This window comes from Streptomyces sp. NPDC027962, from assembly GCF_055566095.1.
This window is the reverse complement of sequence record NZ_JBVHTA010000002.1, coordinates 111,225-167,116: the sequence shown is the minus strand read 5'-3', so window position 1 is coordinate 167,116 and position 55,892 is coordinate 111,225. Positions and strand designations below refer to the sequence as shown.

General features: G+C 67.7%; 55 protein-coding genes (2 of these 55 cut by a window edge). 25 read left to right on the top strand and 30 right to left on the bottom strand.

Annotated features, from left to right (window positions below; genetic code table 11):
- From rnpA to ACZ4SA_RS02405, 8 genes are all read left to right on the top strand, one after another.
- Window positions 1-367: the 3' portion of a ribonuclease P protein component gene (gene rnpA / locus ACZ4SA_RS02440; RefSeq protein WP_468268917.1), read on the top strand. It extends 5 nt beyond the left edge of the window; the window shows 367 of its 372 coding nt (coding positions 6-372); its start codon lies beyond the left edge, outside the window; it ends in the stop codon at window positions 365-367.
- Window positions 364-726: a membrane protein insertion efficiency factor YidD gene (gene yidD, locus ACZ4SA_RS02435; protein WP_468268914.1), complete on the top strand. Its 363-nt coding sequence runs from the start codon at window positions 364-366 to the stop codon at window positions 724-726. Before rnpA ends, yidD begins: the two co-directional genes overlap by 4 nt.
- Window positions 727-729: 3 nt before the next feature.
- Complete coding sequence (gene yidC / locus ACZ4SA_RS02430) at window positions 730-2,022, top strand: membrane protein insertase YidC (protein WP_468268911.1); 1,293 nt, start codon at window positions 730-732, stop codon at window positions 2,020-2,022.
- A gap of 15 nt (window positions 2,023-2,037) precedes the next feature.
- Window positions 2,038-2,550 (top strand): Jag family protein, encoded by a 513-nt coding sequence (locus ACZ4SA_RS02425; protein WP_468268908.1) that lies wholly within the window; start codon window positions 2,038-2,040, stop codon window positions 2,548-2,550.
- A gap of 113 nt (window positions 2,551-2,663) precedes the next feature.
- Entirely contained in the window at window positions 2,664-3,380 is a 717-nt protein-coding gene (rsmG, locus tag ACZ4SA_RS02420) for a 16S rRNA (guanine(527)-N(7))-methyltransferase RsmG (protein ID WP_468268905.1), read from the top strand.
- Between the two features lie 233 nt (window positions 3,381-3,613).
- Window positions 3,614-4,687: a ParA family protein gene (locus ACZ4SA_RS02415; protein ID WP_468269266.1), complete on the top strand. Its 1,074-nt coding sequence runs from the start codon at window positions 3,614-3,616 to the stop codon at window positions 4,685-4,687.
- Window positions 4,684-5,793: a ParB/RepB/Spo0J family partition protein gene (locus ACZ4SA_RS02410; protein WP_468268902.1), complete on the top strand. Its 1,110-nt coding sequence runs from the start codon at window positions 4,684-4,686 to the stop codon at window positions 5,791-5,793. Before ACZ4SA_RS02415 ends, ACZ4SA_RS02410 begins: the two co-directional genes overlap by 4 nt.
- 325 nt (window positions 5,794-6,118) lie before the next feature.
- Window positions 6,119-6,736, top strand: a complete 618-nt coding sequence (locus ACZ4SA_RS02405) for a GNAT family N-acetyltransferase (RefSeq protein WP_356629535.1) — start codon at window positions 6,119-6,121, stop codon at window positions 6,734-6,736.
- 76 nt (window positions 6,737-6,812) lie between these two features.
- Here the strand turns inward: ACZ4SA_RS02405 and trxA are convergent, their stop codons facing one another.
- The 7 genes from trxA to ACZ4SA_RS02370 all read right to left on the bottom strand — a co-directional run bounded on the left by trxA (window position 6,813) and on the right by ACZ4SA_RS02370 (window position 16,401).
- On the bottom strand, window positions 6,813-7,145 hold the full coding sequence (trxA, locus tag ACZ4SA_RS02400) for a thioredoxin (protein ID WP_468268897.1): 333 nt from the start codon (window positions 7,143-7,145) through the stop codon (window positions 6,813-6,815).
- Between the two features lie 53 nt (window positions 7,146-7,198).
- Entirely contained in the window at window positions 7,199-8,173 is a 975-nt protein-coding gene (trxB, locus tag ACZ4SA_RS02395; protein WP_468268894.1) for a thioredoxin-disulfide reductase, read from the bottom strand.
- Between the two features lie 124 nt (window positions 8,174-8,297).
- The gene (locus ACZ4SA_RS02390; protein ID WP_468268891.1) at window positions 8,298-9,209 is read right to left on the bottom strand and encodes an anti-sigma factor family protein; all 912 of its coding nucleotides are present in this window, start codon (window positions 9,207-9,209) and stop codon (window positions 8,298-8,300) included.
- Window positions 9,206-9,910 (bottom strand): RNA polymerase sigma factor SigM, encoded by a 705-nt coding sequence (sigM, locus tag ACZ4SA_RS02385; protein ID WP_468268888.1) that lies wholly within the window; start codon window positions 9,908-9,910, stop codon window positions 9,206-9,208. The genes ACZ4SA_RS02390 and sigM overlap by 4 nt, the downstream gene beginning before the upstream one ends.
- 27 nt (window positions 9,911-9,937) lie before the next feature.
- A complete protein-coding gene (locus ACZ4SA_RS02380) occupies window positions 9,938-11,692 on the bottom strand; it encodes a protein kinase family protein (protein WP_468268885.1) in 1,755 nt (584 codons plus the stop codon).
- Between the two features lie 149 nt (window positions 11,693-11,841).
- Window positions 11,842-13,989 carry a murein biosynthesis integral membrane protein MurJ gene (gene murJ, locus ACZ4SA_RS02375; protein ID WP_468268882.1) on the bottom strand — a complete coding sequence of 716 codons (2,148 nt, stop codon included), beginning with the start codon at window positions 13,987-13,989 and terminating at the stop codon, window positions 11,842-11,844.
- Window positions 13,990-14,034: 45 nt separating this feature from the next.
- Window positions 14,035-16,401, bottom strand: a complete 2,367-nt coding sequence (locus tag ACZ4SA_RS02370; protein WP_468268879.1) for a DUF6049 family protein — start codon at window positions 16,399-16,401, stop codon at window positions 14,035-14,037.
- A 180-nt stretch (window positions 16,402-16,581) separates the two neighbouring features.
- Here ACZ4SA_RS02370 and ACZ4SA_RS02365 point away from each other — a divergent pair, with 180 nt between their 5' ends.
- Entirely contained in the window at window positions 16,582-18,054 is a 1,473-nt protein-coding gene (locus ACZ4SA_RS02365) for a CCA tRNA nucleotidyltransferase (protein ID WP_468268875.1), read from the top strand.
- Window positions 18,055-18,166: 112 nt separating this feature from the next.
- Here the strand turns inward: ACZ4SA_RS02365 and ACZ4SA_RS02360 are convergent, their stop codons facing one another.
- The 4 genes from ACZ4SA_RS02360 to ACZ4SA_RS02345 all read right to left on the bottom strand — a co-directional run bounded on the left by ACZ4SA_RS02360 (window position 18,167) and on the right by ACZ4SA_RS02345 (window position 21,950).
- Entirely contained in the window at window positions 18,167-18,694 is a 528-nt protein-coding gene (locus tag ACZ4SA_RS02360; protein WP_468268872.1) for an LppU/SCO3897 family protein, read from the bottom strand.
- A 48-nt stretch (window positions 18,695-18,742) separates the two neighbouring features.
- Window positions 18,743-20,011, bottom strand: coding sequence for an MFS transporter (locus ACZ4SA_RS02355; RefSeq protein ID WP_468268869.1), 1,269 nt, complete (start codon window positions 20,009-20,011; stop codon window positions 18,743-18,745).
- Between the two features lie 79 nt (window positions 20,012-20,090).
- Window positions 20,091-21,173 (bottom strand): inositol-3-phosphate synthase, encoded by a 1,083-nt coding sequence (locus ACZ4SA_RS02350; protein WP_468268866.1) that lies wholly within the window; start codon window positions 21,171-21,173, stop codon window positions 20,091-20,093.
- Window positions 21,174-21,233: 60 nt separating this feature from the next.
- Window positions 21,234-21,950, bottom strand: a complete 717-nt coding sequence (locus tag ACZ4SA_RS02345) for a PadR family transcriptional regulator (RefSeq protein ID WP_468268863.1) — start codon at window positions 21,948-21,950, stop codon at window positions 21,234-21,236.
- Window positions 21,951-22,308: 358 nt separating this feature from the next.
- Here ACZ4SA_RS02345 and ACZ4SA_RS02340 point away from each other — a divergent pair, with 358 nt between their 5' ends.
- Window positions 22,309-25,026, top strand: coding sequence for a transglycosylase domain-containing protein (locus tag ACZ4SA_RS02340; protein ID WP_468268860.1), 2,718 nt, complete (start codon window positions 22,309-22,311; stop codon window positions 25,024-25,026).
- Between the two features lie 123 nt (window positions 25,027-25,149).
- Window positions 25,150-26,700 (top strand): glycosyltransferase family 87 protein, encoded by a 1,551-nt coding sequence (locus ACZ4SA_RS02335; protein WP_468268857.1) that lies wholly within the window; start codon window positions 25,150-25,152, stop codon window positions 26,698-26,700.
- Between the two features lie 68 nt (window positions 26,701-26,768).
- Here ACZ4SA_RS02335 and ACZ4SA_RS02330 read toward each other — a convergent pair whose 3' ends face one another.
- The 3 genes from ACZ4SA_RS02330 to ACZ4SA_RS02320 form a co-directional block, all read right to left on the bottom strand.
- Window positions 26,769-27,800 carry an alanine racemase gene (locus ACZ4SA_RS02330; protein WP_468268854.1) on the bottom strand — a complete coding sequence of 344 codons (1,032 nt, stop codon included), beginning with the start codon at window positions 27,798-27,800 and terminating at the stop codon, window positions 26,769-26,771.
- A 90-nt stretch (window positions 27,801-27,890) separates the two neighbouring features.
- Window positions 27,891-29,009 carry a lipid II:glycine glycyltransferase FemX gene (locus ACZ4SA_RS02325; protein ID WP_468268851.1) on the bottom strand — a complete coding sequence of 373 codons (1,119 nt, stop codon included), beginning with the start codon at window positions 29,007-29,009 and terminating at the stop codon, window positions 27,891-27,893.
- A gap of 180 nt (window positions 29,010-29,189) precedes the next feature.
- Complete coding sequence (locus ACZ4SA_RS02320; RefSeq protein ID WP_468268848.1) at window positions 29,190-29,504, bottom strand: hypothetical protein; 315 nt, start codon at window positions 29,502-29,504, stop codon at window positions 29,190-29,192.
- Window positions 29,505-29,774: 270 nt separating this feature from the next.
- Between ACZ4SA_RS02320 and rpsF the strand changes: the two genes are divergently transcribed.
- The 4 genes from rpsF (at window position 29,775) to rplI (ending at window position 31,471) form a co-directional block, all read left to right on the top strand.
- Window positions 29,775-30,065, top strand: a complete 291-nt coding sequence (gene rpsF / locus ACZ4SA_RS02315; protein ID WP_093655579.1) for a 30S ribosomal protein S6 — start codon at window positions 29,775-29,777, stop codon at window positions 30,063-30,065.
- Between the two features lie 73 nt (window positions 30,066-30,138).
- Entirely contained in the window at window positions 30,139-30,726 is a 588-nt protein-coding gene (locus ACZ4SA_RS02310; protein WP_468268845.1) for a single-stranded DNA-binding protein, read from the top strand.
- Between the two features lie 43 nt (window positions 30,727-30,769).
- A complete protein-coding gene (gene rpsR / locus ACZ4SA_RS02305) occupies window positions 30,770-31,006 on the top strand; it encodes a 30S ribosomal protein S18 (protein WP_005315025.1) in 237 nt (78 codons plus the stop codon).
- Between the two features lie 18 nt (window positions 31,007-31,024).
- Entirely contained in the window at window positions 31,025-31,471 is a 447-nt protein-coding gene (gene rplI, locus ACZ4SA_RS02300; protein WP_005315027.1) for a 50S ribosomal protein L9, read from the top strand.
- Between the two features lie 128 nt (window positions 31,472-31,599).
- Here rplI and ACZ4SA_RS02295 read toward each other — a convergent pair whose 3' ends face one another.
- Entirely contained in the window at window positions 31,600-32,937 is a 1,338-nt protein-coding gene (locus ACZ4SA_RS02295) for an MATE family efflux transporter (protein WP_468268841.1), read from the bottom strand.
- Window positions 32,938-33,404: 467 nt separating this feature from the next.
- On the opposite strand from ACZ4SA_RS02295, the gene dnaB reads away from it, so the two are divergent.
- Window positions 33,405-34,865 carry a replicative DNA helicase gene (gene dnaB, locus ACZ4SA_RS02290; RefSeq protein WP_468269264.1) on the top strand — a complete coding sequence of 487 codons (1,461 nt, stop codon included), beginning with the start codon at window positions 33,405-33,407 and terminating at the stop codon, window positions 34,863-34,865.
- A gap of 224 nt (window positions 34,866-35,089) precedes the next feature.
- Here dnaB and ACZ4SA_RS02285 read toward each other — a convergent pair whose 3' ends face one another.
- Window positions 35,090-35,464, bottom strand: a complete 375-nt coding sequence (locus ACZ4SA_RS02285; protein ID WP_468268838.1) for a putative quinol monooxygenase — start codon at window positions 35,462-35,464, stop codon at window positions 35,090-35,092.
- Between the two features lie 101 nt (window positions 35,465-35,565).
- On the opposite strand from ACZ4SA_RS02285, the gene ACZ4SA_RS02280 reads away from it, so the two are divergent.
- Window positions 35,566-35,883 carry an ArsR/SmtB family transcription factor gene (locus tag ACZ4SA_RS02280; protein WP_468268835.1) on the top strand — a complete coding sequence of 106 codons (318 nt, stop codon included), beginning with the start codon at window positions 35,566-35,568 and terminating at the stop codon, window positions 35,881-35,883.
- A gap of 255 nt (window positions 35,884-36,138) precedes the next feature.
- On the opposite strand, the gene ACZ4SA_RS02275 is transcribed toward ACZ4SA_RS02280, so the two are convergent.
- Window positions 36,139-36,702 (bottom strand): dihydrofolate reductase family protein, encoded by a 564-nt coding sequence (locus ACZ4SA_RS02275; protein WP_468268832.1) that lies wholly within the window; start codon window positions 36,700-36,702, stop codon window positions 36,139-36,141.
- 327 nt (window positions 36,703-37,029) lie between these two features.
- On the opposite strand from ACZ4SA_RS02275, the gene ACZ4SA_RS02270 reads away from it, so the two are divergent.
- Complete coding sequence (locus tag ACZ4SA_RS02270) at window positions 37,030-38,412, top strand: serine hydrolase domain-containing protein (RefSeq protein ID WP_468268829.1); 1,383 nt, start codon at window positions 37,030-37,032, stop codon at window positions 38,410-38,412.
- A gap of 69 nt (window positions 38,413-38,481) precedes the next feature.
- Here ACZ4SA_RS02270 and ACZ4SA_RS02265 read toward each other — a convergent pair whose 3' ends face one another.
- The 3 genes from ACZ4SA_RS02265 to ACZ4SA_RS02255 form a co-directional block, all read right to left on the bottom strand.
- A complete protein-coding gene (locus ACZ4SA_RS02265) occupies window positions 38,482-38,949 on the bottom strand; it encodes a MarR family winged helix-turn-helix transcriptional regulator (protein WP_403856732.1) in 468 nt (155 codons plus the stop codon).
- Between the two features lie 159 nt (window positions 38,950-39,108).
- A complete protein-coding gene (locus ACZ4SA_RS02260; protein ID WP_468268825.1) occupies window positions 39,109-39,963 on the bottom strand; it encodes a GNAT family N-acetyltransferase in 855 nt (284 codons plus the stop codon).
- 4 nt (window positions 39,964-39,967) lie between these two features.
- Window positions 39,968-40,513, bottom strand: coding sequence for a DUF2269 domain-containing protein (locus ACZ4SA_RS02255; RefSeq protein WP_468268822.1), 546 nt, complete (start codon window positions 40,511-40,513; stop codon window positions 39,968-39,970).
- Between the two features lie 76 nt (window positions 40,514-40,589).
- On the opposite strand from ACZ4SA_RS02255, the gene ACZ4SA_RS02250 reads away from it, so the two are divergent.
- On the top strand, window positions 40,590-41,231 hold the full coding sequence (locus ACZ4SA_RS02250) for an HAD family hydrolase (RefSeq protein WP_468268819.1): 642 nt from the start codon (window positions 40,590-40,592) through the stop codon (window positions 41,229-41,231).
- A 25-nt stretch (window positions 41,232-41,256) separates the two neighbouring features.
- Here ACZ4SA_RS02250 and ACZ4SA_RS02245 read toward each other — a convergent pair whose 3' ends face one another.
- From ACZ4SA_RS02245 to ACZ4SA_RS02230, 4 genes are all read right to left on the bottom strand, one after another.
- The gene (locus tag ACZ4SA_RS02245) at window positions 41,257-41,736 is read right to left on the bottom strand and encodes an NUDIX domain-containing protein (protein WP_468268816.1); all 480 of its coding nucleotides are present in this window, start codon (window positions 41,734-41,736) and stop codon (window positions 41,257-41,259) included.
- Between the two features lie 95 nt (window positions 41,737-41,831).
- Window positions 41,832-42,722 (bottom strand): LysR family transcriptional regulator, encoded by an 891-nt coding sequence (locus tag ACZ4SA_RS02240; RefSeq protein WP_468268813.1) that lies wholly within the window; start codon window positions 42,720-42,722, stop codon window positions 41,832-41,834.
- 196 nt (window positions 42,723-42,918) lie between these two features.
- The gene (locus ACZ4SA_RS02235) at window positions 42,919-44,085 is read right to left on the bottom strand and encodes a cystathionine gamma-lyase (RefSeq protein ID WP_468268810.1); all 1,167 of its coding nucleotides are present in this window, start codon (window positions 44,083-44,085) and stop codon (window positions 42,919-42,921) included.
- A gap of 37 nt (window positions 44,086-44,122) precedes the next feature.
- Complete coding sequence (locus tag ACZ4SA_RS02230) at window positions 44,123-44,500, bottom strand: phage holin family protein (protein ID WP_468268807.1); 378 nt, start codon at window positions 44,498-44,500, stop codon at window positions 44,123-44,125.
- A 51-nt stretch (window positions 44,501-44,551) separates the two neighbouring features.
- Between ACZ4SA_RS02230 and ACZ4SA_RS02225 the strand changes: the two genes are divergently transcribed.
- The 4 genes from ACZ4SA_RS02225 (at window position 44,552) to ACZ4SA_RS02210 (ending at window position 46,821) form a co-directional block, all read left to right on the top strand.
- Complete coding sequence (locus ACZ4SA_RS02225) at window positions 44,552-44,869, top strand: cupin domain-containing protein (RefSeq protein ID WP_356630069.1); 318 nt, start codon at window positions 44,552-44,554, stop codon at window positions 44,867-44,869.
- A 141-nt stretch (window positions 44,870-45,010) separates the two neighbouring features.
- Window positions 45,011-45,223 (top strand): DUF5326 family protein, encoded by a 213-nt coding sequence (locus ACZ4SA_RS02220; RefSeq protein ID WP_468269262.1) that lies wholly within the window; start codon window positions 45,011-45,013, stop codon window positions 45,221-45,223.
- Between the two features lie 260 nt (window positions 45,224-45,483).
- Window positions 45,484-46,254, top strand: a complete 771-nt coding sequence (locus ACZ4SA_RS02215) for an IclR family transcriptional regulator (RefSeq protein WP_468268803.1) — start codon at window positions 45,484-45,486, stop codon at window positions 46,252-46,254.
- A gap of 132 nt (window positions 46,255-46,386) precedes the next feature.
- Window positions 46,387-46,821, top strand: a complete 435-nt coding sequence (locus tag ACZ4SA_RS02210; RefSeq protein ID WP_468268800.1) for an SsgA family sporulation/cell division regulator — start codon at window positions 46,387-46,389, stop codon at window positions 46,819-46,821.
- A 24-nt stretch (window positions 46,822-46,845) separates the two neighbouring features.
- Here ACZ4SA_RS02210 and ACZ4SA_RS02205 read toward each other — a convergent pair whose 3' ends face one another.
- The gene (locus ACZ4SA_RS02205) at window positions 46,846-48,162 is read right to left on the bottom strand and encodes a YibE/F family protein (protein WP_468268797.1); all 1,317 of its coding nucleotides are present in this window, start codon (window positions 48,160-48,162) and stop codon (window positions 46,846-46,848) included.
- Window positions 48,163-48,356: 194 nt separating this feature from the next.
- Here ACZ4SA_RS02205 and thiC point away from each other — a divergent pair, with 194 nt between their 5' ends.
- On the top strand, window positions 48,357-50,147 hold the full coding sequence (gene thiC, locus ACZ4SA_RS02200; RefSeq protein WP_468268794.1) for a phosphomethylpyrimidine synthase ThiC: 1,791 nt from the start codon (window positions 48,357-48,359) through the stop codon (window positions 50,145-50,147).
- A 184-nt stretch (window positions 50,148-50,331) separates the two neighbouring features.
- Here thiC and ACZ4SA_RS02195 read toward each other — a convergent pair whose 3' ends face one another.
- Both ACZ4SA_RS02195 and ACZ4SA_RS02190 read right to left on the bottom strand, forming a co-directional pair.
- Entirely contained in the window at window positions 50,332-51,021 is a 690-nt protein-coding gene (locus ACZ4SA_RS02195; RefSeq protein ID WP_468268791.1) for a potassium channel family protein, read from the bottom strand.
- Window positions 51,014-52,357: a TrkH family potassium uptake protein gene (locus tag ACZ4SA_RS02190; protein ID WP_468268789.1), complete on the bottom strand. Its 1,344-nt coding sequence runs from the start codon at window positions 52,355-52,357 to the stop codon at window positions 51,014-51,016. Before ACZ4SA_RS02190 ends, ACZ4SA_RS02195 begins: the two co-directional genes overlap by 8 nt.
- A gap of 225 nt (window positions 52,358-52,582) precedes the next feature.
- Here ACZ4SA_RS02190 and ACZ4SA_RS02185 point away from each other — a divergent pair, with 225 nt between their 5' ends.
- Window positions 52,583-52,774 carry a hypothetical protein gene (locus ACZ4SA_RS02185; RefSeq protein WP_468268786.1) on the top strand — a complete coding sequence of 64 codons (192 nt, stop codon included), beginning with the start codon at window positions 52,583-52,585 and terminating at the stop codon, window positions 52,772-52,774.
- A gap of 82 nt (window positions 52,775-52,856) precedes the next feature.
- Here ACZ4SA_RS02185 and ACZ4SA_RS02180 read toward each other — a convergent pair whose 3' ends face one another.
- From ACZ4SA_RS02180 to ACZ4SA_RS02170, 3 genes are all read right to left on the bottom strand, one after another.
- Window positions 52,857-53,711 carry a hypothetical protein gene (locus ACZ4SA_RS02180; protein WP_468268783.1) on the bottom strand — a complete coding sequence of 285 codons (855 nt, stop codon included), beginning with the start codon at window positions 53,709-53,711 and terminating at the stop codon, window positions 52,857-52,859.
- 148 nt (window positions 53,712-53,859) lie between these two features.
- Window positions 53,860-54,984 (bottom strand): metallophosphoesterase, encoded by a 1,125-nt coding sequence (locus tag ACZ4SA_RS02175; RefSeq protein WP_468269260.1) that lies wholly within the window; start codon window positions 54,982-54,984, stop codon window positions 53,860-53,862.
- Window positions 54,985-55,166: 182 nt separating this feature from the next.
- Window positions 55,167-55,892: the 3' portion of a LacI family DNA-binding transcriptional regulator gene (locus ACZ4SA_RS02170; RefSeq protein ID WP_468269258.1), read on the bottom strand. 387 nt of this gene lie beyond the right edge of the window; the window shows 726 of its 1,113 coding nt (coding positions 388-1,113); the start codon falls outside the window, past its right edge; the stop codon is at window positions 55,167-55,169.

Genomic DNA, 55,892 nt, shown 5'->3' with positions numbered 1-55,892 from the left:
GCCTACCGAGAATCGGCTGAGGCGGCGCGAGGACTTCGCGACCGCGGTACGCCGAGGTCGCAGGGCCGGTCGGCCGCTTCTCGTCGTCCACCTACGCAGCGGTACAACGGACCCGCACGCGCCTGGGGAGAACACTTCCCCGACGTGTGCGGGTTTCGTCGTGAGCAAGGCTGTGGGCGGTGCCGTCGTCCGTAACAAGGTCAAGCGGAGACTGCGCCACCTCATGCGCGATCGGCTCTCCGAGCTGCCCCCCGGTAGCCTGGTGGTCGTACGGGCGCTGCCCGGCGCGGGCGACGCCGAACATGCTCAGCTGGCCCGAGACCTGGACGCCGCCCTCCGGCGGCTGCTGGGAGGGGGCGCGCGATGAAGTACCCGCTGCTGGCTCTCATCAAGATCTATCAGTGGACGATCAGCCCGCTGCTGGGCCCCGTCTGCAGGTACTACCCGTCGTGTTCCCACTACGGCTACACGGCCATCGACCGGCACGGCGCCATCAAGGGCACGGCGCTGACCGCCTGGCGCATTCTGCGGTGCAATCCGTGGTCGCCGGGTGGGGTGGATCATGTGCCGCCGCGCAAGCGCCCACGGTGGCACGAAATGCTGCGAGCCGCGTTGCGCGGTGACAGCAAGGGCGGGGAATCCGCCGCTGATGTGCCTGCCCAGGGGGCGGCCTCCGCAACCCGGGGCACGGCCGCAGAGACCTCGCCCAATGCTCAAGGAGCCTGATTAGTGGACACGATTGCCAGTCTCTTCAGTTTCATCACCACACCTGTCTCGTGGATCATCGTCCAGTTCCACAGTCTCTACGGGGCGGTCTTCGGTCCTGACACGGGATGGGCCTGGGGACTGTCCATCGTGTCCCTGGTGGTTCTGATCCGGATCTGTCTGATCCCGCTCTTTGTGAAGCAGATCAAGTCGACCCGGAACATGCAGGCGCTCCAGCCGAAGATGAAGGCGATTCAGGAGCGCTACAAGAACGACAAGCAGCGTCAGTCCGAAGAGATGATGAAGCTGTACAAGGAGACGGGCACCAACCCGCTCTCCTCGTGCCTGCCGATCCTCGCGCAGTCGCCGTTCTTCTTCGCGCTCTACCACGTGCTCAGCAAGATTGCTGCGGGGCAGGAGATCGGTGTTCTCAATGAGAGCCTGGTTACCAGTGCTCGCCAGGCCCACATCTTCGGTGCTCCGATCGCGGCCAAGTTCATGGACGACCCGGCGACGGTGCAGGCGCTCTACGCCTCATTGACCGACGTCCGCATCGTCACCTCCATCATGATCATCATGATGTCGGCGTCGCAGTTCTACACGCAGCGCCAGCTGATGCAGAAGAACGTCGACCTGACGGTCAAGACGCCGTTCATGCAGCAGCAGAAGATGCTGATGTACATCTTCCCGGTCATCTTCGCCGTGATGGGTATCAACTTCCCCGTCGGTGTTCTCATCTACTGGCTGACGACCAACCTCTGGACCATGGGTCAGCAGATGTACGTGATCAACCAGAACCCGACGCCGGGCAGCAAGGCCCAGGACCAGTACCTGCAGCGTCTGCTCAAGAGCGTGACGGCCCACAGCGCTGTCCGTTCGCGGCGCAAGCGCACCGTTGTCCAGGGGATCGTGGCCAAGGGCACGGACCGCAACGACAACGAACGTCGCTTCATCACCGGTCTGGCCAAGGCCGGCCTGGCCGCCCAGGCGGACGGCACTGTGGTCAAGAGCGACACCGTCGTGGCCGAGGCGGAGGGCGGTGCGCAGAGGCGTCAGCAGCCCAAGCGTCAGACAAAGTCGAAGCGTCAGGCCGCCACCCAGCCCGGTGCGACCAAGAGCCCTGACGGTGCAGGCACCGCGGCGAAGACGTCCCTTCAGAAGGACCGGCCCGCGGAAGGCCGCTCCAGGGCCAGCTCGTCCGCCGGGGACGCCAAGCCGAATGCGGGCGGTGGCAAGCCCACCGGTTCCGCACGCCAGCCCAAGGCGGGACAGCGCAAGGGGCCGCAGCGGCCCAAGCACCCGTCGTCCAAGAAGTAAAGAAGGAGTCCATCCGTGACGGAAGGCACCATCTCCGCCGCCGGCGAGGCTGGCGACACCCTGACCCGCCTCGAGCAGGAAGGGGAGATCGCGGCTGATTACCTCGAGGGTCTGCTGGACATCGCCGACCTCGACGGTGACATCGACATGGACGTCGAGGCGGACCGCGCCGCAGTCTCGATCATCAGCGACGCCGGCAGCCGCGATCTGCAGAAGCTCGTGGGCCGGGACGGCGAGGTTCTGGAGGCGCTGCAGGAGCTGACGCGTCTGGCAGTGCTCCGGGAGACCGGGGACCGCAGCCGGCTGATGCTCGACATCGCGGGTTTCCGCGCGAAGAAGCGCACGGAACTCGCCGAGCTGGGTGCCAAGGCTGCCGCCGAGGTGAAGACCACCGGGGAGCCGGTCAAGCTCGACCCGATGACGCCCTTCGAGCGCAAGGTCGTGCACGACGCCGTCGCGGCCGCGGGCCTGCGCAGCGAGTCCGAGGGCGAGGAGCCGCAGCGCTTCGTCGTCGTACTCCCTGCCTGACCCACTTGTTCCGTCGGCCCCGTCTGTTCGCAGGCGGGGCCGATCTTTGTCAGCCTGATAGTCAGCCACCACAGTCCACACTGCGGCCAGTGAGGTACGGAAGGACGGTCCCCGTGACGGAGGAAGCACAGCTTCCCCAGGCGCCAGAGGCGGCCCGGACAGTGTTCGGAGAGTACTTTCCGGAGGCTGTGCGCTATGCGGAGCTGCTCGCGGACGCCGGGGTGAAGCGGGGGCTGATCGGGCCTCGCGAAGTACCGCGCTTGTGGGAGAGGCACCTGCTGAACTGTGCCGTTCTCTCGGAAGTCGTGCCGGAGGGAGTGACGGTCTGCGATGTCGGGTCAGGAGCCGGCCTCCCGGGCATTCCGCTGGCGCTGGTCCGCCCGGACCTGAAGATCACGTTGCTGGAGCCACTGCTCCGCAGGACGAACTTCCTGCAGGAAGTGGTGGAGCTGCTCGGCCTCGACCATGTGACCGTGGTGCGGGGACGGGCCGAGGAGGTTCTCGGCAAGGTACCGCCGGTCCACGTGGTGACGGCACGAGCGGTGGCGCCGCTGGACCGGCTCGCCGGCTGGGGAGTTCCCCTGCTGCGCCCTTACGGCGAGATGCTGGCTCTGAAGGGTGACACCGCAGAGGAAGAGATCCAGGGAGCCAGGGCCGCGCTGAGCAAGCTGGGCGTAGTGCAGACCACGGTCCTCCACGTCGGTGAGGGTCTCGTCGATCCGCTGTCCACCGTGGTGCGCGTCGAGGTCGGCGAAAGTCCGGGCGGTGTGAGGTTCGCCGCAAAGAAGGCCAAGGCTGCTCGAACCAGCCGCACCCGTCGTCGCCGCTGAGCCATAGACGTTGCCATCCGTACGCATTTCGGAGTGTCGTCCCGGTGTAGTCCTGCGGCTTGTGCATCGTGTTTCACGTGAAACGTCGCTCACTGCTGCAGGGAATCATCAGCCGCGGCCGTGCGGCCGCCCCGATGAAGGGCCGCAAGCCCCTCTTGCGGGTTACGGATTTGCCCACAGAGGTGGATTCCTCCACAGAACCACGGGCCTCGCTGGTTCGCGACCCCGAAAGCATGGCAGGCTCTGTGCATTGCGAGCCTGATGTCGAGGAGAGTGAATCCTTGCGGTCCGACGCCAACATCGCGGGACCGACGACCGATCCGGTCCCCGGTCCCCGTACCGAGTCCGCGGGGGCGGATGTTTCACGTGAAACGCCGCCCCCCATGGATGACACCCCCATTGGCCGTGCTGCTCAGCTGGCCGTGGAGGCGCTGGGACGTGCCGGTGAGGGTCTGCCCCGACCTGAGCAGACACGCATCATGGTCGTCGCCAACCAGAAGGGCGGCGTCGGGAAGACCACCACCACGGTCAACTTGGCCGCTTCTCTTGCGCTGCACGGCGCACGTGTTCTGGTGATCGACCTGGATCCACAGGGCAATGCCTCCACGGCCCTGGGGATCGATCATCATGCGGAAGTCCCCTCGATCTATGACGTCCTGGTGGAGAGCAAGCCTCTCGCCGAGGTGGTCCAGCCGGTCCCGGATGTCGAAGGACTCTTCTGCGCTCCCGCCACCATCGATCTCGCCGGTGCGGAGATCGAGCTGGTGTCGCTGGTGGCGCGGGAGAGCAGACTGCAGCGTGCGATCCAGGCGTACGAGCAGCCGCTGGACTACATCCTCATCGACTGTCCCCCGTCGCTCGGGCTGCTGACGGTCAATGCGTTGGTCGCCGGCGCCGAGGTGCTGATCCCCATCCAGTGCGAGTACTACGCCCTGGAGGGCCTCGGCCAGCTGCTGCGCAATGTGGATCTGGTTCGAGGCCACCTCAACCCCACGCTCCACGTGTCGACCATCCTGCTCACCATGTACGACGGCAGGACCAGGCTGGCATCGCAGGTTGCCGACGAGGTGCGCAGTCACTTCGGCGAAGAGGTCCTGCGTACGAGCATCCCGCGCTCCGTGCGGATCTCGGAGGCGCCGAGCTACGGCCAGACGGTGCTGACCTACGATCCAGGTTCCAGCGGCTCGCTGTCGTATCTCGAGGCTGCCCGGGAGATCGCGCTCCGCGGGGTCGGAGTCCGCTACGACCCGCAGCATGTCCATGTGGGTCAGAACAGTCAGCAGAACATGTCGGAGGGGATCCAGTGAGCGAGCGACGTAGAGGATTGGGGCGTGGGCTCGGTGCGCTGATTCCTGCCGCTCCGCAGGAGAAGCAGGTGCCTTCCCCGGGGGCTCCGCCGTCTTCGGGCGTATCGCCCGTGCTGACCGCGGAACGGGGAGTGGCGGCAGCCAAGATCGCCACGCTGCCCGCTGCCACGGTGGCGCCGGAGTCAACCGCTCACCAGTCGGAAGAGCAGGCTTCGACGCAGCCGAGCGAGCCGGCCGGCGCGCACTTCGCCGAGCTGCCGCTCGACTCGATCACGCCCAATCCGCGCCAGCCGCGCGAAGTGTTCGACGAGGACGCTCTCGCGGAGCTGGTCACTTCCATCACGGAAGTAGGTCTTCTCCAGCCGGTTGTCGTACGCCAGTTGGGACCGGACCGCTATGAGCTCATCATGGGTGAGCGTCGCTGGCGGGCCTGCCGGGAGGCCGGACTCGACCGGATTCCCGCGATCGTCCGGGACACCGACGACGAGAAGCTTCTGCTCGACGCGCTGCTGGAGAACCTGCACCGCGCCCAGCTGAACCCGCTGGAGGAGGCGGCTGCCTACGACCAGCTCCTCAAGGACTTCAACTGCACGCACGACCAGTTGGCCGACCGGATCGGGCGGTCACGTCCACAGGTGTCCAACACCCTGCGGCTGCTGAGGCTCTCCCCGCCCGTCCAACGCCGGGTCGCAGCGGGAGTGCTGTCGGCGGGCCACGCGCGAGCCCTGCTCTCGGTGGACGACTCCGACGAGCAGGACCGGCTGGCCCATCGGATCGTCGCCGAAGGCCTGTCGGTGCGGGCGGTCGAAGAGATCGTGACGCTGCTCAACTCGAACCCGAAGAGCACGCCCAAGCCCAAGGGCCCACGAGCCGGCGCTCGGCTGTCCCCTGCGCTCTCCGATCTTGCCTCTCGGCTGTCGGACCGGTTCGAGACGAGGGTGAAGGTCGACCTCGGACAGAAGAAGGGCAAGATCGTCGTCGAGTTCGCTTCGATAGACGATCTCGAGCGCATCCTCGGTACCCTCGCACCCGGCGAAGGGCGGGTCCTGGAGAAGGGACTTGGCGAGGAGCTTGCCGAGGGCGAGGGCGAGGGCGAGGACGCCTGAGCCAGTTGGTCGGCAGTGCTGACAGGGCGGGTGGCGTTCCGGATCATGGAACGCCACCCGCCCTTTGCCTTGGTGCGCTATCCCTGCCGGGCCTGGGTGGATACGATGCGTTCTGGTATGACGCATCCATTGTGAGCCACTTCAGTGGGAGGGCGAAGGCCATGCGATCGGTGAGCCACGGGCAACTGGTGACGGCAGGCCTGGGACTTGGAGCGGTGGGCGGGTTCGTCAGCAGCCTGCTGTTCGAGAGGAGCGCGCTGGCGGCCGCGCGCAGCGCGGCACACGAGGGAAGTGCGGCACACGAGGGAAGTGAGGAGCAGCCTGCATGGGGCGTCGGCTCGTACCGCTCACGCTGGACAACCTTTCGGACCTTCCCAAGCGCTGTCGTGCGTGTGTCTTCTGGGAACTTGATCCGGTCAGCGGCGAAGCTGCGGTAAAGGCGGGAACCCCCGAACTCGAGAAAGAGGCATGGATCTCGGCCGTGCTGCTCGAGTGGGGTTCGTGCGGCCGCGTCGTCTACGTCGACGAGGTTCCTGTCGGCTTCGTTCTGTATGCGCCGCCCGCCTACGTGCCGCGCTCCACGGCCTTTCCCACGAGCCCCGTGTCAGCGGATGCGGTGCAGTTGATGACCGCCTGGATCATGCCCGGCTATCAGGGGCAGGGGCTGGGGCGCGTCATCGTGCAGACGGTCGCCAAGGATTTGCTGCGCAGGGGGTTCCGGGCGATCGAAGCCTTCGGCGACGCCCGGTGGAAGGAGCCGGCCTGTGTGCTGCCGGCCGACCATCTTCTGGCGGTTGGCTTCAAGACGGTGCGCCCCCACCCGACGCACCCGCGACTGCGGCTGGAGCTGCGCACCACCCTCTCCTGGAAGGAAGACGTGGAGCTTGCTCTGGACCGGCTCCTGGGAGCTGTGCAGAAGGAGCCGGCGCTGCGGCCGCTCTGAACCCGGACATGGGAATGGGCTCATCCCGAGGGGATGAGCCCATTCCCATGTTTCACGTGAAACAGCGGAGTCCCGCTTACTCTCCGATGAAGCTCTCCAGGTCGCGGACGATGGCCGCCTTCGGCTTGGCGCCGACGATGGTCTTGGCGACCTCACCGTTCTGGTAGACGTTCAGTGTCGGGATCGACATGACGCCGTACTTGGCTGCGGTGGCGGGGTTCTCGTCGATGTTGAGCTTCACGACCTGGATCTTGTCGCCGTGCTCGGCCGCGATGGCCTCGAGGGACGGCGCGATCTGGCGGCACGGGCCGCACCAGGCGGCCCAGAAGTCCACCAGTACGGGCTTGTCGCTCTTGAGGACCTCCTCCTCGAAGGAGTCGTCGGTCACGTTCTTCAGGTCGCCGGCCACGGCAGCCTCCTACTTCTTTTGCGGGGTGTGAGGGGAGAGGGAGATCAACGGGTTCAGACCACGGGGGTCTTCTCCGGCTCGGCCGTCTTCTCGCTGTCCACGAGAGCGGCGAGATAGCGCTCGGCATCCAGGGCCGCGGAGCAGCCGGTGCCGGCAGCGGTGATGGCCTGTCGGTAGGTGTGGTCGACGACATCACCGGCGGCGAAGACGCCGGTGATGTTGGTGCGAGTCGACGGCGCGTCGACCTTCAGATAGCCGTCGGTGTCCAACTCGAGCTGGCCCTTGAAGAGCTCGGTCCGGGGGTCGTGGCCCACTGCGATGAACAGACCGGTCACCGCGAGCGGGGACTTCTCACCCGTCTTGGTGTTGTTCAGGGTCAGGCCCGAGAGCTTCTGCTCACCGTGGATCTCGGCCACCTCGCTGTTCCAGGCGAAGGAGATCTTCGAATCCGCGAAGGCGCGCTCCTGCATGGCCTTGGAGGCGCGCAGGGTGTCCCGGCGGTGGATGATCGTGACCGACTTGGCGAAGCGGGAGAGGAAGGTTGCTTCCTCCATCGCGGTGTCGCCACCACCCACGACGGCGATGTCCTGGTCCTTGAAGAAGAAGCCGTCGCACGTCGCGCACCACGAGACACCGCGACCGGACAGCGCGTCCTCGTTCGGCAGGCCCAGCTTGCGGTGCTGGGAGCCAGTGGTGACGATCACGGACTTGGCGCGGTGAACGGTCCCGGCGGTGTCGGTGACGGTCTTGATGTCGCCGGTGAGGTCGACCGACACGACGTCGTCCGGGACGAGCTCGGCGCCGAAGCGCTCAGCCTGCGCCCGCATGTTGTCCATGAGGTCGGGGCCCATGATGCCGTCGCGGAAGCCGGGGAAGTTCTCCACCTCGGTCGTGTTCATCAGGGCGCCGCCTGCGGTGACAGCTCCCTCGAACACCAGCGGCTGCAACGATGCGCGCGCGGTGTAGAGCGCGGCTGTATAGCCCGCGGGCCCGGAGCCGATAATGATCACGTTACGGACGTCGCTCACGGGTTTCTTCCTCGTCTCTGCAGACTGCCAACTGCCTACGGGGCGGGTTCCAGGACTCTCACCCCACCCAACGGATCCTACGGGGCGCGCATTCCCGAGGAACCGGAGCGGCACCGGCGATATCTCAGGGGCGTGGGTAGGTCTCCGACAGCAGGAGCTTTCCGGCGGAGTCGGCTGCGTTGTTCACGCATGCCGCGTCGACGACGTACGCCTGTACCTGACTGCTGTCCTTGGCGTGGACCATGAGCACGAGGTAGGCGCTGACGCCGTCGTACGTTCCCTTCTCGACGGCGATCGGCCCGTCGGTGCGCCCCGTCCCCTTCTGGATGCAGGAAGGCGCGGCAGCGCTCGGAGTGTTCTTGGGAGACAGTGTTGCGGGGCCGTCGGCGGAGGGAGCCCGCTCCATCCTGGGCTCGGCCTCCTGCGTCGGCCCGGCGGCCAGCAGCGACTGCACACGGCTGTCGATTGCCGTTCCGGAGAACTCGGCTCCCTCGCGCGCCGTTGCGCTGACGCTTGTGTCCTTTTTCGTGGTCGAGGAATCACTGTCCGAACCGGGCACCGACTGGAGGAACATCACGCTCACCCCGACCGCGGCGGCGCCGAACACGGCGCCCAGGACCGCAGCACGGCGGCGTCGTACGGGGCGGCTTCGCCCGGGACCGGTTGTGGCGCGGGGGTGTCCTGCCGGGCGGGCGGGCGGCGTTCCGGTCTCTGCAGCCTGCGGGCGCGGCGTTGTTTCACGTGAAACATGCGCCGCTTCGTCGGGAGCGGTGGCATCGAGGAGAGCTTCGGCGGCCAGAGCCGCGTCGATACGGCCGGCAATGTCGGCGGGCATGCGGGGAGGGCCGGGCAGGGTTCCCAGCAGGCCACGGATTTCTTCCAGGGACGTGTGGACGTCCAAGCAGAGCGGGCAGCTGTCGAGGTGGCGCCGTACTTCAGCCGTGCGGGACGGCGGGAGGAGTCCTTCGGTGAGGTCGGAGATCTCCGAGACGTCCGGGTGCTGAGTTGTGTCGGCCCTGTCGGTCGAGGATGTCACGCGCGCCCACCTCCGCCCTTCACTGCCGCAGGGTCACTCGGCCCTGTCTCTCGTGGTTCCGACGCCGGTGGGACGGATGTCCCGGCCGTCCGGTTCCTTCCCATGTCGGCGGCGCTGTTATCCCCGGTTCCGCCGCGCAGATGGGTGAGCATGGGCAGCAGCCGGGCCCGGCCGCGGGCGCAGCGGCTCTTGATCGTCCCCGTCGGTACGCCCAGTACATCTGCGGCCTCGGCGACCGGATACCCCTGCATGTCGACCAGCACCAGGGCGGCGCGCTGGTCCACGGGAAGTTTCGCCAGGGCGGTCAGGAGCTCACGGTGGAGGTCATGACGCTCGGCGGGTGCCTCGGCCGATTCCTGCGGCTCCAGCAGTTGCTCCAGCCGCTCCGTGTCGTCGACGGGCGAGGTCTTGCGTGACGCCGCCTTGCGGGCCCGGTCCAGGCAGGCATTCACGGTGATGCGATGCAGCCACGTTGTGACAGCCGACTGGCCTCGGAACGTATGGGCTGCCCGGAAAGCCGACACCAGGGCGTCCTGCACGGCGTCGGCGGCCTCCTCGCGGTCGCCCAGCGTGCGCAGGGCGATGGCCCACAACCTGTCGCGGTGGCGCCTGACGAGCTCACCGAAGGCATCCGGGTCCCCACCGACATGGCGTGCCAGCAGGTCGTGGTCGCTTGCGTCGCCGAGTGTCACGTCGTCCAACGGTGAGCCCCCTCCCATTGCCTCGGGTCAGCCGGTGAACGCGACGTCCGTGATCCCCTGCTTGTAGCCAGGGTCGCTGAACTTGTCCTGGGGGGCGTAGGGCATCGCGGTCATCCAGAGGAGCACATACCGGCTCTTGGCCTGCTCCTCTGTGGTCATCTTCAGGGTCGATCCGCTGGTCTGTCCCTTTGCGATCTTCTTCATGGAGCCGACCGGGCCGGACGGCGACAACGAATCAACGGCGTAAAGGGTGATGGTGGTGTGGTCGCCGCCGTAACGCAACGCTATGGACGCGCCGGAGACATCCTTGTCGGAACCGAGGTCGTAGACGATGCCCACACCCTGCTTCACCGAAGGCACCAATTCGGGTCCGTCGTAGAAGCTCCGGCTCCGCCAGTACGTGGAGCTGTCACTGTCGTAGGTGGCCCCGACATTGTTCGCGTTCTGCGGCGAACCGTCCGGTGCGTACTCCTGCGCGGTCTGAACGGCGAGCGGGACCGGTGTCTTGGGCCTGTCGTCGCCGCCGTTCGTGGTGCTGGTCTCGGAGGTCTTCGGCTCCTTGTTCCCCTTGCGGTTGTCCAGCAGCTTGTCGGCCACCTGCCAGCTGCCGAGCCCCAGCGCCGCGATGAGCAGTGCCGAGACGGCCCATTTCAGCGCTTTGCCGGTACGGGTCTGCAAGGGCGGCGGAGGAGCCGCCGTCGGCTGGGTGACGCTTGCACCCGGCCTCGGCGTGGGCCTGCCGTAGCTGCCCTGCTGGTAGGTGGTCCGCTGGTACTCGGGAGGAGCGGTGAAGGCCGGCTCCGGCGGACGGATGCGTGGCATCGCCGCAACGGCCTTGGCCAGTTCGTCGGGCGTGGTGCACGGCGGCTCCTGACGCGAGGCCGTTGCGCCGTCATTGACCAGAGCCCTCATGGCGAGCTCCGACAGTCCTCGGTGCACACCGGCCCGCACTTGGTCGGGAGCGACCAGACCGACTCCCTTGGGCAGCCCGGAAAGGCCGTACGCGTCGTTCTCGTACGGCCAGCGCTGGGTGAGTACCGCGTACAGGAGGGCACCGATCGCCTCGGTGTCCGTGCGCTGCGGGCCGTCGACGGAGATACCGCGCAGGGCTGCGTTCACCGCCAGCCCGCGAATCCGGTACTGCCCCGTCGATGTGCGCAGGACGGCCCCGGGCGTGAGCCGGAGGTGGGCGAGTCCCTCTCTGTGGGCGGCTGACATCGCCTGGGAGACCTGGTCGACGAGTTGGTAGGCGTCGTGCGGTTCGAAGGGGCCGGAGGCGAGGAGAGTCGTCAGCTCAACGGCGTCCGGAAGCCACTCGTGCACGACGTAGACGAGGTCGTTCTCCTCGACGGCGTCCAGGACTTGCACGAATCGCGGGTCTCCGAGGAGCGCAGACGACCGGGCGGCCGACAGCACGGACCGTGCGCGCGGATGATCAGCGGGCAGGATGTGCACGCCGACGGCTCGCCGCAGCTTTTCGTCGACCGCACGCCAACTGCTGAAACCGTCCAGACGGGTGACGCACTCCTCGAGCCGATAGCGTCTGGCGAGCTTGTGGCCACTGTGGAGTTCGGGCGCCGAGAAGGACGGCTCGGCGCCCTGCCGTTCGCCGTCCGTGTCCGGGGCGGCCTTGTCAGCCGTGCTCCGGGAGTCTGTTGTGCGGGATTCTGCCGTCTCGGATTCCGCCGCCCCGTCGGTCGTGGCCTCGTCCGCCTTCGCGGTCAGCGGTTCGTCCCCGCCGTTGTCGGCCACGTCGACGGCAGCCGTGCTACGTTCCACCACCGTCGTTCCTGCCTCCCCATCCGTTGCGCCATGTCCAACAGCCATGCCAATTGTGCCCACAGTCCGACGCTATGCACGACACGCGGCGTCCGGCGATGGTTGTGCGGGGCGTGCCCGCCGATGCCCGTGAGCGCTGTTCCTGCTGCCCTCTAGCGGCCGAGACGGCCGCGGACCATGCCGACCAAGGCGTTGAGCTCCGCAATACGCATCCGCTTCGCGGCGACGAAGAAGATACCGAGCAGCACGACGCCGCCGACCACCAGTGCCACGAGCGAACCGCCCGCACCGCTGCCCAGACTCTGGAGAACGCCGTAGGCCACGGCTCCGCCGGCGACCGCGGCGGGTACGGAAGCCATGGAGAGCCGGGCGTAGGTGCGCATGACGTGAGCGCCGTCCAGATCGCCGCCCAGACGGTTCTTGAGCCGCCGCCATGCGACACCGACGCCCACGGCGTAGGCGAGGCCGTAGGACGCTCCCATACCCACGACCGCCCACTGGGCCGGAAGCAGCAGATAACACAGAGCGGACGCACCGGCGTTGACGAGGGCCACGATGACCGTGTTGTAGAAGGGGGTCCGGGTGTCCTCGTAGGCGTAGAAGCCGCGCAGCACCACGTACTGAACCGAGTAGGGGATCAGGCCGAGGCCGAAGGCCATCAGGATGAAGCCCATGCCCTGGGCCGCTTCGAGACCCGTGGAGGCGAACAGCAGCGTCGACATAGGGACACCGAGGGCGAGGAACGCGAACGAGACCGGCACGATCGCGACCGCCGAGTTGCGAAGGCCCTGGGAGATGTCGTCGCGTACGGCGCCGGGGTCGTTGTCGTGGGCGGCGCGGGAGATCCGGGGCAGCAGCGCGGCCATGACCGAGACGGTGATGATGGCCTGCGGCATGCCCCAGATCAACTGGGCGTTGGTGTACGCGATGAAACCCGCACCCTGGCGGCCGGAAGCCTCTCCGGCTGCCGTCGCGAGCTGGGTGACCACCAGCACGCCCGCCTGGTTCGCGAGGACGAAGAGGACGGTCCACTTGGCCAGCTTCACGGTCTTGCCGAGTCCGTGGCCCTTCCAGTCGAACCGGGGGCGGAAGCGGAAGCCCGCCTCGCGCAGGTACGGGATCATCGCCAGAGCCTGGACGACAAGCCCGAGCAGCGTGCCGATGCCGAGCAGCCGCACGCCCTCCGGCGGAATCGTCTGCACACCCATCTGCGATTCGGCGGAGGTGCCGTACACCCAGATGAAGAGCCCGAAGGTAGTGATCATGACGATGTTGTTCAGGACCGGGGTCCACATCATCGCGCCGAACCGGCCACGGGCGTTGAGGATCTGCCCCATCACCACGTGGATGCCCATGAAGAAGATCGTGGGCAGGCAGTAGCGGGCGAACGTCACGGCGACGCTGTTGGCCGCCTGGTCGCTCGCGATGGTGTCCGACATGAGCCGGATCAGCAACGGCGCCGCGAAGACGGCGATGGCGACGATGGCGCCCAGGGCCACCATCACCAGGGTGAGCAGACGGTTGGCGTAGGCCTCGCCGCCGTCCTCATCGTTCTTCATCGCGCGAACCAGCTGCGGGACGAAGATGGAGTTGAGTCCGCCGCCGACGGTCAGGATGTAGATCATCGTCGGCAGCGTGTACGCGACGGTGAAGGTGTCACCGAGGAGCGCGGCGCCGAGAGCAGCGGTGATCACCAGGCTGCGTACGAAACCGGTGAGGCGGGAAACCATGGTCCCCGCCGCCATCACCGCACTGGACTTCAGCAGGCTCGTGGCCCGTCCTGCCGGCTTCTTGGGGGCGGGGGCGGGCTCCGGCGCCTGTTCGGGGGCAGGAGGAGGCGTCGAGGACTGCTGGTCCCGGAAAAGGTGGGCGAAGGCGTCGGGCTCCTGCTTTTCCTCGCCGGCCCGGGTGATCAGGTCATCCACGCCGGTGAACTCCGTGGTCCTGGCGTCGTCACCGTACGGGAGCCGCCGGGACGGGCCGTCAGGCTCGGGTGGAGGCGTCTGGGCCCAGATGCGGGGGTCGGGGGCATACTGCGGCGCCGCGGGCTGCTGGTAGAGCGGCTGCGGCTCCGGGTAGGTCCTCGGAGAGGGCGGGGGGTGTGCGGAGCGGTCGTAGAGGGCCTCGTTCACCGGGTCCTGGGCCGACAGGTCCTGGTCATGGAAAGGATCGGGGGCGTAGGAGTCCCCGACATAGGGATCCTGCGCGTACGGGTCGGACGAGGGCTGCTGCGGCGGATAGGAGCCTGCAGGGTCTCCGTCCGCGCCCTGACCGCGGTCACCGTCGTACGGCGCGTTCATGCCTACCCCACCTCATCGTCCCCGGCCGACCGGCCACGACATCGCTCAACGGTCCACTTTCTCACCAGCGCCGGACGGGTTGTCGCTTTCGGGTCCGGTGTCAGGGGCGAGGTCACTCGCGTGCCCTGGATCCGAGCTGTTGCTGTCACCCTTTGTGTTCTCCGATGTGCTTTCCGCTGTGTCTTCCGCACCGTTCTCGCCGGCGGCGTCGGCCGCCTCGGCAGCCGCTGCGCGCTTGCGCTGGGTGTACATCCTGACGCCTGCGAGGACGAGCAGGAGCACACCGCCGGCGAGGACGAGCATGACGGTCGGGGTGATCTCGGAGACCTTCACCGTGAAGTCCATCGGGGGGCCGTAGAGCTTGCCGTCCTGCGTGTAGAGCTGCGCGGTCATCTGGACCTGACCGTTGGCATTGGCGGCGGCGGGAAACTTCACCGACTGGCTGTGGCCGCCCTCGACCTTGATCGGCTGTTCGGCCATCCCCTTGCCTCCATCAAGATGGAGGCGGTTGGGATTGTTCGACCTCAGCCGCAGCACCAGGTCGTCGACGCCTTGGACCAGCTGGTTCTGCACCGTGACCGGGATGGTCGCGCTGCGGCCGGACAGGGTGACGGCCGACTTCTGGATCAGCTGGACCTCTTCGGTGAGGCTCTGCAGGTATGACTGGACCTCGGTGCGGTACTGCCGCGCCGCCGTCGGATTGCCGCGCCATGATGTCGACAGCTCACGGTCGATCGCCCGGCCGAAGGGGGTCTCGACCCGGTCGGCGAGCGTGAGGATGACCTTGAACTTGTCGAGGGTGGCCTGAGTGGTCCTGATGTCCTCGAACGTCTGCACCGGCAGTTCCCGCTTGCGCAGCGCTGCCGGGTACTGGGAGGGACCGGGCACCCTCGTGGTGGCCTCGGCGTCCGGCTTGGCGGCCGCCGAGGCCACCAGGTCCAGCGGCTGTGTCCAGCGCTCGGATTCAAGGGCCCGCAGGGCGCGGGCCATGGACTGAGCCTGGGCGATCGTGGGCCTGCGCTGCGGGGCGACCACGATGCTCCGCTGCTTCTCCGGCTGCTGAAGCGTGAGGGCCTGCGTCTGGGCGAGGAACTTCTGGATCGCCAGCGTGGACTCGCCGGCGTCCGTCATGTCGCCCTCGAAGGCGGTGGACAACCGGGCGTCGGCGACCACAGCCGTCGTTCCGCCGCCGATCGGACGGGCGGCGGTCGGTGTGTAGGAGAGGTTGTCCTGGAGGCTGTCGCTCCGGGCGATCACCTTGTGCGCTCCGGCAGAGGTGGCCACGTCGACGATCGAGGAGTCGATCGCGCCGTCCACCGGCCAGGCGAAGTCGACGGACGGCTTCACATGGAGAATCGTCTCCACTGTGATCTCCGCCACCTCCGTCGCCGGCTGCAGGTGGCGGAGTGATCCGGAGACCGATTTGCCCTTGTGGGCCAGTGAGGCGAGATCGGGATCCGCGAAGGGGAGCGCGACGACCTTGCGGCCCTGCACGGCGTCCTCGACCGAGTTCAACCATCGCTCGGCCAGGGCCTGGTTCTTGCCGGTGACCGTGGAGTCGCCGCTCTTGACCCGATAGCCGCCCTTCATGGCGTCGACCGTGGCCAGGAGGTCCGGATCGATGACCCAGGTGACGGGCAGTTCCTTGCCGAGGGACACCAGCTGGTCGAGCCGTCCGCCCGGGGCGAGCTCAGCGGCCAGCGCCTCGTCCTCGAAGACCGGCGTCTGCTGCTCGTCCGACCCCGTCTCCGACGTGAGGTGGGTGGAGGAGATGAGGGGCCAGAGATACGTGAGGCGAGTCTTCTTCTCCGCCTCCTCCGGCTGCCAGGGCAGGAAGGTCCGCTTGATGCCCAGCACCTGGTCCCACTGCTGGCCGGCGGGCCGCCCCGTCAGGGACACGCCGAGCTGATGGACACCGCTCTCGTCGCCCAGGTCGAGCTCGTCGGCCGGCACCGAGAGTGTGAAGTCATGGCTGACGCCCGTGACGAGCTTCGGGAGCTTGACGCTGAACTTGTCGTCGATTGTCGGGGCGTCGACGCCGTACGTGTAGCCGGTTCGTTCCGCGGCCCGGTCGATGGCGCCCCGGCCGGGCGGCTGCGGGCCCACTCGGAGATCGACATGCGCGTCGGTGATCGTCTGCTTGCCCCTGTTGACCACCGTCCCGGAGACGGTGATCGTGTCCTTCTTCCCGGGTGCTTCCGGCGTCAGCGTGTCGAGAGACACATCGACGGTCCGGGATCCCGAGGCCTCCTCAGCGGCGCGCGCAGCCGGGTCGGCCTGCGCCGCGGGCGCTGCGGGACCGCACAGCAGCCCGGCCACGAGTGGGGCGCCGGTGAGCAGGAAGGCTGTGCGACGCAGCCACCGGCGCGCAGGAGAAGTACGCATCCCCTGGAAGTCTGCCGCCTCGGCCACGCGCTCGTCCGTCCTTCGTCGTCTGGTGTCGTTGGTGGTTCTCTGGCTCTTGCGTCCACGCATGGTAACGAGGGGCGCTGTGTCGAAGTGCCGCGGAGTGCCCCACAAGATCGGCAGGACTTCCGGGGCAGCCGGAAACGGGGACGCTCCGGTCGGCCCGGGCACGTACCCTTTTCTGTTGTGCCGAACGCCAATGAAGACAACCCCACTGCCCTGAGCCAGGTGCAACGCCGAGCGGTGAGTGAACTGCTGCGGGTGTCACCCGTCGCCGACGACCTGGCGCGCCATTTTCGCGAGGCCGGATTCAGTCTCGCGCTCGTTGGGGGCTCGGTCCGCGATGCGCTGCTCGGTCGGCTCGGCAACGACCTCGACTTTACGACGGATGCCCGCCCTGAGGACGTGTTGAAGATCGTCCGCCCGTGGGCGGATTCGGTGTGGGACGTCGGTATCGCCTTCGGCACGGTGGGTGCGCAGAAGGACGGCCGCGTCGGCGACGCCGTTCAGCGTTTCCAGATCGAGGTGACGACGTACCGCTCGGAGGCGTACGACAGGACGTCGCGCAAGCCGGAGGTGTCCTACGGCGACTCGATCGAGGAGGACCTGGTCCGGCGCGACTTCACGGTGAACGCGATGGCCGTGGCCCTGCCGGAGAAAGAGTTCATCGACCCGCACGGCGGTCTCGAGGATCTTGCGGCACGGGTACTGCGTACGCCGGGCACTCCGGAGGAATCCTTCTCTGACGACCCGCTGCGCATGATGCGGGCTGCGCGCTTCGCCGCGCAGCTCGACTTCGAGGTGGCGCCCGACGTGGTCTCCGCCATGAAGGCCATGGCGGAGCGGATCGAAATCGTCTCGGCCGAACGTGTGCGTGACGAGCTGAACAAGCTGATCATGGGTGCGCACCCCCGCAAGGGGCTCGCGCTGCTCGTCGACACCGGCCTGGCCGCGCACGTACTGCCCGAGCTGCCGGCCCTTCGGCTGGAGAGTGATGAGCACCACCGGCACAAGGACGTCTACGAGCACTCACTGACCGTGCTGGAACAGGCCATCGATCTCGAGGAGGAGGGGCCCGACCTCGTGCTGCGGCTGGCCGCGCTGCTCCATGACATCGGCAAGCCTCGCACTCGCCGTTTCGAGGAGGACGGCCGGGTCTCCTTCCATCATCACGAGGTGGTGGGCGCGAAGATGACCAAGAAGCGGATGGCGGCGCTGAAGTACTCGAACGAGATGGTCAATGACGTCTCGCGGCTGGTGGAGCTTCATCTGCGGTTCCACGGATATGGGACCGGCGAGTGGACCGACTCCGCGGTGCGGCGGTATGTGCGCGACGCCGGACCGCTTCTGAGTCGACTGCACAAGCTGACGCGCTCGGACTGCACGACACGCAACAAGCGCAAGGCGGGTGCCCTGTCGCGGGCCTATGACGGTCTTGAGGACCGCATCGCGCAGCTCCAGGAGCAGGAGGAGCTGGATGCGATCAGACCGGACCTGAACGGCAACCAGATCCAGGAGATCCTGGGAGTCGGCCCCGGTCCGGTGATCGGCAAGGCCTACGCGTTCCTCCTGGAGCTGCGCCTGGAGAACGGGCCGATGGAGCACGACGCGGCAGTGGCTGCGCTCAAGGAGTGGTGGACTACCCAGAGCCAGGGGTGACCGGTTATCCAGGGCTGAGCGAAAACGGCGCGATGTTTCACGTGAAACATCGCGCCGTTCTTCATGAGCAGGGACGGCGTTTCACGTGAAACATCGCCCTTGCCTGCGTCCGCTACTTCTTCATCTCGTTCAGGCAGAGCACGAACGACTTGCCTGAGCTCCGCCGGCCACCGCTGGTCTGCTCGAAGTAGCCGATGTCGGCCTTACCCTCGCAGATCGTCCGGTCCGTCGTGTCGCCGTGCACGGAGACCACCTTGTACGCAGCCTCGGCGCCGCCGCAGTCGACGACCTCAAGATCCGGGTTGATCTCGGTCCCGCTGTTCTTGAGGCAGTCGCCGGCCTTTGCGGTGTCGGCGTCATCGCGGCCCATGAACCAGAACACGGCGAACGCGATCACGGCCAGGACACCCACGGCTATCTGGAACTTGGTCTTGAGGCCGAGGCCCCGACGCTCGGGCGCCGGGGGCGGGGGCGCGCCCCACTGCTGCTGAGGTGCCTGGGGCTGCTGCGGGTAGCCATAACCCGGCCCGGGCTGCTGCGGCTGCTGCTGGGGATACCCGTAACCCGGCTGAGGCTGCTGCTGTCCGTACGGACCCGGCTGCCCGTAGGCGCCCTGTCCCTGCTGTGGCGGATAGGTCATGCGGGGATCCCCCTGTGAACGTGTGACCGATTGTTTGACGCGCGCACGCTATAGCAATCGGCCGACACGACTCCAACGGGCCAGCGTGACGGCAACTGCCGCGTAGATCGCGGCGACCACGAGAACCAGCGGGACCGACCGCCCGTCAGGAGGCAGCATCAGCGCGGCGATTGCTGCCGCACCGACGAAGGCGACGTTGAACAGCACGTCATAGAGGGAGAAGACCCTGCCTCGGAAGGCGTCGTCCACGGAGGTCTGCACCACGGTGTCCGTCGCGATCTTCGAGCCCTGCGTGACCAGACCGAGAACGAATGCCGCCACGAGCATCGGCCCTGGAGCGAACGGCAGTGCCAGGGCCGGTTCGAGAACGGCAGCGGCTGTCGCGCAGGCCACCATCCACCCGAAGCGGCCGAGTCTCCCGGTCGCCCAGGGGGACACCACGGCCGCCGTGAAGAAACCGGCACCGGATGCGGCGACCGCCAGGCCGAGCAGAGCGAGCCCGTCCGATCCCTCTCCGGCCCATGCGTACCGGCAGAGCATGAGCACCATCACGGTCAGCGCGCCGTAGCAGAAGCGCAGCAGGGTCATTGCGCCCAGCACGTGGGCTGCCGCTGGACGCCGGCTGAGATGACGCAGTCCGTCCAGCAGTCCTCGCGCAGTGGAGGCGATAGCGGTGCCCAGGCGTGGTTGGACCTCGGCCGGGTCGGGACCGAGCAGTTCACGCCCCATGCGTAGTGACGCGAGTGCCGAGCAGAGATAGAGCACTGCCCCGAGCAGTACCACCGCGGCGTCGGAGTCCGAGGCAGCGAGGCGCATCAGGAAGGCGAGACCGCCGCCGGCGGTCGCGGCCAGTGTTCCCGCGGTCGGGGAGACGGAGTTGGCTATCACGAGGCGCTCGGGGTCGACGACGCGCGGCAGCGCCGCCGAGAGGCCCGCCAGCACGAACCGGTTGACGGCCGTCACCGACAGGGCCGAGGCGTAGAAGAGCCAGTCCGGGACGGAGGCGAGGATCAGGACGGCTGTGCAGCCGGCGAGCAGCGCGCGCAACAGGTTCCCGTAGAGGAACACCTGGCGACGTGGCCAGCGGTCCAGCAGAACTCCGGCAAAAGGTCCGACGAAGGAGTACGGCAGCAGCAGGACCGCCATGGCGGAGGCGATCGCGGCCGGGGAGGTCTGCTTCTCCGGGGAGAAGACGACGTACGTGGCGAGGGCGACCTGGTAGACGCCGTCGGCCGCCTGGGACAGCAACCGCACGGTCAGGAGCCGACGGAAGTCGGTCAGGCGCAGGAGTACGCGCAGATCACGTACGACAGGCATGCGAGCAAGGGTCACATACGCGGAGGGTCCCCGGGTGTACGACCCGGGGACCCTCCGCGTATGTGACAGACCGAAGCGCCTAGCGCTCGACCTCGCCCTGGATGAACTTCTCGACGTTCAGACGGGCCTCGTCGTCGAAGTACTGCACCGGCGGGGACTTCATGAAGTACGAGGACGCGGAGAGGATCGGGCCACCGATACCGCGGTCCTTGGCGATCTTCGCGGCGCGCACGGCGTCGATGATGACGCCCGCCGAGTTCGGGGAGTCCCAGACCTCGAGCTTGTACTCGAGGTTCAGCGGGACGTCACCGAAGGCACGACCCTCGAGGCGCACGTACGCCCACTTGCGGTCGTCCAGCCAGGCGACGTAGTCCGACGGGCCGATGTGGACGTTCTTCTCGCCCATCTCGCGGTCGGGGATCTGCGACGTGACGGCCTGCGTCTTCGAGATCTTCTTGGACTCCAGGCGCTCACGCTCGAGCATGTTCTTAAAGTCCATGTTGCCGCCGACGTTCAGCTGCATCGTGCGGTCCAGGATGACGCCCCGGTCCTCGAAGAGCTTCGCCATGACGCGGTGCGTGATGGTCGCGCCGACCTGGGACTTGATGTCGTCGCCGACGATCGGGACACCGGCCTCGGTGAACTTGTCCGCCCACTCCTTGGTCCCGGCGATGAAGACCGGAAGGGCGTTGACGAACGCGACCTTGGCGTCGATGGCGCACTGCGCGTAGTACTTCGCAGCGTCCTCGGAACCGACGGGCAGGTAGCAGACCAGGACGTCGACCTGCTTGTCCTTGAGGGTCTGGACGATGTCGACCGGGGTCTCGGCGGACTCCTCGATGGTCTGGCGGTAGTACTTGCCCAGGCCGTCGAGTGTGTGACCACGCTGAACGGTGACGCCGGTGTTCGGCACGTCGCAGATCTTGATGGTGTTGTTCTCGCTGGCGCCGATGGCGTCCGAGAGGTCGAGGCCGACCTTCTTGGCGTCCACGTCGAAGGCGGCCACGAACTCCACGTCACGGACGTGGTAGTCGCCGAACTGGACGTGCATCAGACCCGGCACCTTGCCGGCCGGGTCGGCGTCCTTGTAGTACTCGACGCCCTGCACCAGCGAGGCGGCGCAGTTGCCCACGCCGACGATGGCTACGCGAACCGAACCCATTGGCGGTTGCTCCCTGTGTGATCTCGGTATTCCGGATGAAACCCTGCGGATCGCAGGGCCTCACTTGGCGGTGTCGTCGGACGGATCCGGCGGGGTGGAGCCGTCGGGAGGTGTCCCTCCGGAAGGCTCGGCACTCCGGTGCCGGGGCAGGCCGCCCGTCGCTCCAGATGTGTTGTCCTGCTGAGCGGTGCCTTCTGGGGAGGGCCGTCGCTGATCCCGCCCTGCCCGCTCGCTTTCGATGAGCTCGTTCAGCCAGCGCACTTCGCGCTCCACTGACTCCATACCGTGGCGCTGGAGCTCGAGGGTGTAGTCGTCGAGGCGCTCACGGGTGCGGGCCAAGGAGGCGCGCATCTTCTCCAAGCGCTCTTCCAGCCGGCTGCGGCGGCCCTCCAGCACCCGCATCCGCACTTCGCGCTCCGTCTGACCGAAGAAGGCGAAGCGAGCGGCGAAATGCTCGTCCTCCCAGGTGTCGGGCCCGGTGTGCGAGAGCAGCTCCTCGAAGTGCTCCTTACCTTCTGCCGTCAGCCGGTAGACGATCTTCGCTCTTCGGCCGGCGAGCGACGCGGCGAGGGCGTCCTCGGGGGCGCTTCCCGGTTCCTCGATCAACCAGCCGTTGGCGACCAGCGTCTTGAGGCACGGGTAGAGGGTCCCGTAGCTGAAGGCCCGGAAGATGCCGAGCGACGTATTGAGCCGCTTGCGTAGCTCGTAACCGTGCATCGGGGCTTCTCGCAGAAGACCGAGGACGGCGAACTCGAGGATGCCGGAGCGCCTGCTCACAGTCGCCTCCTTCGCCCGTCCCGGTCACGTATGCCGTGCTGATGTATCGACTCGATACATCAGCACGATAGGGCCGTGTGCCCGTTGCGACAAGAGGGGGCAGGGTGAACGGCGTCACATCGTCAATTCGCGGTGATCGAGTTGCCCGAAATGGGGTGAACTTCAGGATTAGGGGGTTTTGGCCGTGCGTAGTCTGTGCGGATGCAGACCAGCGGGAACCAAGTGACGCCCTCAGGCGTCATCGCCGTGGATGCACAGCGGATGAGCCCTTCACGGAGCTCGTCCGTATCCATTTCGGGGGGACCGGAACACAACTGCCGCTTCCAGGCGTCTCGCCTGCCCGAGGAGTAGTCGTTCGATGAGCGAGCACCGTCGCAAACCGCCGCAGTCCCAGGGTGGCGGGCGTGCCGCGGCCAGACGCGCAGCCCAGCAGCCTTCGGGCCGCCGGGGCGTCCCGCCCCGGGGCACCACATCAGCCTCCCCTTCCGCCTCCTACGGTGAGGAGCCCCCCTATGGGGGCCGCGCCGAGGCCCGGCGTGCCGCGCAACGAGGTGGTGGCGGCCGTCGGCGTATGGACGAGGCGGGCGCCGGCCACGGAGGCCGCGGCGGCGGTCGCCGCGGTGGCGGGGCTGGAGGGTTCGACGGCCCCGGCGGTCATGGTGGTCCGCCGCGGAAGAAGCGGCTGATCGACTACCCGCGCCACGACAAGTACGGATGGCGTCGCTGGGTGCCGTCGTGGAAGCTCGTGACCGGTCTGTTCCTCGGCTTCCTCGCCAGCCTGATGACGGCCGGGACGATCGCCTACGCCATGGTCGCGATCCCCAACCCGGCCGAAGCCGCCAAGGCGCAGAACAACGTCTACTACTGGGACGACGGCACGCAGATGGTCGCCACCGGTGGCGAGATCAACCGGCAGATCATCGGCATCGAGAAGATCCCGGCGCACATGCAGAACGCCGTCATCTCTGCGGAGAACAAGACGTTCCGCAAGGACTCGGGCATCGACCCGATGGGCATCGGCCGCGCTGTGGTCAACATGGCCCTGGGCGAGGAGACACAGGGCGGCTCCACGATCACCCAGCAGTATGTGAAGAACGCGCGGTTGGACAACCAGGACCAGACGCTCGAGCGCAAGTTTCAAGAGCTGTTCATCTCCATGAAGATCGACTCGAAGATGGAAAAGTCCGAGATCATGGAGGGCTATCTCAACACCTCGTACTACGGCCGCGGCGCGTACGGCATCCAGGCCGCCGCCCGTACGTACTTCGACAAGGACGCAGCCCAGCTGGACGCGAGCGAGAGCGCGTTCCTCGCCGCGCTCCTCAAGGGCGCGACCTACTACGACCCGGCGGGCGCCACCTCGATCGACTCGGCGGCCACCCGGGACGCCAACACGGAGCGGGTCACGAAGCGCTGGACCTGGATTCTCGACGAGATGGTCAAGGACAACCATCTCGACGCCGCGGAGCGCGGGAAGTACACCGAGCTCCCCCAGATCGAGAAGCCCCGCAAGAACGCCCAGCTGAGCGGTCAGATCGGCTACCTGGTGGACCTGGCCAAGGCCAACTTCATCAACAGCAACGACCGGGGCATCACCGCCGACGACCTCACCAAGGGCGGCTACGAGATCCACACGACCTTCGACAAGAAGAAGGTCCAACAGCTCGAGAAGGCCGTCAACAAGGTCCGCAAGGAGAACATCGACCCGAAGAAACGTCCCGAAACGGACACCCACGTCCAGTTCGGTGGCGCCTCGGTCGAGCCCCAGACCGGAAAGATCGTCGCGATCTACGGCGGTGAGGACGCGACGAAGCACTTCACCAACAACGCCGACGCGACCGGTGCCCAGGTCGGCTCCACGTTCAAGCCGTTCGTCCTCGCGGCGGCCATGCGTGACGGTGTCCGCGACCCTGATCTCGGTCCTGAGCAAGGACCCGACACCCGCACGATCGTCGACCCGAACAAGAGCCGGTACAGCGGCAAGAACAAGCACAAGGTCAAGGAGTACGACGGTTCCGTCTGGCGCAACGAGGAAGGGAAGGAGTGGCTCCAGACCAATGACGGGCAGGAGAGCTTCGGCAACATCAGCCTCCGCGAAGCCATGATCCACTCCGCCAACTCGCCCTATGTACAGCTCGGCATGGATATCGGCATTCCGACGGTCAGGCAGGCCGCGACCGACGCCGGTCTGCTCGAGTCCAGCCTGAGCAAGTCGAACGTGCCCTCCTTCTCGCTCGGTATCTCGGAGCCCAGCGCCATCCGCATGGCAGGGTCCTACGGGACCTTCGCCGCCGAGGGCAAGCAGCGTGACCCGTACTCGGTCAAGCTGGTGAAGCACGAGGGTGAGACGGTCTACGAGCACGAGGACGAGGCCGAGCAGAAGTTCAGCAAGGCCGTCGCCAACAACGTGACCGACGTGCTCAGGGACGTCGTCGATGACCCGGAGGGCACCGGCAGGAAGGCCAGGCTCCCCAACCGGCAGGTGGCCGGCAAGACCGGTACGACCGACGGCAACAAGTCGGCCTGGTTCGTCGGCTACACGCCGCAGCTGTCGACGGCGATCGACATGTACCGCCTCAACGACGACGAGAAGGCCAAGAAGCGCGAGTTCCTTGAGATGTACGGCACCGGTGACCGGGACACGATCCACGGCTCGTCGTTCCCGTCACAGATCTGGCAGGACTACATGTCGGAAGCGCTCAAGCGCGCGAAGATCCTGGAGTTCCCCGAGCCGGAGCCCATCGATGGAGAGGCCGTGTGGGGCGGCGGCGCGGTCAGCCCGTCGCCGACGCCGAGCAGCTCCCCGTCCGAGTCGCCGTCCTCGAGCCCGTCCGAGTCCCCGTCCTCGAGCCCGTCCACCAGCCCCGGTCCCTCGGAGTCCTGCAATCCGTGGGAGGACTGGACCTGCGGCGTCGACGGCGGCGCCGACCAGGGGGGCGGCAACGGCGGCGTCACATCCAGCCCGTCGACGTCACCGGGCACCGACGGCGGAGCCGACAGCGGTGGAGGCAACGGCAACGGCGGAAACGGCAACAACGGCGGAGGGTTCCTCGGAGGCTCCGACGGCGACAGCTGACGGCGACCGCCCCGCACCACTGACGAGGGCCGCCGCACCCGGGAAGGCACAGGACCTGCGCCTGTCCCACCGGGCGCGGCGGCCCTCGCCGTGTCCCCCACCCCGTACGGCAGGATGTGCACCATGCCCAGCGCAGAAGAGACGAGCGTGCATGAGGACCGTCCACAGGCCCTCCCCGCGCGACCCGGCGGCCCCGATGTGCGACCCACACGACGTGACCGGATCGCCGCAGCCGGCAGCGAGCTGATCGGCGGCCCCGCCGGCCGCTGGGCCGCGCGCGGCGGCGGCAACCGGCTCACGGCCGTGCGTGTGGTGGTCCTCGTCACCATCGGCATGTTCGCGCTCGGCATGGTGCAGAAGCTGCCCTGCTACAACTGGGCCTGGTTCAGGGGGACGAGCTCGCAGTACACCCATGCCTGCTACTCGGACATCCCCCACCTGTTCGTGGGCCGAGGCTTCTCCGAAGGTCTGGTCCCGTACTTCGACCGGCTCCCCGGCGACATGCAGTACCTCGAGTACCCCGTGCTGACGGGTGTGTTCATGCAGTTCGCCTCCTGGATCGGCGGGATCGCCGACGGCTCGGGTCAGCAACAGCAGCAGATGTACTGGATGGTCAACGCGGGCCTGCTGATGATCTGCGCCGCCGTCATCGCCGTCTGTGTCGCCCGTACCCACCGCCGGCGCCCCTGGGACGCCCTCCTCGTGGCCCTGGCGCCCGCGTTCGCACTCACAGCCACCATCAACTGGGATCTGCTCGCCGTGGCGCTGACGGCGGCAGCGATGCTGATGTGGTCACGTGGGCGGGTTCTGTCCTTCGGCATTCTGATCGGGCTGGCGACGGCCGCCAAGCTCTATCCCGTGCTGCTGCTCGGGCCGCTGCTGGTCCTGTGCTGGCGGGCGGGCAAGTGGCGGGAGTTCGCCACGGCGATGCTCGGCGCGGCGGCCGCCTGGCTCGCGGTCAATCTGCCGGTCATGCTGCTCGCGCCCGAGGGGTGGAAGAAGTTCTACACCTTCAGCCAGGAGCGCCAGATCGACTTCGGATCGTTCTGGCTGATCATCACCCAGCGCACCGGAGAGTCGATCGACGTCGAGAAGGTCAACACCTACGCCACCCTGCTGATGATCCTGGCCTGCGCCGGCATCGCCCTGCTCATCCTCCGGGCACCCCGCCGGCCCCGGTTCGCGCAGGTGGCGTTCCTGGTCGTGGCCGCGTTCATCCTCACCAATAAGGTCTACTCGCCGCAGTACGTATTGTGGCTGATCCCGCTCGCCGCTCTTGCCCGCCCGCGCTGGCGCGACTTCCTGGTGTGGCAGGCCTGTGAGGTCATGTACTACCTGGGTATCTGGATGTACCTCGCGTACACGACCAGCCCCAAGCACCAAGGGCTGCCGCCCGAGGGCTATCAGGTGGCCATCGCGCTGCATCTGCTCGGGACGCTGTATCTCTGCGCGGTGCTCGTGCGGGACATCCTCATGCCGGAACGCGACGGCGTGCGCCAGGACGGTTCCGACGACCCGGCGGGGGGCGTGCTGGACGGTGCCCCGGACGTGTTCGTCCTGGGCCCGGCGGCACACCCGCCGCGCCACGCCGCGCACGCCGTGGAGGGGCCACGCGTGGAGTGGGGCACCCAGGCAGGGAGCGGCCCAGGGGCTGGTCCGCAGCCGTCGGCCTGAGCCCGGGCCGCCGTCCCCTGCCGCCGGGCCGAATGTCCGGCAGGTGGTGGTCGGCCGGCTCGACGGCCCTAGCGGTCGACGAGCCGGTCGAACTGCGTCGTCGTGTGCCGCAGATGCGCCACCAGCTCGTCCCCGACCTTGGGTTCCTGCGCGTCGGCGGGCACGAACAGGATCGAGACCTGCATGTGGGGCGGCTCGGCGAACCAGCGCTGCTTGCCCGCCCACACAAACGGCGACAGATTCCGGTTGACCGTCGCGAGACCCGCCCGTGCCACCCCCTTGGCGCGCGGCATCACGCCGTGCAGGGCCTTCGGCGCCTCCAGACCCACACCGTGTGACGTACCGCCGGCCACGACCACCAGCCAGCCGTCGGAGGCGGCCTTCTGCTGGCGGTACCCGAAACGATCGCCCTTGGCCACACGGGTGACGTCCAGCACGGCGCCGCGGTACTCCGTGGCGTCGTGGTCGCCGAGCCACAGCCGTGTGCCGATGCGGGCCCTGAAGCGGGTCTGCGGGAACTGCTGCTGCAGCCGCGCCTGCTCCTGGGCGCGCAGATGGCTCACGAACATGGTGTGCAGCGGCAGCCTGGCGGCGCGCAGCCGGTCCATCCAGCCGATGACCTCCTCGACCGCGTCGGAGCCGTCCGTACGGTCCAGCGGAAGGTGCAGGGCGAAGCCCTCCAGCCGCACGTCCTCGATGGCCGCGTGCAAATGGCCGAGGTCCTGCTCGGAGACGCCGTGGCGCTTCATCGAGCTCATGCACTCGATGACGACCCTCGCCCCCACCAGCGCGTGCACCCCGTCCACGGACGAGACGGAGCGCACCACGCGGTCCGGCAGCGGCACCGGTTCCTCACCGCGCCGGAACGGGGTGAGCACCAGCAGATCGCCGCCGAACCAGTCCTTGATCCGAGCGGCCTCGTACGTGGTGCCCACGGCCAGCATGTCCGCACTGAAACGGGTGGCCTCTTCCGACAGCCGCTCGTGGCCGAAGCCGTATCCGTTGCCCTTGCACACCGGGACGAGACCGGGGAACTGGTCGATCACCGACTTCTGGTGCGCCCGCCAGCGAGCGGTGTCGACGTAGAGGGAGAGCGCCATGGCCGGCCCGGAACCTTTCTGGTGGCTGCGGTGTATCAGCTGCGGTGTATCAGAGGTGTGTATGAGACTACGGAGTTACCCGCGGCGTCGTCAGCGGCGCGACATGTAGATGTCGAGTGCCTTGTGGAGCAGCTTGTTGAGCGGGAAGTCCCACTCGCCGACGTACTCGACGGCCTCGCCGCCGGTGCCGACCTTGAACTGGATCAGACCGAAGAGGTGGTCCGTCTCGTCGAGCGAGTCGCTGATGCCCCGCAGGTCGTAGACCGTCGCGCCCATGGCATACGAGTCGCGCAGCATCCGCCACTGCATCGCGTTCGAGGGCCGGACCTCGCGCCCGATGTTGTCCGACGCGCCGTAGGAGTACCAGACATGGCCGCCGACGACGAGCATCGTCGCCGCGGACAGGTTCACCCCGTTGTGGCGCGCGAAGTACAGGCGCATGCGGTTGGGGTCCTCGCTGTTGAGCACCGTCCACATCCGCTGGAAGTACGAGAGCGGGCGCGGCCGGAAGCGGTCCCGCTCGGCCGTGATCTCGTACAGCCGCTGCCATTCGGCCAGGTCCTCGTAGCGGCCCTGGACGACCTCGACGCCGGCTTTCTCGGCCTTCTTGATGTTGCGGCGCCACAGCTGGTTGAAGCCCTTGAGGACGTCGTCGAGCGACCGGTTGGCGAGCGGGACCTGGTAGACGTACCGGGGCTGGACGTCACCGAAGCCGGCGCCGCCGTCCTCGCCCTGCTGCCAGCCCATCTTCCGCAGCCGGTCCGCCACTTCGAACGCGCGCGGTTCGATGTGCGTCGCCTCCACGTCGCGCAGGCGCTTCACATCCGGGTCCTGGATACCGGCCTTGATGGCGGACGCGTTCCAGCGGCGGATGACGACCGGCGGGCCCATCTTCACGGAGAAGGCGCCCTGGTTCTTGAGGTGCGCCAGCATCGGCTGCAGCCAGTCGTCGAGGTTCGGGGCGTACCAGTTGATCACCGGGCCCTCGGGCATGTAGGCCAGGTACCGCTTGATCTTGGGGAGTTGGCGGTAGAGGACCAGGCCCACGCCGACGAGCTCGCCGCTCTTGTCGAACCAGCCCAGGTTCTCCGAGCGCCACTCCGTCTTCACATCCGCCCACGCCGGAACCTGGCAGTGACTGGCCGAGGGCAGGCTCTGGACGTACGCCAGATGCTGCTCACGGCTGATGGTCCTCAGGGTCAGGCTCATGCGGGGCGCTCCTCGGCAGGTGTGTCCCCATGGGTACAGGGGCTCCGGCTCTCGCGCCGAAGCCTACTGGTCCGAGGACGGGCCCCGAATGGCTGTGCGCAGGAGCGGGTGGCTGTGCACGGGAGCGGGCCGCCCATCGGCCCGCTCCCGCTCCCGTTCCTGTTGTGGTCCGGGGCGGCCTCAGCCGAGGACTCCGCCGAAGAGACCGCCGTGGGCCATCCCCAGGAAGAAGCCCACCGCGGATGCACCCAGGCCGATGATCAGCAGGAATCGCTCGCGCGTCGTGGCCGAGATGAACTGCCCGTACGCGCCGGTCGCGATCCCGATGAGCCCGGCCCACGAGGTCAGCAGATGCAGGCTGTGGAACATCGCCGTGACGAACGCGAGAGCGCCCAGTACCAGCGTCACCGCCATCAGGGTGTCCTGAAGGGGATGAGGCTTGCCGTCCGTGGCGAGCAGAGAGGCGGAGGAAGGACGTCGCATTGCCTGTGCCATGAGGCACCTCCTGGCTTTGCCGAAGGCGGCGCATGGTAGCGCCGCGCACACCCGATGTGTACAGATTGGGGCCATCGGGCAGCGGATTTCAACCGGAAGCCCGGGTGCAGGTACTCTGTACGGTCTGCACCGGTGTCTGCCCAGGCCAGGATGCGATCTCCACTCGACGAGGGGGGATTGTCAGTGGCGGCGGATACCGTTGCTCACGCATCACGACCCTCCTGCCACGGAACGACCGTGGCCGCTGAGTCCAAAGGAGGTGGGTTCCACATGCGTCACTACGAGGTGATGGTCATCCTCGACCCCGATCTCGAGGAGCGTTCTGTCTCCCCGCTGATCGAGAACTTCCTCTCCGTCGTCCGTGAGGGCAACGGAAAGGTCGAGAAGGTCGACACCTGGGGCCGTCGTCGTCTCGCTTACGAGATCAAGAAGAAGCCCGAGGGCATCTACTCGGTCATCGACCTGCAGGCCGAGCCTGCGGTCGTCAAGGAGCTCGACCGCCAGATGAACCTGAACGAGTCGGTCCTCCGGACCAAGGTCCTCCGTCCCGAGACCCACTGAGCATCTAGCTCAGAGGTCATCGGGTTCGAGTAGCAGCAAGCAGCCAGAAGCAATCCCGCCGAGAGGTTCACCCATGGCAGGCGAGACCGTCATCACGGTCGTCGGCAATCTCGTCGACGACCCCGAGCTGCGCTTCACCCCGTCCGGTGCGGCGGTCGCGAAGTTCCGCGTCGCGTCCACTCCCCGCACCTTCGACCGTCAGACCAATGAGTGGAAGGACGGCGAAAGCCTCTTCCTCACCTGCTCGGTCTGGCGTCAGGCGGCGGAGAACGTCGCCGAGTCGCTCCAGCGCGGCATGCGTGTCGTCGTGCAGGGCCGGCTCAAGCAGCGGTCCTACGAGGACCGCGAGGGCGTCAAGCGCACGGTCTACGAACTGGACGTCGAGGAAGTCGGCCCCAGCCTCAAGAACGCCACGGCCAAGGTCACCAAGACCACCGGTCGCGGTGGCCAGGGCGGCTACGGCGGCGGCCAGCAGCAGGGCGGCGGCAACTGGGGCGGCGGCCCCGGTGGTGGTCAGCAGCAGGGCGGCGGCGGTGCACCCGCCGACGACCCCTGGGCCACCAGTGCCCCGGCCGGCGGCGGCCAGCAGCAGGGTGGGGGCAGCTGGGGCGGAAGCTCCGGCGGTTCCGGCGGCGGCTACTCGGACGAGCCTCCCTTCTAGGGACAGCTCGTTACCCACTTCTTGATCACACAGGAGAAACACCATGGCGAAGCCGCCTGTGCGCAAGCCTAAGAAGAAGGTCTGCGCGTTCTGCAAGGACAAGACCGCTTACGTGGACTACAAGGACACGAACATGCTGCGGAAGTTCATTTCCGACCGCGGCAAGATCCGTGCCCGCCGCGTCACCGGCAACTGCACGCAGCACCAGCGTGACGTCGCCACGGCCGTGAAGAACAGCCGTGAGATGGCGCTGCTGCCCTACACGTCCACCGCGCGATAAGGGAAGGGTGACCGAAACATGAAGATCATCCTCACCCACGAGGTCTCTGGCCTCGGTGCTGCCGGCGACGTCGTGGACGTCAAGGACGGCTACGCTCGCAACTACCTGGTCCCGCGCGGTTTCGCAATCCGCTGGACCAAGGGTGGCGAGAAGGACGTGGCGCAGATCCGCCGCGCCCGCAAGATCCACGAGATCGCGACCATCGAGCAGGCCAACTCCATCAAGGGCCAGCTCGAGGCCGTCAAGGTGCGTCTGGCTGTTCGCTCCGGCGACGCCGGCCGCCTCTTCGGCTCCGTCACCCCGGCCGACATCGCCTCGGCGATCAAGGCTGCCGGTGGCCCGGAGGTCGACAAGCGCCGCGTCGAGCTCGGTTCGCCGATCAAGACCCTGGGCTCGCACCAGGTGTCCGTGCGTCTGCACCCCGAGGTTGCCGCACAGCTCGGCGTCGAGGTCGTCGCCGCCTAAGCGGTGCGCTCGGCAGAGCAGTTGAGAAGGGCCGCACCCCTGGGGGTGCGGCCCTTCCGCCGTTGCGGGTTGCTCGGCCAGCGGCACGTTTCACGTGAAACCGCAGCCTGCTGCGGCCGAAGTGATGGTCATCGAGTCGCTCCCGTGACGATCCACCGTCCGGAACGCGCCCGCCACCACAGCGTCAGCAACCGCACGGTCATCATCAGGGTCATCGCCCACCAAAGAGCGGTCAGACCGCCCCCGAGGGCGGGAACGAGCAGTGCGACGGGCGCGAAGGCGGCCAGCGTGAGCAGCATCGCCCATGCCAGATACGGGCCGTCGCCCGCGCCCATCAGGACGCCGTCCAGGACGAACACGACACCCGCGATGGGCTGGGACACCGCCACGACCAGGAGCGCGGGAAGCAGCGTGTCCTGAACAGCCTGGTCGCCCGTGAACAACGGGATGAAGAGCGGACGCGAGATCACGACAAGGACACCGAGCACCACACCCGCCGCCACGCCCCACTGCACCATCCGCCGGCACACCTGCCGGGCACCCTCGGCGTCCCCGGCTCCCAGATAGCGGCCGATGATGGCTTGTCCGGCGATGGCGATGGCATCCAGCGCGAAGGCCATCAGACTCCACAGCGAGAGCACGATCTGGTGGGCGGCGATATCGGCGTCGCCGAGCCGGGCCGCCACGGCCGTGGCGATCAGCAGGACCGCTCGCAGGGAGAGCGTACGGACCAGTAGCGGTACTCCGGCCTGGGCGCTGGCCCTTATCCCGGCTGCGTCGGGGCGCAGCGAAGAACCATGCCGTCGTGCTCCGCGGACGACGACAACGAGGTAGGCGGCAGCCATACCGCACTGGGCGATCACCGTTCCCCATGCGGACCCGGCGATGCCGAGGCCGGCTCCGTAGACCAGGCCGGCGTTGAGGGCTGCGTTGGCGGTGAAGCCACCGACCGCGACATAGAGGGGAGTACGGGTGTCCTGGAGGCCACGGAGCACGCCCGTGGCCGCGAGGACGATCAGCATGGCGGGAATGCCGAAACTGGAGATCCTCAGATAGGTGATCGCGTGGGGCGCGGCTGTGTCGGAGGCACCGAAGACGCCTACCAGCCACGGGGCCGTCGGCAAAGTGACGGCGATGACGGCGATGCCGAGAACGAACGCCAGCCAGATGCCGTCCATGCCCTGCCGGATGGCCGCCTGGAGATCACCGGCTCCCACCCGGCGTGCGACGGCAGCCGTGGTCGCATAGGCCAGGAAGACGAAGACGCTCACCGCCGTCATCAGCAGGGCTGCCGCGACGCCGAGGCCGGCCAGTTGCGGGGTGCCGAGATGGCCGACGACGGCGCTGTCGACCATCACGAAGAGGGGTTCGGCGACAAGGGCGCCGAAGGCCGGGACAGCGAGCGCGACGATCTCTCGGTCGTGCAGCTTCCGGCGTTCCTCCCGCCCCACGGGAACGTGTGTCATGGCGTCAATGTAATCTTCCACAGGTAACAGATGCAATCCAAGTGCACTCCTTACGGAGTGGTGGGTTGACGGCTCGTCCGTGTGCCGTTTGTTCTGATCTTGGTCCGGTCGGGAAAGTTTTTCTCCCCCACAGGCAGTGGACGCGAAAGCTGCAGGTCAAGTGAGGTTCAGGCAGGGGATCGTGAACTTTTCCACAGTACTGTCCCCCGGTCCGTGCACAGGTTGCGGAGGGTTCTCCACAGCATCCGGTGCTTCGTCCACATGCCCTGTGGATAACCAGATTGGCTGACGGTGCCGCCGGGCCTACGGTGTACCGTCGCCCGGCTCACGAAAAGCCACCGCAGAAGCCTCGCAGCAAGCGGAGTTCGGCGACTCATTTTGTCAGTGCCGTGGCGTAGAAAGAGTGCCTCGGCGTAGGTCCGTGGAGCGGACGGGAGGAGGTGGCCCGGGTGAGCATTTCCGAGCCCCTGGACGATCCGTGGGCGGCCGACAGTCCGGGGGACCGCCTTCCCGCTTCCCGTCAGCGTCGTCACGAGGCCAGGAGCCGGGAGGACCAGCACGACCGCGGCAGAGAGAGCGGCGGCTGGGACGGTGGATCTCCCGGGTTCGAGCGCGTTCCGCCCCAGGACCTGGACGCCGAGCAGTCCGTTCTCGGCGGCATGCTGCTGTCCAAAGACGCCATCGCCGACGTCGTGGAGATCATCAAGGGCCACGACTTCTACCGCCCGGCCCATGAAACGGTCTACCAGGCCATCCTCGACCTCTACGCCAAGGGCGAGCCGGCCGACCCCATCACGGTCGCGGCCGAGCTGGTCAAGCGTGGCGAGATCACCCGCGTGGGCGGCGCTCCGTATCTGCACACACTGGTTCAGTCGGTCCCCACCGCGGCCAACGCCTCGTACTACGCGGAGATCGTCCACGAGCGCGCGGTTCTGCGCCGACTCGTGGAAGCCGGCACCAAGATCACACAGATGGGATACGCCGCCGACGGGGACGTCGACGAGATCGTGAACTCCGCGCAGGCCGAGATCTACGCCGTCACCGAGCAGCGCACAAGCGAGGACTACCTGCCGCTCGGCGACATCATGGAGGGCGCGCTCGACGAGATCGAGGCCATCGGATCGCGCAGCGGCGAGATGACCGGTGTGCCAACAGGCTTCACGGACTTCGACTCTCTGACCAACGGCCTGCACCCGGGCCAGATGATCGTCATTGCCGCTCGTCCCGCCATGGGTAAGTCGACGCTGGCGCTGGACTTCGCGCGGGCCGCCTCGATCAAGAACAACCTGCCCAGCGTGATCTTCTCGCTCGAAATGGGCCGCAACGAGATCGCGATGCGACTGCTGTCCGCCGAGGCCCGGGTCGCGCTGCACCACATGCGATCGGGCACGATGACGGACGAGGACTGGACGCGGCTGGCGCGCAGGATGCCGGATGTGTCGCAGGCACCGTTGTACATCGACGACTCGCCGAACCTCTCAATGATGGAGATCCGGGCGAAGTGCCGTCGGCTCAAGCAGCGCAATGAACTCAAACTGGTGGTCATCGACTATCTGCAGCTGATGCAGTCGGGCGGTTCGAAGCGGGCCGAGAGCCGCCAGCAGGAGGTCTCCGACATGTCGCGAAACCTCAAGCTGCTGGCCAAGGAGCTCGAGGTTCCGGTGATCGCGCTGTCCCAGCTGAACCGTGGCCCCGAGCAGCGCACGGACAAGAAGCCGATGGTCTCCGACCTGCGTGAGTCCGGCTCCATCGAGCAGGACGCGGACATGGTGATCCTGCTGCACCGCGAGGACGCGTACGAGAAGGAGTCGCCACGAGCGGGCGAGGCGGACCTGATCGTGGCCAAGCACCGAAACGGTCCCACGGCGACGATCACGGTGGCTTTCCAGGGCCACTATTCGCGGTTCGTGGACATGGCGCAGACCTGATCGGTCGATAGGGGCTCAAAAGCCTTGGCAGAATCTCACGGCAGTTGGCAGATGGATGGCAGAGATGCCACTGCCATGAGACTCGCAGTTGCCCCGTCGCATCCCAGTTGGCGGATTCTCGCGGGATCCCAGCCGTGCTGGCGGATTCTCACGTCATCGCGCTCAGAGCGGCGCCGCACCGAATGCGTCCGGCCTGTACCGCGGGGCGAGGTCGGTCGAGGCGTCTAAGGTCGGCGCCACTGGGGCGCGAGAGGCCCGGTGCCCGGCCCGCAATCCGCTCCAGTCCGGCCGGCCGACCGGTAGGGGCTGTGCATGGCGAGAAAGCGGACGTCGAGGTCGGTCTCCAGGTAGTCCATGCGCTGCTCCCAGAAGGCTTGCATGTGGGGGAGGGCAAGGTGGGCGTCGAGATCGGCCTGGGAGCGCCAGGCCTCGTAGAAGACGAAGACTCCGGGGGCATTGCGATCTTCGTGGAAGTGGTACTCCAGGCAGCCGGACTCCTGCCGGGTCGGCTCGACGAACGAGAGCAGAAGCTGCTTCAACTCCTCGGCACGTTCGGGTTTGGGGCGAGCGGTGCCGACGAGTGCGAATGGCTGAGTCATGCAGGGTTCTCTCCCTGATAGGTACAATCAATCTCGTACCTGCCGGACGCTATCGAACTCATAGGTACGATGCAATCCGTACCTGAATGGAGGTGTCCCGAATGCCCGACGGTGAAGGCCACCCGAACGTCGAGGAGTTCGAGCTCGGCCCGGTCCTCTCCGCGCTCGCAGATCCGCTGCGCCGCCGAGTGGTGCGTGAGCTGGCAGCCGGACCCGACGGCGCGGCCAGGACGTGCAGCTCCTTCGGGCTGCCGGTCTCCAAGGCGACCGTCACGCATCACTTCCGTGCACTGCGCAAGGCCGGGTTGATCCGGCAGGTCGACCGTGGCAACAGCCGGATGGCCAGCCTGCGCCGGGCCGACATCGAGCAGCGGTTTCCCGGACTGCTGGGCATCGTGGCAGCCGAGCCGGAGGAGTGAGCTCAGGGGCGGGACAGTCCCGTTCGCACCAGCGCCCTGACCCACGCTCGCGTTGACGCCGCGTCCACGGCAGACGCGACTTCCGTGAAAGCCAGGCCGATTGAGAACGTCCGGAGCCCGGATTCTCAAACCGTCTGGCAACGCCGCAGGTCAAAACCCTTTCATGTGTCACATGCGTTGCGACGGGACAGCAGTTCAGGGGCTTTACTCGTTCGAGTGGCTCGGGCGGTAGTCCGGGTCACCCAGGACGGGCGCTCAGCGCCGCGTCTCGTACCTGGTCAGGATCACGCCGCAGGGAAGCGTCCGCGTCTCCACCAGGTTCAGGTTCACCCAGTTGTCCAGCGCGGTGAAGAACGGCGTGCCGCCGCCCACCAGGACCGGCGCGGTGGCCAGCACGTACTCGTCAATCAGCCCGGCCCGCATGGCCGCCCCGGCGAGCGTCGCGCCGCCGATGTCCATCGGGCCGCCGTCCTCGGCCTTGAGCCGGGTGATCTCGGCGACCGCGTCGCCGGTGACCAGGCGGGTGTTCCAGTCGACCTTGTCGATCGTCGAGGAGAACACCACCTTCGACATGTCCCGCCAGCGGCGCGCGAACTCGATCTCCGCCGGGGTGGCGTTGGGCTGCTGGTCGCCGGTCGGCCAGTAGGAGCTCATCGTCTGCCACAGCTTGCGCCCGTACAGCGACAGGTCGGTCGCCTGCAACTGGTCGGACCAAAACTGGAACAGCTCGTCGCTCGGCACGCTCCAGCCGATGTCGTCGCCGGGCGCGGCGAGGTAGCCGTCCAGGGTCAGGTTCATGCCGTAGATCAGTTTCCGCATGGCGCCAGCCTTCCGTGAGTCGGTCTCACGAGTACAGACCGGCGCGGCGCGGCAAACTCATCGGTGCGCGATCTGAGCGCACATGTAGTCCTCGTGCTTGGTGGCTCAGCCGCAGACTCATCGTTCCGCCGAGGAAATGGCATCGACCTGAGACTGATCTTGGGTGACATCGCGGTGAGACAACAGAGAACCAGCAGGTCACAGAAGATCGACATGTCATCGGCGGCGAGACCCTACACGAGGGGGCCAGGTCAGGGTGGGTTCATTGGGTCCGCGTGTCCCGGAAATGCGGTCGACTCGACGGACCGTCACCGATAGACCTGCTTCATGACGTCATCCTTGGAAGAACTGCTCCCCGCAACCCGGCGGGCTCTGTTCCATCGCCTCGCCGTTGCCCAGAGCGAAGGGCGCGCGCCGTCGTTCGTGGGAGCCGTTCAGCGCGACGGGCAACTGGTGTGGACGGGCTCCCGTACATCCGTCGACGGGCATGCGCCGGACGCCGACACGCAGTACCGCATCGGCTCCATCACCAAGACCTTCACGGCGATTCTGGTGATGCGGCTGCGGGACGAGGGCCTGCTCGATCTGAACGACCCCCTGGAAAAGCATCTGACCGGGACAGGGATCGGCGAGGTGACGATCGCCCAGCTGCTGGGTCACAGCGCGGGCTTGAGCGCGGAGGCGCCTGCGCCCTGGTGGGAGCGGACGCCCGGCTCGCTCCGTCCCGAGCTGTCCGACGTGCTCGGTGACGGTGCGCAGATGCATCCTCCGGGCCGGCGGCATCACTACTCCAACCCTGGTTACACCGCGCTGGGTTCACTCGTCGAAGCGGTGCGCGGCGCCTCGTGGGAAGAGGTGCTGACCCAGGAGATCCTTGAACCGCTCGGACTCCGGCGGACAAGCACACAGGCACAGGCTCCGCACGCAGGTGGTTGGGCCGTGCATCCGTGGGCGGATGTGATGCTCCCCGAGCCCACCGAGGACCTCGGGCTCATGGCCCCTGCCGGGCAACTCTGGTCGACCGCGGCCGACCTGTGCCGGTTCGCGGGCTTCCTCGTCGAGGGGGACGACCGGGTGCTCCGCGCAGAGTCCGTGCGGGAGATGCGGACTCCGTCCGCACCTCCGGAGGCGGGCGAGTGGGACAGCTGCTACGGACTGGGGCTGCAGATCGTCAGAAACGAGGGACGCACCCTCGTCGGACATGGGGGTTCGCTGCCTGGCTTCCTCGCCGGGCTGTGGGTGAGCGTGGAGGACGGTGTCGCCGCGGTTGCCCTGGCGAATGCCACTTCCGGGGCGCTCACCGCGACCGTGGCGGCCGACCTCGTACGCATCGTGGCCGAGGCCGAGCCGAGAATCCCTGAGCCGTGGCGTCCGCTGCCGGAGGTCGACCAGGAGCTCCTGGTTCTGACCGGGCCGTGGTACTGGGGCACGTACGCCTATGGCCTGCGGCTGGTCACCGACCGGGGTCTGGAACTGGAACCGCTGCGGGGTGCGGGCCGCCGATCGCGATTCCAGGCGACTTCCGAGGAAACATGGATCGGCCTGGACGGCTACTACGCGGGCGAGACCCTGCGGGTGGTGCGACGCGGCGACGGCTCCGTGAGCCATCTGGACCTGGGCTCCTTTGTCTTCACACGGGAGCCGTACGAGCCGGGGGAGGGCGTTCCCGGGGGCGTTGACCCTTCCGGATGGCAAGGACTCCGTAACTGAGCCGCATCACGACGTTTCACGTGAAACCGCACGCATGGGTGTCGGCAGCCGGTCCCCGCGAGGTGCGGGCTACGCGGATCGGGCAGGGACCTTGAGCTCTTCGACCGCCCTGACCAGCGGGGCCAGCTCAGGGTTCTTGGCAGCTTCGTCCAGGGCCTCACGCAGAGCGTTGTCGTTGGTGGGCCGTGCCTCGGCGAGCAGCTTGAGGCCGGCCTCGCTCACGTCGGTGTAGATGCCCCGGCGGTCGGTGGGGCAGAGATAGCGGGAGAGCAGGCCGCGATCCTCGAGGCGGGTGACGAGGCGCGTCGTTGCGCTCTGGCTGAGGACGACGGCGTCGGCGACCTGCTTCATCTGGAGATGACCGCCCTCGCCGTCGTGCTGGCGGCTGAGGACGTCGAGGAGTGAGTACTCCCGGGCGCTGAGGCCGTGCTTCGACTCGAGGGCGCGCTCGATGTGCGCCTCGATCTTGCCGTGGAGCAGCGAGAGGGCGCACCAGCCCTGTGCGAGGGCGGTGAGGGCGGGGTCGGTCGCTGTCATGTGTCTCCTCCTCGGTGCCGGAGCGGCTCATCACCAGGGTAGGCGATAGACGCAATAGACCGCGTATGCGACTAGCCAGCGACTGCAATTATTCTCGGAGTGTTCCGATGACCCCCTCTCGGGTCCCGTTCCGCCCTTCAGGCCGCTTACCGCGGTCGCTCAGCCCGCCGCGACCGTCAGAGGTGCGAAGCGACGGGTCCAGTCACCGGGCAGCTCCGGGACGCCCAAGGTCATCACCGCGTTGAAAGCGACGGGGGCCAGACCGCATTCCTTCACCCAGGTCAGCAGTTCCCCGTGGCGCACATCGATGTCGGTCCGCAGCGGGCGGTCCGTGCCCGATGCCAGGGACGCGATCAGGGCCTTCGCCGTTTCGGTGTCCCGGGCGATCAGCGGGCCGACGACCTGGGTGGCCATGTTCGGCCAGGCGGCTGCGTACCCCGTCAGTACTCCGTCGTCCTCCGCCACGCGCAGTTGGTCCGCGAAGGCGGGGAGGCGCGTGATCATGTGCGTGCGGTCGAGGCCGAAGATCTCGTTGTCCAGGCGCAGCAGCGCGGGCAGGTCCTCCGCGGTGGCCGGGCGGGTCCCCACCCGCGGTTGCGGCCCAGAGGCGGTGAAGTGGCCGCGGACCATCTCGGCGCGACCGGTGGTGGCAAAGCCCAGCTCTTCGTAGAGGGGCTTCCCGTTGGGTGTGGCGTGGAGCGTGACCGGGGTGCTGCCCACCTCGTTCAGCACATGTTTCATCAGACGGCGTCCGATGCCCTGGCGGGAGTGTCGCTCCGCCACCAGCACCATGCCGATGGCCGCAAGGTCGGTCTCGTAGCGCGTGACCACGCACGCGGTCACCAACCCCTTGCCCTCGGGGTCGTCGATTCCGTACCCGGTACCGGCGGCAAGGAGCAGACCCCACTTGTGCTCCTCGCGCGGCCAGCCGCGATCTTCGGAGAGGTCGGCGCAGGCCACGAGGTCATCCGTGGTCAGGTGCCTGATGGGGAGTTCGGGGAGGGGCGTCTGCATGAGCTCAGGCTGTCTGACGCATTGATCGTTCGTCCACCACTTTTGATGAACTGGCCAAGACGCGCGCCCGACGGCCGCGCCGGGTGAGGCCCCATGGCTTGAGCACGGAGATGACCATCATGAAGAGATAGGCGGCCAGTGAGACGGCCGGACCCATCAGCAGGTCGCGGGGGTCGGCGACGACTCCGCCGGAGGCGACGATGTCGGCGGCCCTACTGACGCCCGGGCGCAGCATGAGGACGGACGCGGTGGTGGTTGCGACGGTCAACCAGAACTTGATGCAGACCCAGCGGTGGCGGGCCAGCCCCCACTTCGTGCCCAGCGACAGAACGAGACCGCTGAGCAGGGTGAGCAGCGCCACGGGTAGCACCAGCCAGTCCGTGAAGACGTTCATGGAGCGGTACGAGGCCTCGATCATGGACGCTGATTCCGTGGTGTACGCCGTGAGTGCAAGCGCGAGCAGGCCGAGGGTGAGCCCGAGCCAGCCGGCGGATGCGGCGACATGGACGACGAGAACGGCCCGGCGGACGGGACGCTTGAGTGGTTTCACGTGAAACACAGTGCCGGGCAGCGGGTTCTGGCGCGTCTGACAGGGGGAGTGGTCGAAGGTACTAGCCTCGGCGTACATGAGACGACGCCCGAGGCTCCATATCTTCGATCTGGACGGCACTCTGATCCACGGTTCGGCGGCACCGGTCGAGATCTCCCGTCAGCTCGGGCTGCTGGACGAAATCGGCGAGGTGGAGCGGGACCTGATCGCGGGCCGGATCGGACCGCCGGAGTATGCGGTGCGCGTGCATGCCCTGTGGGCCGACCTCACCGAAGCGCATGTCGCCGCGGCTTTCGAAGCCGCTCCTTGGCTTCTGGGCATCCGGGAGGTGTGGAGCGAGATCCGGGAGGGCGGCGATTTCTGCGCCGTGATCTCCCTGTCGCCGTCGTTCTTCGTGGAGAGGCTGCTGGGCTGGGGCGCTCATGCGACCCATGGCTCACGCTTCCCCGAGATTCCCTTCAGCCGGCCCGTGGATCCGGCGGGCATCCTCAGCGCTGCCGCGAAGGTGGAAGTCGCCGGCCGGCTCTGCATCGAGTTCGGCGTGGGCCTGGACGCCTGCGTCGCCTACGGCGATTCCCTGTCGGACGCCGAGATCTTCGCGGCGGTGCCCACAGCGGTGGCTGTGAACGCCGATCACCATCTCTCCGGCCTGGCCACTCACACCTACGCGGGACGCGATCTCCGCGAGGCCTACGAACTGGTGCGCGTCGCCCGGTAGTTCCTGACCGGCCCCGGTGACTGGCTCAGCCCAGGTCTGGAGCGTGCATGGCCCTTACGCCTTCGATGTTGCCGTCCAGGTAGTGGCGCAGCGAAAGCGGCACGAGATGGACGGCGGCGATTCCGACGCGACTGAACGGCACCCGCACGATCTCGTACTCGCCGCAGGGCTCGTCGACCTCGGGGCCATGGCGCAGGGCCGGGTCCATGGACTCCAGACGGCAGACGAAGAAGTGCTGCACCTTCACTCCCGTCACGCCGCCGTCCGCAATGTGCTCGACGGTGTCGACGAAGCACGGCACGACGTCGGTGATCTTGGCGCCCAGCTCCTCGTGGACCTCCCGGTGGAGCGCGTCGACGACGGTGGCGTCCTCCGCTTCGACCCCGCCGCCGGGCGTCAGCCAGTACGGGTCCACGCCGGGCTTGGTGCGCTTGATCAGGACGAGGTCGCCGCCGTCGAGCAGGATGGCGCGTGCGGTGCGCTTGACCACTGGTCGTTCGGTCATGGCAAGAGAGTGGCCCATGTCTCCGCGTCTGAAACTCGTGTGGGCGTTCCGTGTGTGTCCGTCACCGGTCGGCGGCGGAGCGCAGCAGCGGTCCGTCACCAGTCGGCGGCGGAGCGCAGCAGTGATTCGTGCGCCCTGGCGATATGGGGGTGGGCGAGCGTTCCCGTGCGTACGACGAGGAAGTACGTGCGCAGCGGCGGCACTGGAGGGTCGAGCAGAGCGACGACGCGGCCTCGTTCCAGGGCGTCCTCGCACAGATAGCGCGGCAGTACGGCGAGCCCGGCGCCGGAGGCGGTGGTTTCCAGGACGGCCCGCAGATCGGGTGCGATGACCGTGCCTGCGGCTGCCGGCGGCGAGTCGAAGACGGCGTGCCAGTAGCGCGACACAAAAGGTAAGGATTCGTGGACCTCGACCACCGGAAGCTGATCGAGCACGACGTGTCCCCGGCGTAGCTCCGAGGGTCCCAGGCGTGCGGCCCAGCGCGGGGCGGCGACGAGGACGTGCTCCTCATCGCACAGCGTCGTGGCGCTGAGGAGGGCGCCCCGCGGCCGAGCGGTGGCGATGGCCAGGTCGTGATGGCCTGCGGCGAGTCCGCCGAGGCTCTCCTCCGCGTTCCCGAACGAAGCGCGCAGAGCGAGCCCCTGGCCGATCAGCGGGCTGAGTGCGGGCAGGGCGCGCATCGCGATGAACTCTGGCGGGCCGGCGAGGTGGAGCGTGCGGATGCCGGTCTCGTTGTCGAGCCCCGCTTCGGTTATCTCGAGGAGGGCGTCGAGGTGGGGTGCCGCCCGGTGGGCCAGCTCGTCGCCGACGGTCGTAGGGGTGACGCCGCGCGCCTGGCGGAGGAAGAGCGGTTTGCCGAGCTGCCGCTCCAGCGTGCGGATCTGCCCGGTCACCGCCGGCTGGGAGAGTCCGAGGAGCGCGGCGGCGCGCGTGAAGGATCCTGCCCGGTGCACCGTGACGAATGTGCGCAGCAGGGCCAGATCCATGCCATTCCCTTCCCGATCGGATGTTGCCCCCGAACCCCGCCAACTATAAATAAGTCGATAGGCCTCTGTCGCTACAGTGATTGGACACTGACGCTGAGTCAACTAGCCTTGTCGACACGGTTCTTGGCGCGCGGGAACCGAGGGCGGTCCGAGCCATGAGGGGGGAGGTTCGGACCGTCCGTCTTCCTCGCCGGGTTCAGCCGCCGTGCGCAGGCGGCCGTAGGTCAGCGGCAGGAGCAGCCGCCTCGTCCAGTGCCCGCAGCACGTCGGCCACCAGGTCGTCGGCATCCTCCGCGCCTGCGGAGAAGCGGATGAAGCCCTCCGGGACGGCGTCCCCGCCCCAGCGGCCGCGGCGTTCCGCGCTGGAGCGGACGCCGCCGAAGCTGGTCGCGTCGTCGACCAGCCGCAGCCCGTCGAGGAAGCGCTCCGCATGGGCACGGTCGGGCAGGTCGAAGGACACCACACAGCCGAAGCGCCGCATCTGCTGCGCCGCGAGCTTGTGCGAGGGGTCGGTCGGCAGTCCCGGGTGGCGCAGGCCGCTGACCTCGGCGCGGCCGCTCAGTGCCTGCGCGACGGCCAGCGCGTTCGCGCTCTGCCGGTCGGCACGCAGCTGAAGGGTGGCGAGCGACCGATGGGCGAGCCACGCCTCCATCGGCCCCGGGATCGCGCCGACGATCTTGCGCCAGCGCCGTACGCCTGCCGCGAGCTGCGGGTCCCGGCAGGTCACATGACCCAGCAGGATGTCGCCGTGGCCGGTCATGCCCTTGGTGTCGCTGGCCACCGAGAAGTCGGCGCCCAGCTCGAGCGGCCGCTGGCCGAGGGGGGTGGCCAGGGTGTTGTCGACGGCGACGAGGGTTCCCGCCGCATGTGCGGCGTCGGTCAGCCGCCGGACGTCGCACACGTCGAGCCCCGGGTTGGACGGTGTCTCGAGCCACAGCAGCCGGGCCCCTTCGAGCACGCTCAGCTGGGCGTCGCCGCCGGTGGGGGCGGTGCGCACCTCGACGCCGAACGCCCGCAGCTGGTCGTGGACCAGCGGCAGCGCCTGGTAGCCGTCGTCGGGCATGACGACGACGTCTCCGGTCTTCAGCTGCGACATCAGTACGGCGGAGACGGCCGCCATGCCGGAGGCGAAGACGACGGTCTCGACACTCTCCCCGGGGGCTTCGAGCTCGCCGACGGCCCGCTCGAGATGGGTCCAGGTCGGGTTCTCGTCCCGGCCGTACGTGTACGGGCCGGTCGGCTCTCCGGGCAGGTGGAAGTGGGCGGCGAAGACCGGGCCGGGGAGGGTCGGTTCGTACTTCACCGGTTCGGGCAGCCCCGCCCGTACGGCCGTGGTGCCGTCGCCCTGGGCCGTGCCGGTCATGCCATGCGCTCCTCGTCCGTTCGCCATCACGCGGCGCTCAGTCCTTGTCGGGCAGGACGAGGTTCAGGGCCCACGACACGATCGAGATGATCAGTCCGCCGAGAACCGCCGTCCAGAAGCCCTCGACATGGAAGCTCAGGTCGAGCTTGTCGGCGAGCCACGAGGTGAGGAGCAGCATCAGGGCGTTGATCACCAGGGTGATCAGACCGAGGGTGAGGATGAACAGGGGCAGGGTGAGCAGCTGGACGACGGGCTTGACGAGGAAGTTCACCAGCCCGAAGAGCAGGGCCACCAGGACCAGGGTCAGGGCCTTCTTGCCGGTGCTGTCGCCGGTCAACGTAATGTCCTGCAGCAACCAGACGGCCACCCAGAGGGCACCCGCGTTGGCGATCGTCTTGACTAGAAAATTCATCATGTGTCTGATCGTGGCAGACGTGATCGGACCAAGGGCAGGGGCGGGACCACGATGAAGGCATTCCGACTGGACGAGCTGGAGGCGGAGCGCGCTGCCAACGACGGCGCGTATCTGCAGTTCCTGCGCGAACGGAACATGTCGGTCGGACTGTATGCGCTCGACGCCGGCGAGATCGACCCGCAGCTTCCCCACAACCAGGACGAGGTCTACTTCGTGGTCAGCGGCCGGGCGGCGATCACGGTGGGCATGGAGACCACACAGGTCGGCCGGGGCAGCGTCGTGTACGTACCGGCAGGGGTGGCGCACAAGTTCCACCACATCAGCGAGGATCTGCGAGTCATGGTGGTCTTCTCTCCGCCCGAGAGCTGACCCCTCGCCCCGAGAGGCCCTAGGGGATCGGTCAGGGGAGTTCAAGGGCTCACGGCACCCCGTTCACCACGTCCGCCCGCCTAGCATCGAGGCAGGCACTCGGGGGCAGGCACTCGGGAGAGACGAGGTAGGGCGATGGCTGTGCAGGAGATGTTCAAGGGGATGCCGTGGTGGGTGAAGTGGGTCGCGATCCCGGTGATCGCGCTGGTCGTGTTCGGCGGTCTCATCGCGAGCGTCGTCGGCTTCGTGATCGGGCTGCTGTTCAAGCTGCTGGTGTTCGTCGCCCTCGTCGGCGGACTGGTCTTCCTCGTACGGAAGTTCATGTCGTCGTCCGGCTCGCGCAGTGACTGGTAGGGATGCCGGGGGCCGGGTGGCGAACGGCCGTTAGCCCGGCCGGGGGAACGGCCGGGCGGCCCCCATTGCCCGGCCGGTGCTGCCATTAGAGTGGCTCATCTCTGCCGCCCCTCGGGAAATATCGGAGCACGACCGCTCTCGGCAGCGCTCCGAGGTGTCCTGGGCTGAACGGCCGTTCAGGGCCCGGGGGATGCGGCGGGCGCGCGGGGGCGGCCCCCGCGGGCGGGCGGGCTGCCCGTTACCACGCCTGGGGGTGACCTGTGGCCGGGGCCACGAATGGCACTGCACCTACCCTGATCGGCTCCGTGCAACGGGCGCTGAGGCTGCTGGAGGCTGCAGGCGCGCATCCGGACGGCGCTCCCGCCAAGCTGCTGGCGCGGGAGGCCGGTATTCCCCTGCCGACCGCGTATCACCTGCTGCGCACCCTGGCACACGGCGACTATCTGCGGCGTCAGAACGGGGTGTATTCCCTCGGGAGCGCCGTCGAACGACTGGTGTCCGGCGGCTCGTTGCAGACTCGTCGCAGCACGCTCGAGGAGTCGCTGGCGCACTGGCGGGACGCCATCGGCGTACCCGTCTACTTCGCCGTCTACCGCGAAGGCGAGATCAACATCGTCGCGGTCTCCGACACGCCCTATGCGCCGGCCGTCGCCGAATGGGCCGATTTCCGGGAGACCGGCCACGCACATGCGTTGGGCCAGTGCCTTCTCGGCCAGCTCGACGAGTCCGCCCGCCGGGACCACCTCGACCGCCATCCCGTTCAGCCCGTCACGCCGCACACGGTGCGTGACCCGGGCGCTCTACTGGACCGGCTCGCGTCCCGTGGGCGTATGGAGCCGGTCGTAGAGCGTCAGGAATATGCGATCGGCACGGTCTGTGCTGCCATTCCGATCAGAACAGGCTCTCTGGCTGCGACGATGGCCATTTCTCTGCCCCTTCACCAGGAAGCCAGACTGCTTCCCGCGGTGGAGCAGCTGAGGACCGGAATCGGTGGGCTGTTGGGGTCACTTGCCCTCTCTATCAGTATCTGAAATATCACTCCTTGTGATCTGCTAGCCCTTCGAGGACGATTGCGTCAAGAGGGCCTAGGGGGATCGTCCTGGCCATTTTCTTGCTTTGCCAGCACGGGTTCATTCAATGGCTTCATTACTGCGGGGTATGTGATGCGCGAGTCGGTCCAGGCCGAGGTACTGATGAGCTTCCTTGTCTCCGAGGAGCTCTCCTTCCGGATCCCGGTGGAGCTGGGTTACGAGACCGGGGATCCGTATGCGGTGCGGATGACCTTTCACCTTCCCGGCGACGCGCCTGTGACCTGGGCGTTCGGGCGGGAGTTGCTGCTCGACGGGATCAACGGGCCGAGCGGCGACGGTGATGTGCACATCGCGCCCGTCGGTCCCGAAAGCCTGTCGGAGGTTCGTATCCGGCTTCGGGTCGGCAGCGACTCGGCGTTGTTCCGCGCGGACACGGCGCCGCTCGTGGCCTTCCTCGACCGTACGGACAAACTGGTGCCGATCGGTCAGGAGCTGACCCTGGGTGACTGCGAAATGAGCCTGGAAGAGGCTCTCGGACGCATCCTCGCCGAGGAGAACGCCGGCTGACGCCCCATCGGCACGATGGTGCGGCTACTTCTTGCGCCGCCGCCCCCTGCCGCTGCGGACCGGGGAGCCGTCCGGTTGCTCCGCGGGCCCCGGACGGTCGGCCGAGACCACCAGGGTGGCCAGCGCGGTCGTCACCGGCACGGAGGCGACGAGGCCGATCGAGCCCACCAGGGTCCGAACGATCTCCTGCGCCACCAGTTCGCTGGTGGCCACGGCACCCACGCCCGACTGGGCGATCGAGAAAAGCAGCAGCAGGGGCAACGCGGCGCCTGCATAGGCGAGTACGAGGGTGTTGACGACCGAGGCGATGTGGTCTCGGCCGATACGGATCGCGGCGCCGTAGAGGCGGCGCGGACCCATGTCCGGGTCGGCCTGGTGCAGTTCCCATACGGCCGAGGTCTGGGTCACCGTCACGTCGTCGAGCACTCCGAGGGAGCCGATGATGACTCCGGCCAGCAGCAGGCCGCTCATGTCGATGTCGGGATACAGGCCGTGGATGAGGCCGGTGTTGTCGTCCGTGTTCCCGCTCAGGCTTGCCCAGCCGATGAACAACGAACCCAGCAGCCCGATCAGCAGCAGCGAGATCAGGGTGCCGAGCACCGCGACCGAGGTGCGTGCCGTCACCCCGTGACACATGTACAGCGCGATCAGCATGATGGCGCTCGCCCCGACCACCGCGACGATCAGCGGATTCGATCCCTGCAGGATCGCCGGCAGGATGAACAGCGTCAGCACGGCGAACGAGACCGCCAGCGCGATCAGGGCCATCACACCGCGCATCCGGCCCACGAGCACCACCGCGAGGGCGAAGATCCCCGCGAGCAGTGCCATGGGGAACTCCCGGTCCACGTCGGTCACCGAGTACTGCAGATCGCGAGGTGCGTCGGGGGCGTACGCGACCACGACCCCCTGGCCCTCGCTCAACTGCCGTGGTGCGTCCGGCTGGACGATCTCGACGAATGTCCGGCCCTTGTCCTTGCCGCTCACGACTTCGACGGTCGCCCTGGCGCACTGGCCCTGCTGCCCGCTCACAGCTTCGCGTCCCTGGGGGGTGGAGGTGTCGCCGGTCGGCGGGACCTGCGCGGCGTTGACGTCCTTGCAGTCGACTCTTTCGACGCGCACCACCTTGCCCAGCTCGGTCTGCCGGTCGAAGCCGACGCCGGTGCGTTCGTGGCCCGGCGCGCCTCCCGGCCACAGCACCGCGAGCCCGACGAGCACGGCAGTCGCGAAGGGGATCAGTACGGCTGCGATGACCTTCCGAAGGTGTCGGGACACCGGGGCGGCGGGCCCATGGCCGTGGCTGTGGATGTGCGGTTCTGGGGACTCTGGCGATGAGGTCACGGGTCGATCATCGCAAGAACCCGGGGCCCTCTGTTCAGCGTGCGGGACATGACGCTAGCGTGGTGGCACCTTTGCACACGCGGGAGCTCGGAGCACCGGGCTGAGAGGGCGCTGACCTCGTACATCCGTACGGGACCAGCTGCGCCGACCGCCGAACCTGTTACCGGGTAATGCCGGCGTAGGGAGTAGGTCTCATGACCGTATCGGACGCACGCACGCCTGCCTCCAACCAGAACGACGAGGCCGGAAAGTCCATCGGCTGGCACAAGGGATACGTCGAGGGCTCGCGCCCCGACCTCCGGGTGCCGGTGCGCAAGGTGCACCTCACCAACGGCAAGGACGTCACGTTGTACGACACGTCCGGCCCGTACACCGACCCTAACGTCGAAACCGACGTGCGCCGCGGGCTGCCGCCGCTGCGGGAGAACTGGATCATCGGCCGCGGCGACACCGAGGAGTACGCCGGGCGGCCGGTCCGCCCGGAGGACGACGGGATCAAGCACACGTCGCCGCGCGGGGGGCTGCGCAACCTCGACGCCGTCTTCCCGGGACGCCCGCGCCAGCCCCGCCGGGGCCGCGACGGGCAGGCGGTGACGCAGCTTGCGTACGCCCGCCGTGGCGAGATCACGCCGGAGATGGAGTACGTCGCCATCCGCGAGAATGTCTCCCCCGAAGTGGTGCGGGAGGAGATCGCGGCCGGTCGGGCCGTGCTGCCGGCGAACGTGAACCACCCGGAGATCGAGCCGATGATCATCGGCAAGCGGTTCCTGGTGAAGGTCAACGCCAACATCGGCAACTCCGCGGTCACCTCCTCCATCGAGGAGGAGGTCGAGAAGATGACCTGGGCGACCCGTTGGGGTGCCGACACGGTCATGGACCTGTCCACCGGCCGCAACATCCACACCACCCGCGAGTGGGTGCTGCGGAACTCCCCCGTCCCCATCGGCACGGTGCCGCTGTACCAGGCGCTGGAGAAGGTGGACGGCAAGGCCGAGGACCTGACCTGGGACGTCTACAAGGACACGGTCATCGAGCAGGCCGAGCAGGGCGTCGACTACATGACGGTCCACGCGGGGGTGCTGCTGCGCTACGTGCCGCTGACGGCCCGGCGCAAGACCGGCATCGTCTCGCGCGGCGGCTCGATCATGGCGGCCTGGTGCCTGGCGCACCACAAGGAGTCGTTCCTGTACGAGAACTTCGAGGAGCTCTGCGAGATCCTCGCCGCGTACGACGTGACGTACTCCCTCGGCGACGGGCTGCGGCCCGGTTCGATCGCGGACGCCAACGACGAGGCGCAGTTCGCCGAGTTGAAGACGCTCGGCGAGCTCAACACCATCGCCAAGCGCCACAACGTGCAGACGATGATCGAGGGCCCGGGCCATGTCCCGATGCACAAGATCAAGGAGAACATCGACCTCCAGCAGGAGATCTGCGAGGAGGCGCCGTTCTACACACTCGGCCCCCTCACCACGGACGTGGCGCCCGCCTACGACCACATCACGTCCGGCATCGGGGCGGCCATGATCGCCTGGTGGGGCACGGCGATGCTCTGCTATGTCACGCCCAAGGAGCATCTGGGCCTGCCGGACCGTGACGACGTCAAGACCGGCGTCATCACCTACAAGATCGCCGCCCATGCGGCGGATCTCGCCAAGGGGCACCCGGGCGCCCAGGAATGGGACGACGCGCTGTCGGACGCGCGTTTCGAGTTCCGCTGGGAGGACCAGTTCAATCTCGCCCTCGACCCGGACACGGCCAGGGAGTTCCACGACGAGACGCTGCCGGCCGAGCCGGCGAAGACCGCGCACTTCTGCTCGATGTGCGGTCCCAAGTTCTGCTCGATGAAGATCAGTAGAAGCATCACAGAGCAGTTCGCCCCGGATCTGGCTCTGACCAGCGACGATGCCATCCAAGCGGGGATGCTGGCGAAGTCGAAGGAGTTCGCCGAGTCGGGCAACCGCGTCTATCTGCCTATTGCGGACTGATCTTCTGGTGTTTTGGCGTCCCCCGGCAAACGCTCCGGGGGACGCTGTCGGCTTTCACGAGGGGGCTGGTCACAGCCGCGCCAGGGGACTGACGTAGATGCTTCCATGCTGATCAGGCCGTCACGGGGCTGTTGTGGGCCACGGCTGGTCCACGGCTGGTCCACGGGCGGCAGGCTGCGCTGAGCTACTGGAGTTCGCTGAAGCGTTCCGTCTGGCGCGTGCGTCCGGCAACGATGATGGTGTCGCCGGCCTGGACGATGGTGTCGGCGGTCGCGTAGGTGAAGCCTTCTCCGGGGCGTTTGATCGCGACGACGGTGAGGCCGTAGCGGGATCGTACGGCGCTGTCGGCGAGTCGCTTGCCGATGATGTCGGCGGGTGGGTTGGTCTTGGCCATGGCGAAGTCGTCTTCGAACTCGATGTAGTCGAGCATGCGGCCACGGACCAGGTGGGCGACACGCTGGCCCATGTCGTGCTCGGGGTAGACGACGTGCTGGACACCGAGCTGGGTGAGGATCCGGCCGTGGGCCTCGCTGATCGCCTTGGCCCAGACGTCCTGGATCCCGAAGGAGACAAGTAGGGAGGCGGTAAGGATGCTGGCCTCGAGGTCGGTGCCGATGGCGACGACGGCACGGTTGAACTCATGCACGGCCAGCTGCCGGAGCACGTCCTCCTTGGTGGAGTCGGCGCGCACCACGTGTGTGAGGGAGCCGGACAGCAGTTGGACGACCTCGGGATTCTCGTCGATGCCGAGGACTTCGGTGTCCTCGTCCACGAGTTCCAGGGCCAGGGCACGTCCGAAACGGCCCATACCGATGACCACGACAGAATCGTTGCCGGCGATGCGCCGGGTCTTGTGACTGCGGTTCCTAGCCAATGACGGGTCTCTCCTCGGGCAGGTCGTACATGCGGACGCGCTGACGCATGGCGAGCGCGGAAGCCACGGTGATCGGGCCGAGCCGCCCGATGAACATCAGCACGGTGAGCAAGACCTGTTCCGTGGCCGGGAGGTCGGCCGTGATGCCGGTGGACAGGCCGACGGTGGCGAAGGCCGAGATGACTTCGAACAAGGACCGGTCCAGGTTGAAGTCGGTGAACACCATGAAGACCACCGTCGAGCCCACTACGGCGGCCACCGCCAGCAGCACGACCGTCAGCGCCTGGCGCTGCGTGTCGCCGTGCAGGCGTCGGTGAAAGATGTTCACCGCGCCCTCGCCGCGCACCTCGGCGTACACGACGAAGAAGAGCACGGCGAAAGTGGTGACCTTGATCCCGCCGGCGGTGCCGGCGCTGGCGCCGCCGACGAACATCAGGACGTCCATGCCGAGCCAGCTGGCCGGGTTCATCTGACCGGTGTCGATGCTGTTGAAGCCGGCGGTACGGGGCATCACGCCCTGGAAGAACCCGGCCAACAACTTGCCCGGCGTGTCCAGCGGCCCCAACGTGGCTGGGTTGGTCCACTCGATCGCGGTGATGAACACGCTCCCGCCGACCAGGAAGACGCCGCTCGCCCACACGACGATCTTGGTGTGCAAAGACCACGTCCAGGGCCTGCGCCACCGGCGGCGCAGCTCGAACAGCACGGGGAAGCCCAGCCCGCCGGCAATGACCGCCAACGCGATCGGCAGGCAGATCCACGGGTCGGTGACGAAACCCATGAGGCTGTCGGAGTACAGAGCGAAACCTGCGTTGTTGAAGGCTGAGACGGCGTGGAAGACACCCAGCCACAATGCCCGCGGCCACGGCGTGTCGTATCCCGCTCCGAAGCGCAGGGTCAGCACCAGCGCAGTGATTGCCTCCAGCAGCAGGCTGACCCTGACGACACCGACGACGACCGTCCGTACGTCACCGAGCCCCAGGGTCTTGGTCTCGGCAGCCGCGGTCAGGCGGGCCCGCAGTCCCATCCGGTGAGAGATCAGCAGACCGAGCAGAGAAGCGAAGGTCATGATGCCCAGGCCGCCGAGCTGGATAAGACACAGGATCACGACCTGCCCGAACCCGGTCCAGTAGGTGGGTGTGTCCACCACCACCAGCCCGGTCACGCAGACCGCTGAGACCGAGGTGAACAGCGCCTCCAGCAGGCTCGCGCTGCCGGGTCCCGCCTTGGCGACCGGGAGCATCAGCAATCCGGTACCGGCAGCGATCGCCGTGGCGAACCCGGTGACGACGACCTGAGCCGGATGCCTCAGCCGTGGCCAGGGGCGGATCACCACGGCAGACCCGCTCTGCCGCCAAAGCACGTTTCGATCTTTTGCACTGGACGACGATAGCCACGGAACCGGATGACGGAAGTTTTCTATACGCGAGCCTTACGCCTGGATCTCATCCCGTCCGCCCTGTCGTGTCTACAGTTGCGTTCATGACCGGCTCACTCCCTCGGCCAACGGCAGCGGTCCTCACATCGTCGCTCCAGGGACGTGTGATCCGGAGGCAGTCGTATGCGGGGCCCTGAGATCGACCGCGGTATCCGGCATGCCGTCTACGCTCTGACGCTGACCGCTGTGCCCCTCCTCGTGTGCGGTTTCCTCTTCGATGCGATGTGGCTGCTTGCGGTCGGTGGGTGGCTGGTGATCGTCGCGTTCCTGATCGAAATGATCTACCGGCCCGGGAGTCCCCCGGACCGCCAGTGACCTGCCGTGGGCCTGCACCTGCCGGAGTGAAGCCAAGGTGGAATCCACGGATCGCCAGATGTAACGACCGTTGAAGCCGGGATCACTCCGGCCGGTGCTCGGGACCGGGTGACTTCGGTCGGTGCTCGGGCCCGCCGAAGTCCGGGCTGGTGAAGTCCGGGCTGGTGAACGTCGGACGCTGTCCCTTGCCCGAGCCGTCCGCGGGACTGGAGAAGTCCGGCCCGCTGTAGCCGATCTTCGGCATGCGGCTCACCGGCCGCGGCGGTCTCGCGGACGACGGGTCGGCGCTCGGGTCGGCGAGGGCTGCCCGCAGGAAGGGCAGAATGCCGCGCTCCAGCAGGGCATGGCGCCAGGCTTCCCTGGCCCGTGCGACCTCGTCCGGCAGTTCGCCGGAGGGCACCGCGTCCGCCACCTGGGCGGCGCCGTTGCGCAGGGCGGTCAGCAGCAGCCCCACCGCGGCGACCAGGATGCCCGCTGCCGTGAGCGCGCCGAAGAACCATCCGGCCGTCAGCAGGGCGTCGGCGAAGGACGGGGTGGGGCTGAGCATCTTCAGGATGTAGCCGACGAGCAGGAATATGACCGCGGCGGTCCCGGCGAGGACAGGGGCGAGCACGGCGACGACGGCCGCGAAGCCGGCACCGCCCTCGGCCGCTTCCCCCACGGCCGGTGCCGACACGGAGCCGCGCACCGAGTCGGCCAAGGTGGGCGTGCGCATTTCGCGGCGCACTTTCACGTAGTGCTCGTACTCGGCGGCGGCCGACGTGGTGATCAGTGCCGTCGCGTTCAGTGCCATGGTGCGGAGCTGCTCGTTGTTCAGACGCAGCCCCACGGCGGCCAGATCCGGGCGGTCATGGGCGTTGCGCAGTGCCTCGTCGAGAAGTCGCTCGTACTCGGCGCGGTCCTCGGTCAGCAGGTGCGGAGCGCTGTTCATGTGCATCCCCCGATGCTCCGTCGGGCCGGACTACCCGGTACGACCGGGCAGTCGGGCGGAAACGGAGGAGAGTCTGCTACGGATAAGCCGATGGTAGAGCGGTTACGGCACAGGGTGACAGGGGGTTTGTGCAAATCTCCTGCGGCGAGTCGGCTCAGTTCGCCAGCGGGAGCTGCTGGACAAGAAGCTTTCCGGCCATGGTCACGCCGCCGTCCATGGCGATCGCGAGCCCGTCCGCGTAGACGTGTGGACCGTCGACCACCGGGCGCTCCCCGTCCTCGCCGTCCTCGGTGCCCACCTCGCCCAGCAGATACGGAATGGGGCTGTGGCCGTGCACGATGCGCCGGCCGCCGTAGGCGCCGAGCAACTCGCGCACCGCCTCCGGGCCGCCGTCGTCACGGAAGGCGAAGCGCTTGGTGAACTTGCGGAACAGGTCCCAGCACTCGTCCGCGTCGTTGCGCGTGAGGATCGCGTGCACGGTGTCGTTGACGTCCGCGATGGTGGAGCCGTAGTCGAGATAGGCGGTCGTGTCGGAGTGCAGCAGCAGGTGACTGTCCTCCTCGACGATCGCGTCGAGCCGGGCCATCCACTGCAGATGGACCTCCTGCAGCCGGTCCATGTCCGCCTTCTGCCCGCCGTTGAGAAGCCAGGCCGCCTGGAAGGTGGCGGTGCCCGCACCGGAGTTGACGGGCGTGTCGCCGAAGCGTTTGGCGCCGAGCAGCAGCAGTTCGTGGTTGCCCATCAGGGCCTTGCAGTAGCCGCCTGCGGCGGCGGCCTCGGCCGAGAGACGCATGACGAGGTCGATCACGCCGATGCCGTCGGGGCCGCGGTCGGTGAAGTCCCCGAGGAACCACAGCCGGGCGTTGCCCGCGGCCCAGTGTCCTTCCGTGTCGATGAGGCCCTGCGCGGCGAGGGCCGCGAGGAGCTCGTCGAGATAGCCGTGTACGTCGCCGACGACGTACAACGGGCCGCGCCCGTCGGGAACCGGGGCGTCGTCGGGGTCGACCTGGACCTGGACGGTGTCGCCGGGTCCGCCTCTGCTGATGACCGGCAGGTCGCGCGCCGTCGGGGTGTAGCCCTCCGGGGGCTCGCCTTCGGGGAAGGCGTTACCCGGGTGGCCTCCGTGTTCCGCGTTGCCCGTGTGTCCCGTGTGGACGGGGTCCGCCGAGTGCGACTGCACGGGCACCTGTGCGTACGGCGGTACGCGGAAATCGCGCAACGTCGCCGTCCGCACCACGGGTCCTTGACCGGCCCCCTGAGTCATCGACCCCTCCACCACCGTCGCGCCGCCGTTCACCTCTCGGCCCAGCCTGGTCGGGGTGGTCCGCGGTGTCGTTCGCCCATCATAGGAATGAGCCAGGCGGTGTGTGACGCACCAGGGGTGGTGAATCCTTGCGCACTCCCTGGTTTTCCGGTTGTTTCGTCCCAATTGTTAAGGTCTAGTCCTGCAGACGGGACGGGCTAGTCCTTCGTGGGAGATCGCGGGGCGCTGACCGTCGTCCGCGGGGAGCGGCGCTGCGACGAGGTCCTGACGATCAGTTCGGTGGGTATCACCTGCTCGACCGGCCGGTCCTCGTCGATTCCCTCGATCGCGTCGATCAGGAGCTGGACCACTGCCGTACCGATCCGCCGCGGTTTCAGCGAGAGCGTGGTGATGGGCGGCTCGGTGGTGGCGTAGACGGTCGACTCGCTGCAGCACACGAGCAGCAGATCGTCGGGGACGCGCAGTCCGTAGCGGCGGGCCGCGGCGAGCAGGTCCGTGCCGTTGGGGTCGAAGAGCCCGTACACGGCGTCGGGCCGGTCGGGGCGGGCGAGCAGCCGGTCGGCGGCGACGGCGCCGGCGCACGGGTCGTGGGCGGGGTAGGACTCGTAGACCGGAGCCTGGCCGACCCGTTCGCACCAGCTGAGGTAGGCGGTGGTCGACAGCCGTGTGTAGGTGTCGGTGGTGGTGCCGGTGAGCAAGCCGATGCGGCGGGCGCCGGCGTCGGCGAGATGGTCGAGCAGATCGAGGACGGCGGCTTCGTGGTCGTTGTCGACCCAGGCGGTCACCGGGAGCGTGCCGGCCGGACGGCCGTCGGAGACGACGGGCAGGCCCTGCCGCACCAACTCGGTGACGACCGGGTCGTGGTCGGAGGGGTCGATGACGATGGTGCCGTCGAGGGCGACGTTCGACCAGACGTCGTGGCG

What these genes read in the sequence shown, in the direction of transcription:
- yidD (WP_468268914.1), top strand. Translation starts at nt 364, where the DNA reads ATGAAGTACCCGCTGCTGGCTCTCATCAAGATCTATCAGTGGACGATC.
- ACZ4SA_RS02415 (WP_468269266.1), top strand. Translation starts at nt 3,614, where the DNA reads ATGGCAGGCTCTGTGCATTGCGAGCCTGATGTCGAGGAGAGTGAATCC.
- ACZ4SA_RS02405 (WP_356629535.1), top strand. Translation starts at nt 6,119, where the DNA reads ATGGGGCGTCGGCTCGTACCGCTCACGCTGGACAACCTTTCGGACCTT.
- murJ (WP_468268882.1), bottom strand. Translation starts at nt 13,989, where the DNA reads ATGAACGCGCCGTACGACGGTGACCGCGGTCAGGGCGCGGACGGAGAC.
- ACZ4SA_RS02360 (WP_468268872.1), bottom strand. Translation starts at nt 18,694, where the DNA reads ATGACCTATCCGCCACAGCAGGGACAGGGCGCCTACGGGCAGCCGGGT.
- ACZ4SA_RS02355 (WP_468268869.1), bottom strand. Translation starts at nt 20,011, where the DNA reads ATGCCTGTCGTACGTGATCTGCGCGTACTCCTGCGCCTGACCGACTTC.
- ACZ4SA_RS02350 (WP_468268866.1), bottom strand. Translation starts at nt 21,173, where the DNA reads ATGGGTTCGGTTCGCGTAGCCATCGTCGGCGTGGGCAACTGCGCCGCC.
- ACZ4SA_RS02340 (WP_468268860.1), top strand. Translation starts at nt 22,309, where the DNA reads ATGAGCGAGCACCGTCGCAAACCGCCGCAGTCCCAGGGTGGCGGGCGT.
- ACZ4SA_RS02335 (WP_468268857.1), top strand. Translation starts at nt 25,150, where the DNA reads ATGCCCAGCGCAGAAGAGACGAGCGTGCATGAGGACCGTCCACAGGCC.
- ACZ4SA_RS02330 (WP_468268854.1), bottom strand. Translation starts at nt 27,800, where the DNA reads ATGGCGCTCTCCCTCTACGTCGACACCGCTCGCTGGCGGGCGCACCAG.
- ACZ4SA_RS02325 (WP_468268851.1), bottom strand. Translation starts at nt 29,009, where the DNA reads ATGAGCCTGACCCTGAGGACCATCAGCCGTGAGCAGCATCTGGCGTAC.
- ACZ4SA_RS02320 (WP_468268848.1), bottom strand. Translation starts at nt 29,504, where the DNA reads ATGGCACAGGCAATGCGACGTCCTTCCTCCGCCTCTCTGCTCGCCACG.
- rpsF (WP_093655579.1), top strand. Translation starts at nt 29,775, where the DNA reads ATGCGTCACTACGAGGTGATGGTCATCCTCGACCCCGATCTCGAGGAG.
- ACZ4SA_RS02310 (WP_468268845.1), top strand. Translation starts at nt 30,139, where the DNA reads ATGGCAGGCGAGACCGTCATCACGGTCGTCGGCAATCTCGTCGACGAC.
- rpsR (WP_005315025.1), top strand. Translation starts at nt 30,770, where the DNA reads ATGGCGAAGCCGCCTGTGCGCAAGCCTAAGAAGAAGGTCTGCGCGTTC.
- rplI (WP_005315027.1), top strand. Translation starts at nt 31,025, where the DNA reads ATGAAGATCATCCTCACCCACGAGGTCTCTGGCCTCGGTGCTGCCGGC.
- ACZ4SA_RS02295 (WP_468268841.1), bottom strand. Translation starts at nt 32,937, where the DNA reads ATGACACACGTTCCCGTGGGGCGGGAGGAACGCCGGAAGCTGCACGAC.
- ACZ4SA_RS02285 (WP_468268838.1), bottom strand. Translation starts at nt 35,464, where the DNA reads ATGACTCAGCCATTCGCACTCGTCGGCACCGCTCGCCCCAAACCCGAA.
- ACZ4SA_RS02280 (WP_468268835.1), top strand. Translation starts at nt 35,566, where the DNA reads ATGCCCGACGGTGAAGGCCACCCGAACGTCGAGGAGTTCGAGCTCGGC.
- ACZ4SA_RS02275 (WP_468268832.1), bottom strand. Translation starts at nt 36,702, where the DNA reads ATGCGGAAACTGATCTACGGCATGAACCTGACCCTGGACGGCTACCTC.
- ACZ4SA_RS02270 (WP_468268829.1), top strand. Translation starts at nt 37,030, where the DNA reads ATGACGTCATCCTTGGAAGAACTGCTCCCCGCAACCCGGCGGGCTCTG.
- ACZ4SA_RS02265 (WP_403856732.1), bottom strand. Translation starts at nt 38,949, where the DNA reads ATGACAGCGACCGACCCCGCCCTCACCGCCCTCGCACAGGGCTGGTGC.
- ACZ4SA_RS02260 (WP_468268825.1), bottom strand. Translation starts at nt 39,963, where the DNA reads ATGCAGACGCCCCTCCCCGAACTCCCCATCAGGCACCTGACCACGGAT.
- ACZ4SA_RS02250 (WP_468268819.1), top strand. Translation starts at nt 40,590, where the DNA reads ATGAGACGACGCCCGAGGCTCCATATCTTCGATCTGGACGGCACTCTG.
- ACZ4SA_RS02245 (WP_468268816.1), bottom strand. Translation starts at nt 41,736, where the DNA reads ATGACCGAACGACCAGTGGTCAAGCGCACCGCACGCGCCATCCTGCTC.
- ACZ4SA_RS02240 (WP_468268813.1), bottom strand. Translation starts at nt 42,722, where the DNA reads ATGGATCTGGCCCTGCTGCGCACATTCGTCACGGTGCACCGGGCAGGA.
- ACZ4SA_RS02235 (WP_468268810.1), bottom strand. Translation starts at nt 44,085, where the DNA reads ATGACCGGCACGGCCCAGGGCGACGGCACCACGGCCGTACGGGCGGGG.
- ACZ4SA_RS02230 (WP_468268807.1), bottom strand. Translation starts at nt 44,500, where the DNA reads ATGATGAATTTTCTAGTCAAGACGATCGCCAACGCGGGTGCCCTCTGG.
- ACZ4SA_RS02225 (WP_356630069.1), top strand. Translation starts at nt 44,552, where the DNA reads ATGAAGGCATTCCGACTGGACGAGCTGGAGGCGGAGCGCGCTGCCAAC.
- ACZ4SA_RS02210 (WP_468268800.1), top strand. Translation starts at nt 46,387, where the DNA reads ATGCGCGAGTCGGTCCAGGCCGAGGTACTGATGAGCTTCCTTGTCTCC.
- thiC (WP_468268794.1), top strand. Translation starts at nt 48,357, where the DNA reads ATGACCGTATCGGACGCACGCACGCCTGCCTCCAACCAGAACGACGAG.
- ACZ4SA_RS02185 (WP_468268786.1), top strand. Translation starts at nt 52,583, where the DNA reads ATGCGGGGCCCTGAGATCGACCGCGGTATCCGGCATGCCGTCTACGCT.
- ACZ4SA_RS02180 (WP_468268783.1), bottom strand. Translation starts at nt 53,711, where the DNA reads ATGCACATGAACAGCGCTCCGCACCTGCTGACCGAGGACCGCGCCGAG.